This is a genomic window from Amycolatopsis sp. VS8301801F10 (assembly GCF_046195355.1).
GTDB lineage: Bacteria > Actinomycetota > Actinomycetes > Mycobacteriales > Pseudonocardiaceae > Amycolatopsis.
The window spans coordinates 5,558,173-5,615,843 of the sequence record NZ_CP176065.1 but is presented as its reverse complement, the minus strand read 5'-3'; the positions used below and the strand labels follow the sequence as shown (position 1 = coordinate 5,615,843).

The following is a 57,671-nucleotide window of genomic DNA, read 5'->3' as shown; positions in this document are numbered from 1 at the left end:
GTCGCCCTGCCGCCCGCCGGGCTCGACCAAGTGCGGCCGGCCGAGCGAACCGAGCCCTACCACGGGAAACGGCTTCGCGCGGTCTACGACGTGCTGCGGCAGTCACCGCAGTTCGCCGGGAAGAACCTTCCGCCGCTGCCCGCCGAACGGCAGAGCCCGCCCGTCCACGTGCTGACGCATCCGGTGTTCCACCTGTGGCGGCGCTCGCCGCTCGCGCGGGCGACCCGGACGCACTCGCTCCCCGCGATCGACGCCGGCACCGTCTCGAAGTCCCAGGCGGCCCGCTTCGTGCGGGAGGCCGAGCCCGGCTACGACCGGCCGGACCCGAACGCCTACGGCGCCGCGTGGGACCCCGACGGGCGGGTGAACCAGAGCTACCTCGCGTACTGGTTCGGCGGATTCTGGTTCCACAGCCACGATTCCTACGACAGCGTCATCATCGCGATGGCGGAACGGCCGGTCGGCGCCCGGGCGTTGCTGCACATCGTCACGACGGATCACTACGACAACGAGTACCACCAGCTCGGCTGGGTCGCCCACGGCCGCTACGGCATCGCGTTCTTCGACCGGCTGCGAGGCACGCTGCTACGTCTGCCCGAGTACCCGGCCCGGTTGGCCCTGCTGCCGTTCACCGACGCCTTCCTGCCCTGGCCCGACGCGCCGCCGGAATACCAGCCCGCGGCGGGCAAGCTGTACGTGCCGGATCCCCCGGAGCCGAACCCGGGCGTCGATCTGCGCCGCCCGCACCGGGAACCGCGAGCGACCCCGGCGCCCGGTCCACTGTGGACTCCGGGGCAACGGGACCTGGCCGCGGATCCGCTGGCGTCCGGAGTGGACGAAGGACGCGGCGTCAGGTTGTCGGCGCCCGGTCCGCGTCGCCCGCTCCGGCCGCCGATGCGCCAGGCGCCGCATCCCGCCGGACCGCCCGCGGACGCGGGGAAACCGGCGCGCTACGGCCCGTACCACCGGCTGGAAAGCCCCAGCCAATCCCCGGAGACGGCGCGGCTGATCGAAGAGTCGAACGAGGTCTGGGGCAGGACGCCCCGGCACGGCAGCAATCCGGCGGTGCAGGCGTGGAACGGCCCGTTGCCGCCGGACCGGCGCGGGGTCGAGTTCTACACCGACGTCAAGCCGCACTTCTACGGCAGCAAGTCCGGGCTGCGGGAATGGCGGGCGGCACAAGGGATTCCCGTGGAGGACGAGTTCGCGAAGCTGGAGGTCGTGGTCACCAAGAACACCCAGACCGAGGCGGCCCCGGAACCCGCGGAGAACGGCATCCTGGCCGAGGCGGTGGCCGAGGTCGAAGCCCGCGGCCCGGAAGCAGTCCTGCGCGAGGACGCGCTCGCAGCGCCGCCCCGGCGGCTCGAACCGACGCCCGCCCAGGCCCAGACGCTCGAGCTGATCCGGGGAGCTTTCGGGGACCCCGCGCCGGAGGGACCGCCCGGCGACGTCGCCGAACTCGTCCAGTGGCTGGCCGCGGAAACCGGCGGCGCCGCTGGGCCCGGCAGCGTCCAGTTCGAGCGGGTTTCCTGGGTCTACCAGGCGTTGGAGGTGCTGCGCCGGGACAGTCCGGTCCGGATCACCGCTGTCGAGGACGGATTCGCCGCTCCGGACTCGACAGGTTTCCGCGAGCTTCGGGTCTCGGTCCGGCTGCCCGATGGACGCCCGGGCGAACTCCGGCTCGGGCTGACCTCGATAGCCGAGATCGCTGGAACCGCACGAGCGCTCGGCAATTTCGCCCGCGCCGTCGAGGAAGCGCAGCCGAGCAGCCCTCGGGACGAGGCCGTCGCGGCGGTCCTTCGCCGGCGGCAGCGCGAACTCTTCGAGCAGGCCCTCCGCCGCGGCCTGCCCGCGCCGCCGCCCGCCGGGCCGGAGTCCTTCGCGGACCCGGACGAAGCGGCATTGGCCGCCGCGGAGATCGTCGGGCACGCCGAGTTCGGCGACCGCCTCGCCAGTGCCAACGAAACGCACTGGCTGACCTACGCCGACGGTTCGCAGGCCATCTACAAGCCCGCCGCGGGCGAATCCCGTTCGCTCGCCGTGCCGATTCCCCCTGGCGGGCAAGGGTTCCGGGAGAACGCGATGTACCGGTTGGCGCGGGCAGCCGGGTCAGACGTCGTGCCGGTCACCGCGTACATCGACGGCCCGCGCGGACCCGGTTCCGCGCAGCGCCGGGTCGAGGGCCTCTCCCCCGCGCTCGACGTCTCGGCCTACCCGCTCGCGCAACAGCAGGAAATGGCGTACCTCGGCTACGTCGGCGCCAGCTCCGACTGCAAGGCGCTGTCCAAGGACGGCGAGGTGGTCGCCATCGACAACGGGCAGAACTTCCCGGACTACGCGGACGATCTCATCGGGATCAACTCGCCGTTCGTGGCGGCGTGGCTGGACCGGCCGCTCGACGCCGACGTCCTGGCCCGGATCCGCGCGATCGACCCCGGATGGCTGGTGCGGATGCTCCGCGCGAGCGGGATGAGCGAGTACGCCGCCGACGAGGCGCGGGACCGGCACGAGGAAGTGCAGCGGCTCGGCCGGATCGGCGGACAGCAGTGGCCCGGCCGGATCTGGAACGGCCGCGACGGATTGGCGAGGGACTTCCGGTGACAGACGAAGGAGCGGTGGTGGAGGCGAAGGACGCAGCGGCGAGGGTCGATCAGTGGCTGCGCACGGGGACGCGGGCGGATCTGACTGCCGGCGAGCACGCGGTGCGCGTCGACCGCGAGCACGTGCTGCGGGTGCCGGAGGGCTGGTACGTGCCCTACGACTCGGCCCGCGCGCTGGACACCGGCGACTGGCTGGCGGCGCTGGTCCCGCAGCCCGCGCTCGTGGTGCGCGAGGACGGCGCGCTGCGGCGGCCCGACCTCAGCCCGGAGGGACGGCTGCCGAGTTCGCCGGTCCCGGCGGCCGGGGAGAGTGAATGGCGCGAAGTCCTGGAGCCCGAGTTCGAACGCAGCGGCGTCGCCTACCTCGGCGTGCCGCCGGAAGCCGTTCTCGCCTGGCGCGAATACGCCGACGGCGTGCCGACCGGCGAACTCCGGATCAACCCCGAATACCGGCCAGGCCCGGAACGGCTCGGGTACCCGCCCGCGGACACGCCGCTGGAGTACCTGCTCGGCTGCGCGGAAACCGGCCGCTACGACCGGTCCCGCTACCTGGCCGGGCTGCTGAGCGCCGAGGTGCTCGTGCCGCTCGATCCCGATCGGGGGCGGCCGCTGGAACAACAGTGGGAAGACGGTCGCACGATCCTGCGGGTGTACAGCTCGCGGCGGCGGTTGCCGGTCGGCACCGCGCAGTGGCTCCGCGCCGACGTGCTGTCGATCCTCGAGGATTTCCCCGGCGCCGGGCTGCGGATCAACCCGGGATCGTTCCCGACCGACCGGCTCACCGCCGCGGAATTGGCCCAGGCTCGCGAGGAGTGGCCGCAGTTCCGGCCGGCGCCGCGGGTCGTGGAGGTCTCGCCCGAGCATTCGGCGCGGGTTGCCGAGACCGCGCGGCTGGTCGGCGAAAGGTTCGGGTTGGCGCAGCCGCTGGCCGGGCTGCCCGAGGCGGTGGCGAAAGCCCGGGCGGCCGGGTTCGAACTGTCCGAAGAGGAGTGTGCGCGGTTCGTCGTCGGCCGGGCGTGGGAGCGGCACAACGGCGTGCGTCCCGGCGATCTCGACCCGCCGCCGGGGCGGGAATGGCCCGCGGATCTGGCCGCCAACGGGCTGACCGCCGGGTACGACGCGCTGGGCCGCGTCCGCCCGCACGCCACGGGTTCGGGCAAGTTCTTCCGGCAGGACGCGGACGGCGTGAACTTCCAGTGGCACCGCATCGCCGGTGCGTTCGCCGGGTTCGCGCTCGGGGAAGCCCTGGGGCTGCCGGTGGACCGGTCGCCGGTGTCGGAGATCGACGGCGAACCGGCGCGGTTCGAGTTGGGTCCGCTGACTACGCAACTGCTGTTCCACACCGACGGCCTGCTGCGCGGTGCACCCGACTTGCGCGAGACCGGTGCGCGAGCCCAACGTCGATGGCAGGAAACGGAAACCGCCGACGGCTGGCTGACCCGGGTCGAGGAACTGCGCTCCCGGGTCGCCGTGGCGCCGGAATCCGCGGACGACGTCAGTTTCCTGGTCCCGGGCCTGGCCGCCGCGCTGTGCGGAGGCGGACCGGACACCGACGAACGCAGCGCGGCGGAAGCGGGCCGCCTGCTCGCCGTCGGCGCCGGCGCCGACGAACCCACCGCCGACGGGGCCGCCGCGATCGCCGAACTGTTCGCCCGGCTGTTCCGCCGCGCCGATCCGGTGTTGCCGCCGCACGTGCACGTCGAGCAGATGCTGGCCGCCGGGACGGTGTCCGGCCCGGTCGCCGGGGCGCTGGCGAGCGCCGCCCGGGCGCGGGTCGAGCTGATCCGGGCCGACCACGAGGAACTGGACGCGCTCGGCTCCGGACACACCGCCGTCGACGCGGTCGGCCGAAGCATGACGGCGGTCTTCCGGCGATTCTTCGACCCGCACTGGACGCTCGTGTCGGCGGTCCGCCACTCCGGCCGCAGCGCGATCACCGGAGCACTGGCCGGTGCGGCACTCGGCGCACGGTACGGAATGCCCGGACTGCCCGCCGAGTGGCTGTCCCGGCTCGAATCGCGCGACGTGGTGGAAACGGTCGCGGGCGACGCGTTCTGGCATTTCTCGGCCCATCCGCCGCAGGCCGATCCTCGCTGCGCGGCGCAGTGGGAGGCTCGTTATCCGAGGGGAGGCCGCTGAACCAAGTCCGCTCGACGCGCCCGGGCGGACCGCCCGCTTTGGCCATTGAGCCAGTCCGCGAGATCCCGTGTCATCCGGGATCGCGTGCATGAGGGCGGGCGCGACAAGCACCCGCCGCGCGATGGGAAGCCGCTATCCCAAGGGAAAACCGCTGAACCGGGCCAGCGCCCAGGCCGACCCCACGGGACGAGCGGTGCGGTCAATGCCCGTTGAGCCAGTCGGCGAGATCCTCCGCCTCCGACTGGTCCCGCAGCCCGGAGATCTCCGCCTTCCCGTCCGGGATCGGGTCCATGATCGCGGGCGCGACGAGCACCCGCGCGCCCACCACGATCGCGATCTGCTTGCCGACGTTTCGCGTGGTCAGGTCGGCCCACTTGGCGGCGGCGTCCGGCGTGAACGTCATCTTCACCGTGAACATGGCGTTCCCCGGGGCGTCGCTCAGGCCCGCCGACTTCACCGCGGAGCCGTCGAGGGCGGCCGGGCCCAGAAGGTAGCGGGCGCCGCCGGAGCGGTCGCAGGTCACCAGCGGCAGGGCGGCGTCGTCCTCGCCGGCCAGCGGATCGGCTGTGGGGTCGCCGCAGCCGAAACTCGCGAGCATTCGCTGTTGCGCCGCGGGATCGGTGCTCTGCCGGTCCGGATTGCCCGGCGGCGCGTCGGTGAGCGGGGTCTCCGCCACGGCGAGAACGGGCCGGAACCGCAGTTCCTTGGCCGGGCTGGAGGCGCGCACCAGGTCGAGGAACGAACGAGGGCCCGTCGACGGGCTGGCCTCGCCGGGCTGCGGAGCGGAGCCGCATCCGGCCAGGCCCAGCAGCATGGTTCCGAGCACGGCCGCCCGCGAAATCCGCTGTCTGGCACGACATTCCGGCATGACACTCCCCCAGCCTCGGTGATCGTCGCCAGCATAGGCCCTCAGCCCGACACGGTGGGCCGCATCGCCGACGCCGGGTCGAGCCCAGGCCCCTCCGGCAACCGGGCCACCAGACCGCCCGGCAACCGCACCGGCGCCGCGGACGGGTAGCCGAGCGTCTTCGCCACGTCCGGCCGGGCCAGCGGATAGCGTCTCCCCAGGTCGGTGACCAGCGTGAGCGTGCCGGAAGCAGCCTGCGCGGACGGCATCGCCTCCACCAGCACCGCCGAGCCCGGCGGCACGTAGACGCGGTCGGCCAGCGGAGTGCCCGCGGCGGAGCGACCTGCAGTGGACAGCAGCTGGTTTTCCGGCGGGAGTTCCGGGCCGACGATCAGCCTTGGTGCGCTCGCGCTGGGGGCATAGACCGCGCACAGGGTGGCGTCCTGGTCGGACAGCCGGGCCAGCCGGGGGCGGGCGACCGGCGCGGCGTCCGCGGTGGCCGGGACCGGGTCCAGCTGCCGGGCCGCGGCCGCCTCCGCGGGAGCGAGCGGAAGCGCCCGAGGCGGTGCGCCGGAGTAGGCGGTGCGCGCCAACTGGGCGTCGGCGAGTTCGATTTCGTACTGCAGTTCGGTGATCGGGCGAAGCGCGTCCGGTTCGGCTACGTAGTACTGCTGCCCGCCGCCCGCGGTGTGCACGGCCAGCAGCGAGCCGGTCACCACGTCGGACCGGCCGGGCACGGCGGAGGACGGACGGCCCGCCTGCGCGGTCGGGAGTGGGCCGATCGGAGCGCCTTCCGGAACGACGTCCAGCCAGGCCTGGCCTGCCCTCGCCCACGACGCGGCGGTCAGCGCGAGCCCGGTGCCGACCGTTCCGTAGTCGGCGATCTTGTGCCGGTAGCCGTGCCACAGCAGGTAGCGGTCGCCGGTGGACACGAGCTGCACCGGCAGCGCCTCGTCCGCGAGCCCGGTCCCGCCGCCCGGTTCGGCGCCGGCGAGCAGGACCGATTCCTGGATCGCGCTCCCGGCCGAATCGCTGGCCGGAGCCGAGCACAGCGACCACGAACCGGTCCGCAGCCGGTCCGGGCCGGGCAGCGCGTCCGGGGCGTCCGGGATCCCGATCCGCGGCCCGCGCGGCACCCCGGCCAGCGAGTTCCCGGACACCTGCTGCGTCTCCGCGTGCTGCCCCAGCGCCAGCAGCGCGGAGGCGTAGTTCGCGACCGGGTACAGCCTGCCGCTCTGGTAGACGTACCGCGTGCCGGTCTCCTTCTCCACGAGCACCGCGGCCTGCCCGCGCCAGGAGTCGTTGCCGCCCGGCACGATCATCCCGTAGACGCCGGCGCAGGCCAGCGACACGATCGCCAGCGCCACCCCGGCGAACGCGGCGGCCCCGGAGCGGCGGAACGGCGGCTGCTCCGGGTCGGTCTCCCGGGTGACCAGCGCGGAAATCGCGCGCTGGACGAGGAATTGGTACGCCTGCAGCTGATCGCGTTTCGACGCCACGGCCCTCAGCCCCCCAGTCCGCGCACGTAGCCGTACAGCCCGAGCACCCAGCACGCGACCGGCACCAGCGAGCACACCAGGAGGATCTCGGAGTACTCGGCGAACCGGCCGAGATACGGATTCGGCACGCGGGTGCTGAACAGCAGTCCGGCGCCGGCCACCAGGGCCGCGACCACGAGCAGGATCGCCCCGGCCGACACGAGCGGCAACCCCGTCCCGGCGCCCGGTCCCGCCGCGAGTGCCGCGGCCCCGGCCATTCCCGCCGCCAGCAACGGGATCCGCTGCCGCAGCGTCGGATACAGCCTGGCCCGCACCAGGAATCCGGCGGCGACCACCGCGACCATCGTCACCGAAGCGGCGCTGCCGTCGCGCACGAGCAGCACTTCGCAGCACGCCGCCACCGCGGCCGCGCCGGCCAGCATGCCGGTGAGCAGGCCGTCCGCGCGGGCCACCGCGGCGTGCACGCGGTCGACCGGCGGCTGCGGATCGTCCCGGACCAGGTCCGCGGTCGATCGCGGCAGCACCGGCATCGGCACCTTGCCGAGCCGCAGCGCGAGCGGCGCGAACACAATGGACAGTGCCAGCAGCCCGGCGGAGAGCGCGGCCGCCGCCTGGTACGCCGCGAAATCACCGCTCGCGGCGACGAAACCGCCTGTCAGGGCGAAGAATCCGGCGGTGGCCGCGCCCGCGAACCACGGCTGGGCCGCGGCGACCCCGAGGTACCCCACCACGGCCGCCAGCGTCAGGGTCACCCCCGCGAGCATCACCTGTCCCGGCGCGAGGTCGGTCACCGCGTGCGTCCCGGCTGGCAACAATCCGCCGCCGAGGAAGGCGAACGGCAACGCGACCGCGGCGAGCACCGCGCCCGCTCCGGCGTCCCCGGCCGTGCGGGCGAGAACGACCCCCGCGACCAGCAGCAGTCCGGCGACCACGAGCGCCCACACCGCGGGACCGGTCCACGGCGCACCGGCGCGCAGCACCGGGATCAGTCCTAAAAGGACCACAGCGCCGCCCGCGGCCAGCCCTGCCGTGCGCGTGTGCCGCGGTCCCCACGCGCGGCCGAGCCCGCTCGCGCCGGTCGCGATCGCGTCCACCACGTCGTCGTACTCCGGTTCCGGCCAGTCGGCCCTGGCCGGCAGCAGGTGCAGCACCTCGCCGTCGCGCACCCGGTGGCCGGCGAGCGTGCGGCCGAGGTCGAACCTCGCCCCGTCGGGCCGGCGCAGCTGCCAGCCGCCGCCCGCCGCGCCGTCGTCGGCGAGTCCCTCGCCCGCGCGGGCGAGCAGGCCCGGCAGCAGTTCCGCGACGCTCGCGTGCTCGGGGAGCGCCATGTCGATCCGTCGTTTCGGAGCGGCGATCGTGACTCTGATCAAGCCGGCTGTCTGCATGCGCCCAGCCTCTCCCGGGAACCGCCGCCGCGGGGCGGCGAGGCAGGAACCTGCCGCCGGTCCCGCCGCCATTCTGTATGTCCACAAAGGACCTCGGACGCACGGAAATACCCTTGCCCCGGAGGAATTCCAGGGCAAGGGCAGGTCGGCGGTGCCCGGTCAGGCGCACACTCCGTGCAGCGCGGTCTCGAGCTGGGCCGCGAAGCCCAGGACGGTGTCCGCGCGCAGCAGCCAGCCGGACGAGACAATGCCGTGCAACGTGCGCACCACCAGCACCGCGCTGTCCGCGCCCGGCGTGACCATCAGCAGGCGGGCGACCTCCCAGCTCTGCTGGGCGGTGCCGAGCGGCAGGCTTTTCGTCTGGACCGCGTGGGTGCTCGACAGGCGGTTGGCGGCTTCGAGCAGGTGCGCGTCGGCGTTCAGCCGGTCCGCGGCCGCCGGGTCGCCCTCGAACGAGGCGAGTCCCCGGCCGCCGGGCGCGCCGAGCGAAACCCGGACCGCGTTCGGCAGGCGCAGCGGCACCGCGTAGACCAGCGCGCCCAGGCCGAGCGCCCGGCGCACCGCGGTGCGGCCGGTCAGGACGGCGGCGCGGAGTTCGAACGGGCGGGGCTGCTGGCCGTCGACGTAGACGAAGCAGTCGGTCGGCGCGGGCATGCCGCTGAAGCGTTCGCGCGGCGGCAGAAGGCTTCCCGCCGGAACGCCGGTGCTGTTGCCCGGCAAGGTCATCGCCGACGGAGGGGCGGCGAGGCCGAGTTCCTTCTGCACGGTCGCGGCGACGTCGGCGGTGACCGTGGCGGGTTCGGCGCGGCGGCCGGTCCACAGGGCGGCGGGCATCGGAGTTCCCCCTTGGAAGTTCGGGCCGGCTCAGGCCGCGGACTTGCTCAGCTCGTCGAGACGCGCTGAAGCGGCTTGCAATTCGGACTGGAAGCGGCCTGGCCGCAACTGCGCGAGTTCCTGCCAGCTGTTCACCGCGGCGCGCGCCTTGGCGAGCGCGTCCTGTCCGCGGGCGGCCAGCTCGTCGCGTTCGGCGTCGAACTGCCGCGCCTGCCGGAGCACGGCCTGCGAGCGGTCCTCGACCGGAGCCGGGGCGGCTGCTTCGGTGCGGGCGACCCGGCGCTTGCGGATCGTCATGCTGAGCCAGCCCACGCCGAAGATGATGAGGCCGGTGAGGAGCGGCTTGGCGAGAATGTGCCAGATGTCCATGGAGGGTTCCTGTCCGTTCCAGGCGGCTCGCGGCCGCCGAAGCTGTGTGGTGACGGGATCGAAACTAGCCACGGCGGATGAGGTTTCGATGACACGCGCACGCGAGGCAGGAACCTGCCCGGGCATTGCGCCGGACGCGCCCGCACAGGGGAGAATGGCGGCATGAGCATCGGGGTGGGCGAGGAGCGGCTGCTCGCCGAGGGACCGGTCGCCAAGGTCTACGCGGGCCGGCTGGCGGGCGCGGACGTGGCGGTCAAGGTGTTCGACGGCGTCCTCGACCGGGACACGGCGGCCCGGTTCGACCGCGAACGCAAGGCACTCGCCGCCGTGCGCGGCGAGCGGGCGATCCTGCCTGTCGACGAGGCGGGCGAACTGCCGGGCGGCCGCCTCGGCCTGCGGATGGAATTGTGCCCGCGGTCGCTGGCACAGCTGCTCGACGGCCAGCTGCCGGTGCGCGACGTCCTCGCCGTCGGCTGGACCGTCTCGGCCGCGCTGGCCGCCGCGCATCAGGTGGGCGTCGTGCACGGCGGGGTCACGCCGCACAACGTGCTGCTGCGCCGTTCGGGCGAACTCGCCCTCGCCGATTTCGGGCTGGCCCTGCGCCGCCGTTTCCCGCGCGACCCCCTGCACGCCGTGGACTACGCGGCGCCGGAAACGCTGCGGGACGACGCCCTCTCCGAGGCGAGCGACCTCTACGGCCTCGGCGCGGTGCTCTACACCGCGCTCACCGGTTCGTCGCCGTTCCCGCGGCACACCGGACAGCAGCGCGCCGAACGAATCCTGCAGGTCTTCCGCGACCCGGTGCCGCCGATCCGGGTGCCCGCCGCGCCGCCCGCGCTGACCGACCTGATCGGCCGGCTGCTGGCCAAGGACCCGGCGGACCGCCCGCAGGACCCGGCCGCGGTGGCGGAAACCCTGGAACGGCTGTACCGGGCGAGCGCCGCCCCGGCCGAGGTGGAATTCGACGATTTCGCGGGCATGGGGGCAACGGCGGGCGGCTTCGGCGGCGCCCCGCCTCAGCCTGGCTATGGCGCGCAGCAGCCGGTGGGATTCGGCGGTGCGGTTCCGCCGCCGGGCGGTTTCGCGCACTACTCCGGCGGGTTCGGCCACGCGGTTCCGCAGCCGAGCGGATTCGCTGCACCCCAGCACAATCCCGGGGATTATGCTGGGGTGCAGCAGGCAGTTGCCTCCGGCGACACCGTCCGCGCGGGCGGCCTCGGCGGACCGGTCCAGCGAACTGGCGACTTCGCGACGCCCCAACACCAACCCGCTGGCCTCGGCAACGCGACCCACCAGCCCACCGGCCTCGGCGAACCGGCCCAGCGAGCTGCCGATCTCACGACACCCCAACACCAAGCCACGAGCCTCGGCGGCGCAACCCACCACCCCACCGGCCTCGGCGAACCCGCTCAACGAGCTGCCGACTTCACGACACCCCAGCAGCAACCCCTCGGCCTCGGCGGCACGACCCAACAGTCCATTGGCCTCGGCGAACCGGCCCAGCGAACTGGCGAATTCGCGACGCCCCACCACCAACCCGCTGGCCTCGGCGGCACAACCCACCACCCCACCGGCCTCGGCGAACCCGCTCAACGAACTGCCGATCCCACGACGCCCCAACACCAACCCACGAGCCTCGGCGAAGCAGCCCACCACCCCACGGGCCTCGGCAACGCGACCCCGCCGCCACCCGCACCCGCCCATCTGCCCGCCTTCACCGGCGCGACCCCGCCGCCGAGCGGCCTCAGCACTCCACCCGCGCCCGGGCTTCCCCGAACCTCCACCCCCGGCCGGACTCTCCTGCACACCTTCGACGACACCACCCCGCCCGCCCGCGGCCGGAAGCTCTCGGGGTTCGCGTGGTGGCCCGCGCTCGCCGCGGGGCTGGCCGCCGCTGTCGGGGCGCTCGTCGCGGTGCCGATGCTGACCTCGCGGCAGGATCCCGGGCCCGCGGCGCCGCTGGCGACCGCGCCGTCGTCCGGGCAGCTTCCGCCCGCCGGGCGGGCCCCGGCGCCGGACGTGCACCTCGCGCTCGCCGCCCCCGCCGATCTCGGCACGCAGATCAAGCTTTCCTGGAGCGCCGAGGGGAATCTGGACTTCGCGGTCGTCGTGGGAGCCGAGCGGCTGGCGCCGATGGTGCTGGTGGCCCACCGCGACCGCACGATGTCGGTTCCGGTGGACCCGGCGCGCAAGTACTGCTTCCAGATCCGCGCGACGGACGGCAGCCACGTCTACGAAACCCCGCCGGTCCCGGTCCGCGGCGCGGTCTGCACCACCTGACTGCGGCGAACCGCACTGTCCTAACCGGACCGCCGGAACAGCGGCCGGGGGTCGAACACCGCGCGCATCCGCCTCCGCAGGGGGCGGCGGGCCAGCGCACGGCGCAGTTCCCGGATCTCCATCCAGGCGACCCCCACCGCGCTTTCCGAAGGCGGGAACCGCGACCACAGCGCCGAATCCATCACGCCGGACAGCCGCAGCACCGGATCGCGCACCCGCTCCCCCAGCGCCGCGCCCGCCGATTCCGCCAGGTCCCGGGGCGTCATGCCCGCCCGGTACGCCACGCCGTGCGCGCGCAACCGGTCGCGGGCCTCCGCCCACGCGCCGAAAATGGCGTCCTTGCCCAGCCGGCGGCGCCGGCGTCTCGTCCGGAGCGCCTTCGCCAGCGGCACTCCGCCCAGTCCGCACAGCACCAGCGCGGGCGCCGCGGCCGCCGCGATCCACCACGGCCAACCGCCCGTTCCGGAAACGAACGCCGCGGCTTCCGGCCGGGTGTCCGCGGGCGGCACCGGCGGCTGGAGTTTCTCCAGCGGCGGCAGCTTCGCCTGCGCGCGCCCCGCGGCGCCCGCCAGCCCGGACGACCGGGCGGAGGTGGCCGCGGACTTCGTCGGGTCCAGCGGAACCCAGCCGACCCCGGCGACGGCGACCTCCGGCCACGCCAGCGCGTCCCCGGCGCGCACGACGTGCTCCCCGGCGGTGTCCGCGCCGCGGTAGCCGACGACGAGCCGGGCCGGGATGCCGGTGATCCGGGCCAGCGCCACGTACGCGGCGGCGAACTGCTGGCTCGTCCCTCGTTTCGAGACGGTCAGGAACTGCCGCAGCTGCGGCCAGGACGCCCCGGTCGGCAGGTCGTCGCCGACCGCGAGCTGGTAGTTCTGCTGAAGGAAACGCTGCAGCTGCAAGGCGGACTGGAACGTCGGGCGCAAGCCGTGCACGGCGGTCCAGGCGAGCCGGGCGACGTCGTCGGGCGCCGCGCCGACCCCGGCGAGGCCGCCCGGCGCCTGCGCGTCCACCGGCGCCGTGCCCAGGTAGTCCGGGTCCGCCTCGGGCGCCGACCACGTCATCCGGTATTCGGCCGGCCCGCCCGGAGCGGCCGAAAACAGCATGCCCGCGCCGGGATCCACCAGCGGCGCGGCCCCGGTCACGCTGGTCAGGCCCGGCTGGCTCGGCAGCCACGGCCCGGACAGCGGCGGAACGCGCAGCTCCGCCGAGACCTCCGGCGCGCCGGGAACGCCCTCGAGACCGGCGCCCAGCCGGCGCAGCTTCGGCTCGGCCGACCAGCCCGCCCCGTCGAATCCGGTCAGCACGACCAGCCGCCACCGCTCGACCGGAGCGGAGCTGCGGTAGCTGAACACCGGCCGCTCCGGATCGGCCAATTGCCCGGCGATCTCGTCGAGCGGATTGCTGACCGGGCTTTGCGGGGGCGGCACCGGATGGCCGTCGGCGAGCCGGTACGGCTCCCGTCCCGCCGGGTCCAGCCCGCCGAAAGCGACCGCTCCGGCCGCGATCGCGACCACCAGCGGCAGCACCGCCCAAGCGGCCGAAGCGGACGGCCGCCGCAGCCGGAGACCTCCGGGCCGCGCCGCCCACAGCACAAGCCCGGCGGGCGCGAAATACCCGAGCGCGGCCAAGAGCGCCGGGCCGCCGGAGAGCGCCTGATACGCCTGCGCGAGCACCGCCACGGCCAGGCTCGGCAGCAGCGCCACCAGCGGCATTCGCAAGCGCAGCAACAGTTCCAGCCCGAGCACGACCGCCAGCAGCACCGCCAGCGGCACGAACAGCAGCTGTCCGGCGTCCGGGCGCGCGGGCCAGGTCGACTGCAGCGTCCGCAGCCAGCTCTCGGTCAGCCCTTGGCTCAACCCCTGCAGCGAAGCTCCGGTGGGCAACCCGGCGATCGTGGTCGAAAACAGCGTCGTCTCAACGATTCCGAGCAATCCGGCGACGAGCACGACCAGCGGACGCCACGCCTCCAGCCGCGGCACGCGCAGGCACAGCTCGGTGCTGCCGTAGCCGAGCACCACGACCACGAGCACCGGCAAAAGCAACGCCGGCAGCCCGAACACCGGCGCGAACAACAGCCCGGCCACCGCGGTGGAGCCGAGCAGTCCGAGCGCCGCCAGCCGCGCGTTCACCCTTCGCCCCGGGCGTTCCACTTGGCCGCCGCGTCCGCGGCGTCCACCGCGTCGATCGAACCGGCGCGCACGCCCGGCACCCGGACGCCCAGCCGGAGCACGGTGTCCGGCCGCCAGCGCAGCGCCGCCCCGAGATCGGCCTCCGGCCCGGTGACCACGACCAGCGCCCCGCCCGGCCGCGCTCCGGCCAGCCGCGCGGCGGGCAGCAGCAGCGGACCGTCCGCGTCCTGCGCGGCCAGGCAGAGTTCGTCCAGCAGCAAGCGAGCCGTCGAGACCCCGCTCCCTACCGGGGTTTCGAGGCCGGACGAGGTCAGCAACCGGCAGTGCTGGCCCGCCATCGCGGACGCGTACAGCACCGACGCCGCGACCTCGACGGCTTCCTCGAAGACCTCCGGCCGCATCGCCCCCGCCCGCGTGTCGAGCACCGCGGTGAGCCGCGACTGCGCCGGATCCGCGTAGTCGCGCACCATCAGCCGCCCGGTCCGCGCGCTGGCTTTCCAGTGCAGGTGCCGGACTTCGTCGCCGAGCATGTATTCGCGCACCGCAAGCAGGTCCGCGGAACCGCGCAGCGGCGGATCGGTGATCGGGCCGTCGTGGTGGTGGCGCGGATGCGCCGAGGCGGCCGGGCGCATCGGGTTCAGCCGCGGATACACCCACAGGGAAGCGGCCGCGCCCAGCGTCCGGTCCGCGCGCGCGAGCCCGAACGGATCCGACCGGTGCAGCACGAGCGGGCCGACCTCGAGCTTGCCGCGCACGCCGGTCGGCAGCTCGTAGTGGTACGTCGCGGCGGCGCCGGGCGCGAGCGCGCGGACCTGGACCTCGCGGACGTCCGCGCCGACGCAGTCCTGCGCGCCGAATCCGCCGTGCCGCCGCTCGCTTTCGTTGCGCACGGCCAAAGTCGCCAGCGCCGGGCGGCCGCGTTCGACGCGTTCGGGATGCACCGACCGCGAGACGTCGGCCTTCGGCCGGGCCCGGGTCACCAGCACCGCGGCGAGCACGGCGCCGGCCGCGATCCCGGCGAGCACGCGCAGCAGCGGATACCCGGCCAGTTCGCCGAGCCCGTACCCCAGCACAGCACTGGCGAGCGCCGCGATTCCGCGGCGGGTGAGCCGCATGCCTCAGCGCCCGGGCGCGGCCGTCGGGGCGGCGGTGTCGGCGAGCAGTTCGGCCACGACGTCCTCGGCCCGCCGCTGGTTCAGCTCGGCGTCCGGGGTCAGCACCAGCCGGTGGCACAGCACCGCGAGCGCCACGTCCTTGACGTCGTCCGGGGTCACGAAATCGCGGCCGTGCGTGGCCGCGAGCCCTTGCGCGGCGCGGATCAGCGCGATGCTGCCGCGCGGGCTCACGCCGTAGCGCACCGCCGGATGGCTGCGGCTCGCCGCGGCGAGGCGGACCGCGTACGACACGACCTCGGGCGCCAGATACGCCTGCCGCACCCGCGCGATGACCTGCTGCACGTCCTCGATCCGCAGGACCGGCCGCAGTTCGTCGGCGGTCACGCCCGCGCAGTCGCCCATCACGACCAGCACTTCCGCGTCGTGGGCCGGATAGCCGACCGACAACCGCATCAGGAACCGGTCCAGCTGTGCCTCCGGCAGCCGGTAGGTCCCCTCCATCTCGATCGGGTTCTGCGTCGCCACCACCAGGAACGGCCGCGGCACCGGCTGGCTGACCGCGTCGACCGTGACCCGGCGCTCGGCCATCGCCTCGAGCAGCGCCGCCTGGGTTTTCGGGGTGCCGCGGTTGATCTCGTCGGCGAGCACCACGTTGGCGAAGATCCCGCCGGGGTGGAACTGGAACTTCTCGGCGTGCTGGTGGTAGACCATCACGCCGAGGATGTCGCCGGGCAGCAGGTCCGGGGTGAACTGGATGCGGTTCCACCGGCCGCCGACGCTGGCCGCGAGGCACCGCGCCAGCGTGGTCTTCCCGACGCCGGGCACGTCCTCGATCAGCAGATGCCCCTCGGCGAACAGCGCCGCGACCGCCATCCGGACGACGTCGGGATGGCCGCGCAGCACCGTCTGCACGTTGTCGGCGATGAGGTCGTAGGCCGCTTTCGGCGTGAAGCTCACGGTCGCCCTTCTCAGGAGGTGGTCGGAACGCCGGTCCAGCTGTCGCTGCCGGAACCGGAGGAATTGCGGATCGTGGCCTTGATCGTGACGGCCCCGGTCCACACCACGTTCGAGATCGTCAGCTGCGTGGTGCCGGAGCAGGGCTTCGCGGGCGAAGCCACGCCCATGAACGAGGCCTGGCAGGTGGCCGCGCCGCCGCCCGGGTCCGCGTCGACGGTCACGATCAGCGCGTTCGTGCTGCGCACGCTCGTGATCTTCACCGACGGCGGGCCGGACGCGAGCGTCGCGCGCGCCGAACCGGGGCTGCCGGTCAGCTGCCCGCCCGAGCCGTACGAGGTGATCGCCCGGACGGTGAAGGTGATGGTGCCGCTCAGGCCCTGGAAGCTGGTCGAGGTCCCGGACACCGACCGGTCGCTCTGCCCGGACGCGCTCACCACGTAGCGGACGAGGTCGGCCCCGTGCAGGTCCGGGGTCGTCCAGCTCACCGACACCGCGCCGTTCGAGCCGACGGTCGCGGTGACCTTCGGCGCCTCGGCGGCCCCGCCGGGCACGATCGAACGGGAACTGGCCGCGCTGCCGCGGCCCGCGGAGTTCTCCGCGGCCACGCTGAAGGTGTAGGACTGGCCGTTGGTCAACCCGGTCACGGTGACCCGCGACCGCGAACCGTCCACTGTGGTCGAACCGCCGGACCAGGAGACGACGTACCGGACCACGCGGGAACCGTTGCCCGGCGCGGACGCCCACATGACCGTGGCCGAACCGGTGCCCGGGGTCGCCCGGACGTTGCGCGGCGAACCCGGCGGGGTCGGCTTCGCGACCGGCGGCGGCGGATTGCCGCGCTGCGCGGGCGGACCCGGCGGCGCGGGCGGCGCGGGCGACTGGCTGCTGGCCGGGGGTTCCGGCTGCGACGGCGGAGTGGGCTTCGGCTGCGTTTTCGCGCTGACGTCCACGTCCGCGGCCACGCCGCTGCCGCCGTCCACGACGACCATGTGCGAGCCGTCGTGGTTGTCGACGTAGATCCGGTGGTCCTGGCCGAGCGACAGCCGCGCTTCGCCGCCGCCGTCGGGCACCGCCTTGGTGCTCTTCAGCGCGCCCTTGCTGTCGTAGGTGCGCACCTCGTGCCGGGCCTGGTCGACCACGGCGACGGTGTGCGACGTCGCGACCGGGCCGGCGTACTGGCCGCCCTTGCGCAGCGGGACCGAAACCGGCCGCGCGACCGGACTGCTCTGCAGCAGGCCGGCGGCGTCGATCAGGTGCAGCTGGCCGTGGTCCGGGTCGACGACGGCGAGCCGCCCGTCGACGTCGTCGCTCGCCACCTGCACGGTCGCCGGCAGCGAAAGCCCGATGTCGGCCGGGTCGCCGAGCCCGTTCGCGCCGACCGAGCGGAGCACGCTGGCCGTCGTGTCGAGCACGACGGGGCGGTCGCCGACGATCGACAGCGCCGCGTCGTGCCCCTGCGGCAGCTGCGCGGGGCAGGTCAGGAGGAGGGCGCCGCGCGGGAGGTCGCAGATCGAGCCGTTGTCGATGCGGTGCACCCAGACCGTGCCGTCGGACGTCGTCACCGGCGCGGACAGCGGCCCGCCCGCCGGGGCGGTCGCCGCCGGGTCGCCGAGCCGCGCGATCTGGCCCGCGTTGCGGTAGACGAGGTACGGGCCGCCCGCGACCTCCAGCACGACCGGCTCCTCCGACGCCGGCGGCGCGGTGCTGCTCTCGACCCCGAGGGTCGACTTGCTGAACTCGGTGATCCGCGTCCGGTCGACGACGTAGCCCGAACGGCCGTTCTGCGCGACCGGGCTGCCCGCCTCCGCGCCGGGGACCGCCGCCTGGACGTCGACCTGGCCGGTCGCGCCGTCGACGTGCACCGCCGCCTGCGCCGAGGTGTTGTAGACCCAGTGCCCGGCCTGCACGAACTGCAGGTTCTCGGGCAGCGAGGCGTGCCCGGTGACGGCGATGCCGACGACCGCGAGGCCGGCGACGAGCACCGTGCCGAGCCGGAACAGGGCAGCGCGTTTCGCGCGCGGCGTTTCTGTGGTCACCGGCGGACCGTAACGGGCGCGGCTACAGCCGATATACATCCGGAACCCATGCCCGGACGCTAGAGGACGCCGTTGAAATCCTGATTAAACGAGCTGTCACGGAAACCTCAGCTTCCGCCCGCGACGCTGTCGGGGACCTGAGGAGGGCTGCCGTGACCTACCCCGGCAAGGCACATCCCGGCCACCGCGCCCGCACCGCGGCTCGCCCGCTCCCGGAGGCGGCGCCGCTCGCCCGACCGGCCGGCCAGCGGATTCCCGCCCCGGCGGACGCCCAGGCCGCGGCTCGCTCGGCGGCGCTGGCCGCCTTGACCGCCGCGAGAGCAGCGGCTCCGGCCGCGCTCGCACCCCAAACCCAGCCGTGGCACCCCGTCGTAACCACCGCGCCCTCCACCCCGGCGGGCCTTCCGACGGCCAAGCGACCCCGCCGGTGGGGCGCGCTGCAGATCGTCTGCGGGCAACTGGTGCTGGTGGCAGCGATCCTGGCGATCGGACGGCCATGGCCGGTGGCTGCCACGATCGGGCTCGGCGCCGCGGCGGTGCTCGCCCTGACGGCAGCCCGTCACCGGGGCCGCTGGGGTTACGAATGGCTGCTTCTTGCCGTGGGTTACGCGCTGCGCGACCGGGAACGCGAACTGGCCGACGCCGACGAGACCGGCCGGGCCCTGCTGCGCGCGCTGTCGCCGGAAGGGTCCGGACACACCGGGCAACTCGGCGACGACCCGGTGTTCTTCTTCAGCCGCACGGGCGGGATCAGCGCGGTCCTGCGGCCGGACTCGCTCCCGCCCGCTCCGCTCCCCGGTCCCGAAGCGCTGTTGCCGCCCGCCGAACCGGGCACCTGCTTCACCGCCCAAGTGCTGTACCACGCAGGCGTCGACCGTCGGCAGCCGCCGCGGATTTGGCTTGCCCTGCAAGCATCGCGCACCGTGGAGCGGTACGAGGACGACGCGGTGCGCCAAACGCTGGCGAACGCGCTGCGGCGAGTGCAGCGTCGCCTGCGCCGCGAGGGGCTGCCGACGACTCCGTTGCGGGAGCCCGAATTCCTCGGCTCGATCGCGTCGCTCGCCCACGTCACCGCGGGCCGCACCCAGGTCCGGGAACAGTGGCGGCTCTGGCACAGCGGCCCGGTGTCCCAGACGGCGTTCCGGCTGGAGGGCTGGTCGTCCCTGCCGCCCGCGACGACTCCGCGGCTGATCAACGCTTTGCTGGGCGCGACGGCCCAGACGGCGGTGACGCTCTCGCTGACCGCCCGCCGCTCGGACGGGGTGCCCGAGGTGGCGGCAGTCGTGCGCGTCGCCTCCCCGCACGCCGCGGCGGTCGAGCAGGCGGGCCAGGTGCTGGCACGGCTCGCGGCGGAATGGGGCATTCGGCTGGATCGGCTGGAAGGGCGTCAGCAGGAGGGGCTGACCGCGACTTTGCCGCTCGGGTCGGTTTCCTGAGCCGCGGCGGCCGATGCGCTCGGGTCAGTTTGCCGCCGATCTGGCAGAAACGCCGGTCCGTCTCTCTCCGGCCGAAGTCAATCAGGCGCGCGTGCACGAAGAATACCGTCGCCGGACCCACCGCCGGGAATTCCCGAAAGAATTCCCGGCGGCGCGTTTCCGATGCGGCCTGGGCGGCGTTTCCGGCCTTTCTCCTCCGTCCGGTGGAAACAGCGGCGAACTCCGGCCGCAGCGCATGCCGATTCTCGGCATTGACCAAGACCAGGCAACCGCCATTCTCGTCTTCGAACGGATTGGCTATTCGGCCCAGTCGCCTCCGCGCGGGTTCAGAACGGCTCGGCCGGCAGGTATTTGCCGTCCAGGGTGATCACAGCGCGTTCGCCGCCCTCGGGGTCGGCGACCTTCTTCACGTCGAGCCTGAAGTTGACCGCCGAGACGATGCCGTCGCCGAACTGTTCGTGGATCAGGGCCTTGAGCGTCGTTCCGTAGACCTGGAGGATCTCGTAGAAGCGGTAGATCGTCGGGTCGGTCGGGACCCGGTCCGGGATCGAACCGCGCACCGGGACGGTCTGCAGCAGCCGCGCCGCGTCCTCGCCCAATTCGAGCAGTTCCGCCACGGCCTCGGCGGCTTCCTTCGGCAGCGGGTGCTGCCCGAGGACGGCGGCGGTCGTGAACACCGCCGACAGCCCGGCCGCGTCGGCGATCCGCTGCCAGCTGAGGTCCTTGCGGGTCTTGGCTTCCACCGCCCTCGCCGCCAGTTCCGCGCGGACGGCCGGGTCGATCTGGGTGTGCGCCATGGTCGGGAAGTCCTTTCCTCGGAGGAGAACTGCGCCGGGCACGGACTGGGCGCTCCCGGCGCCCGCCGCTGGCCATCGTCGTCGCGAACATCCGGGAGGGGAACCGCCGCGGGCAGGATAAAGTGCGGGCGGAGCGAGGGGGCGTGATGACGGCAGGCCAGGGACAGTCGCAGTTGCGGTCGGCTGTTCTCGCGCGGGCCTGGCGGCGGATCCCGGACGTCGAGGTGCTTTCCGCGGGCGACGGCGGCCCGCTGACCCGCACGGTCAAGAAAATCGTCGACCCGCTCGTGATCCGCACCGCGGCGCGGCCCCGGCTCGGCCGTCCGCTGCTGGATCCCGCCGCCGCGGCGGAGGTGACCGAGTTGCTGCTGGCCGACGCGGAGCGGCTGCGCGCCGCCGCGGACTGGTTCACCCACCTCAAACGGCAGCGCCGAGCCCTGCGCATCACCGCGGGCAACGTCCAGGACGTGTGCTTTCCCCTCGCTTACGAACTCGCGACCGGCTTCGGCATGCCGGACGCCTCCGCACCGGAACGAGCCGCGGCGGCGTTGCGCGAGTGGCACGGCGAAGGCGGCGCGGCCGGAGTCGACCAGTTGAGCCGGTACTTGGCAAATCCCGAACGCACCGCCGGCTTGACCGCCGAGTTGCGCCGTCGCTGGGTCACCGCGCCGAACGCATCGCCCACCGCCTTCGGCAGCCTGCTCGCCGCGGTCGCCAACGGCTTCACCGACGAGACCTGGCAGGCCCTCGCCGACTCCCCCGCCGGACACGCGTTCGGTCTCGCATTGCGGCAACCCGGCGGCACCGCCGCGCTGGACCGGGCCGTCCGCGAGGTTTCCGGCCTTCCCGCGCCTGATCTCGGCCTCCAACGCGGCGAACTCACCGCCGTGCCCCCGCTGAGCCAGCGCGACGAAGCCGGAACCGGACTGCTCGAACGCAGCATCGAACGCCGGGTCCGCGCGACCTTGCGCCGCCTCCCCGCGGACGAGCAACGCCCGGTAGCCGACCTGGTGGACGAGGAACTCCGCCGAACGGCCGCCGGGTTCGGGCTCGAATTGCCCGTGCTGGCCACGTGTTTCGTGCTCGGCGTCGTCCTCGCCCCCGCGCTCCGGCCGCTCGACGGCCCGGCTCCCGGCGACCTCCCGGAATTCGCGCAGCGGCTCAACGCCCAGGTCGCCCGCGAGGGATACGTGCTGTACGCCCGCCGGGCGCTGGCCGGTTCGACCCCGCTCACCGCGCAGCCGGACGCCGAGATCCTGCGAGAACTGCGCGAGTTCGCGAAGCGGTTCCTCGCCCGGCTGTGGGCGCGGCTGCACGGTTTCGACGTCAGCGGAGAGATCCCGGACGACTTCCGGCACCTGCTCACCGGAGTCGTCCGGTCGACCTCGCTGGACCTGCGGACGAAAGTGCGCCGCGCACTCGTCGCCGGCCTGCCGCGCTGGGAGGCCGCCTCATGACGCACCCGGTCCACACCCCAGTCCTCGCGGCGGACGGCGCTCTCCTGCGCTTCGCCCTGGCCGACCTGCTCCGCGGCTCCGCCCCGTCGATGCGCGTCGAACTCACCGACCCCGGCACCGCCGAACCCTGGCTGACCAGGCTCGTCGGCCCCGAAGCCAGCGTGACCGCGCTCCAGGAAAACCACGTCGACGTCCCGACCCGGCCGGAGCTGGCCAGGCTCGCGCTCCTGCTGTGGGCCCGCCGCTGGTGGCCCGCCAGCCCGACGCTCGGCATCCCGGCGCTCGACCCGGCGCTGCTGGACTTCGAAGCAGCTATCGCCACCGCAGCGGTCGAAGACCTCGCCGAAGGGCTGCTCGACGGGTTCGAGGCCAGCCCGGCGGAACTGTTCGACCAGGCGCGGGACGCGGGTCTTGCTGCCGCCGCCGGGCCGGTGGCCGAGGAAGTCCGCCGTCTGTGTGCGCAGCTTTCGGCCTGGTTCGACCGCCAGGACGACCTCGGGCGGGCCGAAGCCGCCGCCGGACTGGCGGCTCGGGTGGCCCCTGGGCAACGGGCGTACGCCTTGGCCGCGGGCTCCGGCCCGGCCGCGTCCGGCGAGGGCGTGCTGGCCGAGGGCCGCGCCAGCGTCGACTGGGCCCGGGTTCCGCCCGGCGTTCTGGACGCCGCGGAAGACACGGCGGCCTGGCGGATCGTCGCGACCAGGACCGCCGCCCGGCTCGAGGTCGAGGTCTCCGGCGCGCTCGGCGACGCGTCCCTCACCGCTTCCGCGACCCGCGACGGCGAGCCGTTCGCCGAGGTCGCCCTGCACCTCGGCAGCGCGGGCTTCGCCGGAACGACCGAGCTGGACGACGCCGGGGCCAGGCTCGCGGCGACGGCTCCCGGCCGGATCGGTCTCCTCGTCGGAGCCGCGGACCCGGACGTCGAAGGCACCACCCCCGAGGACCGGGCCGCCGTGCTCGCCCTCGTCCGCGCCCGCGAAGCACTGCCGCCGACGGACCGGACCTTGGCCGAGCGAGCCGCCGCCGACGAGGAGTTCTGACGTGCTCGTCGGATTGCCGCCCCCGCTCGCGCCGCCGGACCGGCCGCCGCCTCCGGAACTGGCCACAGCGGTGTCGCACGGCTACAACTGTCGTTGCGTCGCACGGCATTTCGGTCTCGACCCAACGGCGTACCAGGAGTTGCCCGCCTGCTCGCTCACCCCAGCCGAGTACGACCAGCTGCTCGCCGAAGCCGGCGCCGTCCAGACCGAGGCCAAGCGACTCGCCGCGGCTCGGGATGTCACCGGTGCGCAGCGCGCTTACGGGCGGATGCGGCAACTCGCCCAGCAGCTCGACCGCGTCAGCCTCGAACTCGCCGCGGTCAGCGATCTGGCCGCCGTCTGCTACTCCGCAGGCGATCTCCGCAATGCGCGCCAGTGCGCGGAAGCCGTGCTGAGCGGCTTCGCGGTGAGCACGGCCGCTATCGTCCACTTCGGACAGTACGCCGAGCTGCGGATGATCGAAGGTTCCCGCGAGGTGGCGGAACGCGTCCTCCTCTCGCTGTCCACTGAGGAGGGTGACCTCGACCGGGCACGCGAGCTGCTCGCGGACCAGCGACGGCGCGCGGCGTTCCGGAAGGCCGCCGAACCCGGCCAGTTCCCGCGCGAGCAGCTCGACCCGCATGGCGCCGACGAGCTGGAACTCCGGATTCTCGAAGTGCGGGTGCAGGTCGCCGCCGGGGATCCAGCCGGGGCTCGGGACGCGATCGAGGAGATCCTGGCCGACCTGGACCGCCTCGCCGAGGTCGACGAGGTCCGCGAACAGGTGGCGGCGCTGCAGGCGATGGCGCGGGCCGAACGCGCCCGCATCCGGCAGGCGGGCGGCGAGGAAGCGGACGCGACGGCCGATCTGCTGCGGCTCAGCACTGGCCACGACGGTCCGACGGCGGCGAAATTCGCCATCGGGCTGGCCGAAACCCGCGCGCTCGACGGGGATGTCTCCGGCGCGATCCAGACGATCGCGAAGGCCCGGGACGAACTCGCCGCCGCCGGAGTGACCGGCGACGTCGCCGAGGCGAGCTACGCACTGGGCACCTTGCTCCTGCTCACCGGTGCCGCCACGCAGGCCCGGGAGCAGTTCGGGCACGCGGGCAAGCTGTGGGCGGCGAACGGCGACACCTCGGGCGCGCGCCGGCTGGCGGCAGCGCTGGCTCGCTGCGCGGCGGCCGAGGGCGACTGGGCGGCTGCGGAAGAGCACGCCGCCCGGCTCCGGGCGGCGGCCCGCGAGTCGGGCGAATGGCTGGAGTGCCTGCGAGCCGACTACCTCTCGGCGACGATCGGCTACCAGCGCGGCGAAGACCCGCGAGCGGTGCTGGACCTGCTCTTGCCGGTCGCCCTCGCCGCGCAGGAGTACCGGTTCGCCTTCGCGTCGGCCCAGGCGCGCACTGCGTGGGCGAACAGCGTCGCGGGCCCGGCGACGGAACTGCTGATGGCACTGCTGGCTCAGCTCGGGGAAACCCGGCTGACGGCGGAGCTGATCGAGCGGGCCTGCGCGGTCGGGGCGCATCCGGAGAACCGGTCCCTGAACCTCACCGGCTCGCTGCCCTCCTTGGCCGCGCCGCCCGCCGCGGACGCGCGACTTCCCTTGGCCGCATTGGGTTCGGTCACCTCGTCGCTTCCGCTCCGGCTCGCCCCGCCGCCCGGCCTGCGCTGGTCGCCGTCCTCGCCGATGGAGCTGGACGGCTGGCTCCGCCTCGCCGCCGAGCGGTATGGCTGCGCGCCAGCAACCGGAACTGTCGAGACCTGGCCAGCCGCGACGCCGGGCCGCGAGACGTTCCTCCTGCGCTACGCCGACGCCGGGCACACCTACCTCAGCTGGCGCACCACCAGCGACCTCGACACGGTCCACACGCACCCGATCGACGCCGATCTCGTCGAGACGGCACGCGGGTTCCTGGCCGAGGCGTCCCCGACCCCGCGCGAAGGCGAGCGCCCAGCCGACGCCGTCCGCCGGTCGCTCGACACGTTCGGCAGTTTCGCCGCGGAGCAACGCCTCGCCCGGATTCTCGCGCTCAACCTCCTGCCCGCCGACCTCGTCGCGCGACTCCGGCGAGCCACCCGGCCGCTGCTGAGAATCCAGCCGTCCCCCGCGCTCGCCGCGGTCCCGTGGGGCCTGCTCGCCCTACCCGACCGTCGTCCGGACCGCGTCCTCGACGCCGACGAGGTCGACGCCTGTTTCGACAGCGACCTCCGGGTCCTCGACCTCGCCGACGTCTCCCTCCTCGCCCCGTCCGGAATCCCGCGCCGCGAGCCGGCCCCCGCCGGGCCGCCGGTCTACCTCCTCGACCCGCGAATCCCCGGCCAGAGCGCGTTCGGCGACCTGGGATCCGTGCTCGGCAAGCAGAACGCGGACTCCCCGCTGATCCGTCATCTCGACGCCCAGCTCGCCGCGGGCCCCGTCCTCCCCGCCGCCGCGCGCGGCCTGGAGCTGGTCCGGCGGACCGACACCGACCGCCGGCTGCTCGCCGAACTCGTCGCCGAACCGTGTTCGCGGCTGGTGTTCGCCGGGCACGTCAGCCGCATCCAGGACAGCCACGGCGCACAGACCGCACTGCATTTGTCCTGTTCCGCCGACCTTCCCGGCACCGCCGCGCCGATCGGGGCGCACCGCCCGTACACCGCTGCGGACCTCGCACTGTCCGAAGTGGACCTGCCCGCCCGGGTCGCGCTGCTCGGCTGCGCCAGCGCGAGCGACTTCGGCCTGCCCGAACCGTTCGGCGTGCTGCTCGCCGCGGTCGCGGCCGGGGCGGGGCTGGTCGCCGCGACGGTCTGGGCCCTGCCGACCTCGGCCGCGGCGCCCGGCAGCGATCCGATGGCCGAACTGATCATCGCCGTCGACACCGCGCTCGCCGGGGACGACCCGGTCGCCGAGCTGTGCGCGTGGCAGCGAACCCGCCTCGCCCGCTGGCGCGAACACCCGGAACCGGCCCGCTCCCCCGCCTTCTGGGCGGCTCTGACCTGCCTCGACGCCACCGACGACGGCAAAACCTGGGTTCGGTAGCAGCTCTCCCGCCCAAAGCTGTGTCCGGCACACCGGCACAGCGAAAGGCACCCGATGTTCAAGAAGATCCGCGACAAGATCACCGAAGCCACCCAGCAGGGCATGGCCCGCGGCGCCCAGGATTTCCAGCAGCACGCCGAGCAGTTCCGGCAGGCAGCCGCCGCGCAAGGGCACGACATCACCCCGCAGCTGCCGACTCCGCAACTGGCCGCGCAGGCGTTCCGCACCGCCACGGCCGACCCGGACCTGGCGGCGTTCCTGGCCCTCCCGATGCAGGAGCAGCTGCGCCAGCAGCAGGAACTCCAGGCCTACGGAACCGAACTGCGCCGGCTGTACGACACCGGTGAGAAGGCCACCCTGGTGATCCGCGCGCTGGAGCCGACCGGCCGCACGGTCGCCGGGCAGGCCCAGTACACCGCGACGCTGGACGTCACCCGCGCGGACGGCATGAGCTACCGGACGGTCGCCCCGCTCATCACGCCGCAGGCGACCATCCAGCAGTACGCCCCCGGCACCCGCCACGAAGCCCGCCTCGACCCCGCCGACCCGGCCAAGGTCGCCGTGTTCGGCCCGATCGCGTAGGCGGCCGCGATGTTCAGTTCCTTCGCTTTCGGAATGGTGGACGACCCGGAACAGAGCAGGGCGTCGACCCGGCGGCTGTGGCTTCTCGGGATTCCCGCGACGCTCGCCTGGGCGGTCGCCGGATGGTCCGGCGCGCTCGGGCTGCTGGACGGCTTCCGGCTGATGTCGCTGAACCGCGTCGGCGCGTGGGGGGCCGACGCGGCACCGGCGGGCTCCCTGGTGGTGTTCTTCAGCCTGGCGGTCACGGCGGGGTCTTCGCTTGGCTTCGCGATGCTGTGGGGCGGCGGAATGTCGTTGCGCCGCATGGGGATCAGCTTCCGCGCCAGCTCGCTCGCGGCCGCGCTCGGGGTGACGCTGGGCAGCGGCGCGGCGATCCCGTCGTGGACGCCGCCGGAATCGGTGGGCGAACGGCTCCCGTCCCTCGACGGCAAAGCCGAACCGTGGTCCACAGCGGACTGGGTCGTCTACTACGAGCCGTTCCTGGTTCCCGCGGTGGCCGGGCTCATCGCGCTGACCCTGATCGTGGTGCTGCTGCGGTCTTTCCTCCGCGCGGCCGAGGCGGACGATCGAGAGCAGGCGCTGCGCCGCCGCGGCCGCCAGGCGACGGGCGTGCTCACCCGCGTGGAGTTCACGAACGTCTGGGTGCTGGGCAACCCGCGGTTCTCCGTCCAGGTGCGGTTTCCCACCGAGACCGGCGAACGCGAGGTCGTGACCACGATGATCACGCCGATGTTCCAAGTGCCAGCCGAGGGTTCGGCGGTGCGGGTCCGCTACGACCCGCACGACCCCGAAGCCGTTCTGGTGGAAAACCTTTGAGCCCTGGGAAAGGAGCACCTCCATGGCCCGCCTCCGCACGATCGCGTTCGGTTTCCTGACCGGATCGGCGATCGGAGCGACCCTGTGTTCGTTCGTCGTCGGGATCATTCTCGAAAGCGGGCCGTTGTTCGTGGCCGCGCTGGGAATTCCGGTCGGCTACGGCCTTCTCGTCTATCTCGGCGGCATGCCGCGCCGCGCCCGCGAAAAGGCGATCCCGCCGACGGTCGCCCTCGCGCGCATCGAAAGCCTGCGCGCCGGAGGCACCGAAACGGGCGATCTCCCGGTCGATTTCGACCTCACGGTCGCGCCGGACGACGCGCCGTCCCACCGCGCGGCGGCGACCCACACTGTCAACCTGGTCGATCTTCCCAGCTACCGCAAGGGCGACGTGCTGGTGGTCAGCTACCCGCCGGACCGGCCGTGGAAGGTCAAGATCGTGGCCAGCCCGCCGCCGGAATGGCAGCGCCGGGCCGCGGACGCGGTCATCGAGCCGGCCGCGGAGTCCACTTTGGTCCATCCGCCGCCGGAAGGCTGCGCGGCCGGCGTCTTGACCCTTGTCGGACTGCTCCTCGGCGCGGGCGCCGTGCTGGGACTTTTCCGCGTCGAACTGTTCGCGCCGGAACCCAGCGCCCCGGAACCGCCGGCCGCAGTCACCTCATCCGGTTCCGCGACGGTCGACGTCGGCCCGGAACAGTCGCTGCTGAACGAGGAAGAACTGCGCCGCGCGGTCGACGGGCTGGCCCAGAGCACCGACGTCTCCCAGACGCTGACCGCGGTCGTCCAGGAACACCGGCTGTCGGTCGTCTTCGCTCCGAGCGACGTCCAGATCCCGCGATTCGACCTTCGCACGCTGCCCGTCGCCGAAGTCACCGGCCTGGTCCGGAAAGCCCTGCGGACCGTCGATGTCGGGACGCCGCAGACCTGGCAGGTCACCGTCGTGCCGCTGCCGTCCGGCCGCACGATCCGCGTCACGGTGACCGGTCCCCGCGGCAGTGCCTCGCTCGCCGGATGATCAGCCCGCCAAACCAAGCGACGCACCCAGCAGCAAAAGCCCTTTGGCAGTCCGCGGATCCGCCCCGGTCAGGTTCGCGATCCGCGAGAGCCGATTGTCCACTGTGTTCGGATGCACGTGCAGCTTCCGCGCGGTCTCCCGCCGGTTGAAGTCGGTGGCGAAGTACGTCCGGAGTGTCGTCGTCAGATCAGGCTCGCCGCTCAGCCGCGCCGCCAGCGCGCGCAGCTGCGGAGTTGCCGCGCTGTCGTGGTTCAGCTGGTATTCGAAAAGGTGGTCTGCGAGCACCGCGACGGTGTCCGGTACCGAATTCAGCCGCAGCAGCCGTTCCGCTTCCGCCACTGCCGCCGGGATGTGCGACAGCTCGGCCGCGTGCGCGAAAGCACCAGTGATCTCGACACCGGTCGTCTGGTGCGCTCGCGGAACCGCCTGCCGGGCCTCGTTCAGCGCCGCCTCCGGACTGTCCGAAGTGGACGGAAGGAGCAGCAGGCCGCCGTCCGGGTCCAGGGCGGCCAGTACGTCGCCGGACAACTCGCGGTGCAGGTGCTGCAGCAGCAACCGTGCCTTCCGCTGTCCGGCCAGGTGGCGGCCGACCGCGTCGCCGACGGAATCCGCCGGGTCCGCGGCGAACCGCAGCGCCAGGACGCCGTACGCCGGGGCGAGCCGGACGTCGGCCGGTTCCGGGACCAGTTCTCCCGCGGCCAGCCGCCGCACCAGCGCCCTGGCCGCTTCGCGCTGTTCGTGGTCCGCGGTATGGAATTCCTTCTGGTGCGCCTGCACCGCCACGTTCAGCACCCGGTGCAGGCAGTTCAGCAGCACCGCGGTCGTCTCCGCGGGCGGCGAACCGCCGGACAGGCCGTCGACCTCCGCCCACATCTCCTCGGCCGCCAAGAGGTAGGCGTGCACGAACTCGCTGACCGGCAAGCCCTCCGCGCCCCGCTCCCGGCCGCGCTGCCGGAACAGCTCCAGCTCGTCCTCCCGCGGCTCGCTTCCCTCCCGCGCCGCGCGCGCGAACATCCGGCCGAACTCGCGGACCGTGTGCGCCATGTGCAGGTGCAGATGTGCGGGCGCCTTGCCGCGGTAGTGCGGCGAGGTCTCGACGTACCGGCGGATCGTCCGCTCGCCCAGCTTCGGCAGCCGGTGCTCGAAGCCGCGCCACGACAGTTGTGACATGTCACAGCACGGTAGCCGAAAACCTGGGCGATGTGCGCTACCAGCTGGGCAGGCCAGCGGCGACAGTTGGGGTTGTGTCCATGACCGCGATCACAGGAGGCCCCGGACCGATGCGCTGCGAGCCGCTGTTCCGCCCGAAGTCGGTCGCCGTGGCCGGCGTGTCCGCGACCACCGCGCTGTCCTGGGGACGGATCGCGCTGGACCGGCTGCTGCGCGGCGGCTACGGCGGCGAGGTCTTCGCGGTCTCGCGCGGCCCGCTCGACCTGCCGGGCGTGCGCACGGTCGGCTCGCTCGCCGAGATCGGCTACGGCCCCGACCTGGTAGTTCTCGCGACCCCGGCGGAAACCGTTCCCGCGCTGGTCAGGCAGGCGCGCGAACTCGGCTCCGGCGCGGTCGTCGTCTTCGCCTCCGGCTTCGCGGAAGGCGGCAACACCGCGCTGGAGGACGAACTGCGCGAAGCCGCCGGAGACCTGCCGGTGCTGGGCCCGAACTGCCTCGGCGTGGTGAGCCGCCCGGCCGGAGTGCAGCTGTCGACGACCGTTTTCCTCGACCGCGAGCGCGTGCCGCCGGGGCCGGTCGCGATCGTCACGCAGAGCGGCGCGATCGGGTTCGTGCTCGCCGACCTGCTCGAACAGGCCGGGATCGGCTACTCCTACTACGCGAGCGTCGGGAACGAAGCCTGCCTGTCCAGCCACGAAATCGGCAGCGACCTGCTCGACCAGCCCGACGTCGAGGTGCTCGTGCTCTACCTCGAAGGCGTGCGCGACGCGGACGGTCTCCGGGCTCTCGGCCGCCAGGCGCGAGCGGCGGGCAAGACCGTGGTGGCCCTCGCGGTGGGCAGCAGCGCCGCCGGCCGCCAAGCCGCGCTCTCGCATACCGCGGCCGTCGCTGGCGACCACTTCCTGCTCGCCTCGCTGTGCCGTCAGGAAGGCATCCATCTCGTCACCGACGACGATCAGCTGGTGGACGCGGTGCTCTGCGCGCGCAAAGGGACGACGCTGCCCCCGGCGCCGCGGCTCGCCGTGCTGACCATGTCCGGTGGCGCGGGCGGCATCCTCGCCGACAACCTGACCGCGCTCGGCGTCCGGATCCCGCCGCTGTCCGGCCGGACCCGCGCGAAACTCGCGGAGATCGGCGGAGTCGAGGCGGCCGACGAGAACCCGGTCGATCTCGGCGGCAACATCGACCGCTGGATGAACCGGGTCGGCGAGCTGCTGAGCGCGCTCGACGAGGATCCGGAGCTGGACGGCGTCGTGCTCTACCTGACGTTCGGCGACCGGTTCCGGGAGGCCTACCACCGGCTGGCCGCGGCCGCCGCCGCGACGCGGACGCCGACGTGGTTCGTCTGGGCCTGCGCCCCGCCCGGCGAGCTGGCGAAGCTCGGACGGCCGGACACCGTGCTGCCCAGCATCGGCGCCCTCGTGCGTCGCCTGCGGGTACTGGTCCCGGATCGGGTGCCGGAGCCCGCACGGCACTCCAGCGGCACCGACCGTCCAGTGTGGACCGAACTGCGGTCCGTCCCCCTGCTGCAGGACGCCGGTATTCCGCATGTGGACACCGTCGCCGGAACCGATCTCGCCGCCGCGGTTCGACAAAGAGGCTGGCCAGAGCCGTATGTGGTCAAGGGCGATGCCGCCGACGTGCCGCACCGGGCGCGGGCCGGGCTGGTCCGCGTCGGCGTCACCGCGGCCGAACTGCCCGCCGTGCTGGAAACGCTCCAAGCGCGCCTGGACGAGGTCTCCGCCGACCCGGACCGGACGCTCGTCGTGCAACCTCTGCTGCCGCACACCGCCGAACTCGCCCTCGGTGCGACGCGAGATCCGTTGTACGGCACCGCAATCGTCCTCGGCGCGGGCGGCGACCGTGCCGAAGACCCGGCCGCACCCCGTCGTGCGCTGCTGCTCCCGGCGACCGCGGAGCAACGGGCGGAACTGGCCGCATGGGCCGGCGACGTCCTCGCCGCCCCGGTCCCCGCCGTCGCCGCCGCGATCGACGGACTGCTCCGCATCCTCGACAGCCATCCGGAATTCGCCGAAGCCGACCTCAACCCGCTCTGCGTCGCCGGCGACGACCTGATCGCCGTCGACGCGCTGTTCACCGAAAACGCTCAGGAGGCATCCCGTGACTGACCTGCTCGACTACGCCGACAAGGTCTGGCGAGGCGAGGCCGACACCCGCGTCTACCACACCGGCGCGCTGCGCAAGGACGGTCTGCACGAGCTGGCCGAGGGCGTCTGGATGTGGCCGGCGTTCGGCAACGTCTTCCTCTTCCCCACCGGCGACGGCCTGTTCTGCTTCGACACCGGCGAACGCCGCACCGCGAAGGACCTGTTCGGCGCGACTCGCGCCCGCACCGACGCTCCGCTGCACACCGCGGTCTACTCGCACGGGCACATCGACCACGTCTTCGGCGTCGGCCCGTTCGACCTCGAAGCCGAGGAGCGCGGGTGGCGCCGTCCGTCCGTGCTGGCGCACGAAAACACGCCGCCGCGGTTCGCCCGGTACGAACGCACGCGCGGCTACAACACGGTGATCAACCAGCGGCAGTTCCAGTCGCCCGGATTCCGCTGGCCCGACCGGTACCGGCACCCGGACGTCACCTACCGCGACAGCACGACGCTGCGGATCGGCGACCTCGACGTCCAGCTGACGCACGGCCGCGGCGAGACGGACGACGCGACGATCGCGTGGCTGCCCGACCGGAAAATCCTGTGCTGCGGCGACTTTTTCATCTGGTCCTCCCCCAATCCCGGCAATCCGCAGAAGGTGCAGCGCTACGCCGCCGAGTGGGCGCGGGCGCTGCGCTGGATGGCCGGGCTCGGCGCGGAACTGCTGCTGCCCGGGCACGGCGTGCCGATCGCGGGCGCCGACCGGATCCGGACCGCGCTGTCCGACACCGCCGAGTTCCTCGAAACCCTGCACGACCAGACCCTGGACGCGATGAACGCGGGAGCCACGCTCGACGAGGTCGTGCACGGCGTCACCGCCCCCGCGGAACTGCTGGCCAAGCCGTATCTGAAGCCGTCCTACGACGAGCCGGAATTCGTCGTCCGCAACGTCTGGCGGCTCTACGGCGGCTGGTACGACGGCAACCCGGCCAACCTCAAACCCGCCCGCCGCGCCGACCTGTCCCGCGAACTCGCCGACCTGTCCGGCGGCTCCGACCGGCTGGCCGCGCGGGCACGGGAACTGCTCGCCGCCGGCGAACACCGGCTGGCCGGGCACTTCGCCCAGCTCGCCGTGGACGCCGCCCCGGACGACGAGACCGCGCACACCGCCCGCGCGGAAGTGTTCACCGCACTGGAGAAAGCCGCGACCTCGACGATGGCGAAGGGCGTCTACGCCTGGGCCGCCGCCGAATCCCAAGCCGTGCTCGACGGCACCGACCGCGCCGAGCAGCTGCGCGCCCGCACCGCCGGCCGCACCCGCTGGGCCTTCTGACCCGCCACCCCGTCCGACAACGACGTTGAAATGGGGACCCCCACGATGAACGCTCCCGTCCTCCCCGCCGAAACCACGGCGCACCGGCGCGCCGGCGGCACCAGCGCCCGCGGCTGGGTCGTCACCGGGCTGCTGCTGGTGTTCATGCTGATCAACTTCGCGGACAAGGCCGTGCTCGGCCTCGCCGCGAAACCGCTGATGCACGATCTCGGCCTGTCGCCCGAGGCGTACGGCCTGATCAGCAGCGGGTTCTACTTCCTGTTCAGCGTTTCCGCGATCGTGGTCGGCTTCGTGTCGAACCGCGTGCCGACGAAGTGGATCCTGCTGGCGCTGGGCGTCGTCTGGGCGCTGACGCAGGCCCCGATGCTCGGCACCGTCGGCTTCGGCGCGGTGCTGGTCAGCCGGATCGTCCTCGGCGCGGCCGAAGGCCCGGCGAACCCGCTGGCCATGCACGCGGCGTACAAGTGGTTCCCCAACGAGAAACGCGGCCTGCCCAGCGCGCTGCTCAACGCCGGTTCCGGCATCGGCGTCGCGCTGGCTTCCCCGCTGCTGACGGCGCTGATCGTCGGCTACGGCTGGCGGTGGGCGTTCTTCGCGCTGCTCGTGGTCGGCCTGGCGTGGTCGGTGCTGTGGGCCGTTTTCGGGCGGGAGGGCAAGGTCGCCGGAACCGCTTCGGTGCACGCGCCGACGGTCGAGTCCGAAGCGGACGAACCCCGTGTCCCCTACCGGCGGATCCTGCTGAACGGCACCTGGCTCGGCGGTTTCCTGGCCGGGTTCGCCGCGTACTGGGCGCTGGCCGTGCTGGTCGCGTGGGTGCCGCATTACCTGGAGACGGCGTTGCACTACAGCACGGTGACCACCGGGACCCTGGTCGCGCTGCCGTGGATCGCGTCGGTCGTGTTCAACCTCGCCCAGGGAGCGCTCAGCGACCGGCTGATGCGCCGCGGCGTGTCGAGCCGGGTGGCGCGCGGGGTGCTCGGCGGCGTCGCGGTGCTGGTCTCGGGTCTCGCGATGCTGCTGTTCCCGCATACCGGGGGCTGGTTCCAGATCGCGTTGCTGACCGTCGCGTTCAGCCTGGGCGGGGTCGTGTTCGCGCTCGGGGTCACGATGAACGCGGAGATCAGCCCGACCCGGCAGCGCGGCGCGGTGCTGTCGATCACCGTCGGCCTGGTCACCACGGCCGGGCTGCTCGCCCCGTACCTCACCGGGCGGCTGATCCAGGCCGCGTCGTCGCCGGTCGGCGGTTTCACGCTCGCCTTCACCATCAGCGGCCTGCTGTCCGTTGCGGGCGGTCTGCTGGCGGTGTTCTTCGTCAACCCGGACCGCACCGCGCGGCGGCTCGGGCTCCGCACGTGAGGTGGTCGGCCGATGCCTTTTCCGGACAGCAAGAACCCGCTCTACGGCCGCGGCGAGATCACCGAGGTCGCGCCCGGCGTCCGCTCGATCGGGCTGCAGGGCAACAGCCTCGCGGTGGAAACGGCGTCGGGGCTCGTCGTGGTCGACACCGGACCGTCGCCGGACCTCGTCGCACCGGTGCTGGACCGGCTGGGCGAACCGGTGCGCTGGATCGTCTACAGCCACGGACACCTCGGCTACAACTACGGCGTGCCCGGGTTTTTCGAGTACGCCGCCGCGCACGGGCAACGCCGCCCGACCGTCGTGGCGCACGAGAACGTCGTCCGGCGCTACCAGCGGTATCTCGAGACGGCCGGATTGCAGAACCGCATCAACACCAGGCAGTTCCGCCGTCCGATGGCCGACCTGACGGCCCCGCCGCCAGTCACCTTCCCGGACCAGACCTACCGGGAAGCGCTGACGCTGGCCCCGGACGTCCGGCTGCTGTGGGCGCCGTCCGAAACGGACGACGTGACCGCAGTATGGCTGCCGGCCCAGCGGATTCTGTACGGCAGCGCCGCCGTGATCAACGGCATCCCCAACATCGGCACACCCATGCGGACGATGCGCGACACCGTCCGGTGGGCCGACACGCTGGACCGGCTCGCCGCGCTGAACCCGGCCGTGCTGGTGCCGGAATTCGGCCCGGTGGTCCGGGAAGACCCGGTACGGCAGCTCACCCTGACGGCCGCCGCGCTCCGCTGGCTGCGCGCCGCGGTGGTGGACGAACTCAACCGGGGCCGCCGGGTCGACGACATCGTGCACGACCTGCGGTACCCGGCCGAGTTGTTCGACGTGCCGTGGATGCGCGAGCATTACGGGCACCGCGAGTACATCGTGCGGGACATCGTCCGCTCGGAAACCGGGTGGTGGGACGGAAATCCGACGACCCTGCACCCGTCCCGCCCGGACGTCGCGGCCGCCGCGCGGGCGGAAGCGATCACGGACAAGCAGGCGGTGCTCGACCAAGCCGAACGGCTGCGCGCGGACGGGCGGGTGCAGGAGGCGTTGCACGTCATCGACCTGCTGGCGCTCGCGCCCGGGGACGACCCGTTGATCAAGCAGGCGCGCACGGTGAAGGAAGAGCTGTGTGCGGCACGGGCGACGGAGGCGAGCAGTTATGTGTCGCGGAGTTTCTATCGCAGCGGGTGGTGACGGGAGGCCGGGCCTCCGGCGCGAGCCGTACATGAACAGGCCGAGCGGCCGCGCACGGACGGGTGAGTGCTGGAAGCGTTGCACGCCATTGACTTCCTCGCGCTCGGAGGCCACCCGCTGATCAGGCAGGCGCGCACGGTGAAGGAAGAGCTGTGTGCGGCGCGGGCTGCGGAGGCCAGCAGCTTCTACCGCAGCGGGTGGTGACGGGAGGCCGGGCCTCCGGCGCGAGCCGTGCGCGGCCAGGCCAAGCGGCCACGCACGGACGGGTGGGTGCTGGAAGCGTCGCACGCCATCGACTTGCTCGCGCTCGGGGACCACCCGCTGATCCAACAAGCGCAGGCGACAAAGCAGAAACTGCACGCGCCGAAAGCCAGCAGCTAGGTATCGCAGAGCTTTTACCGCAGCGGAGGGTGACGAAGGTCCGGATCCCCGGCACCAGTCAAACAAGCGGAGCCCCCGGAATCGCCGCCGCAGGTCGCCGCAGCGCCGTGAGTTGCAGCCCGAGCACCACGCCCACTCCGATCGCCGCGGTCGAAGCTATTGCTTCCGCCACCGCGTCCCAGGAACCCGGGACCCGCGCGAAAACCTGCGACAGGCTCAGGTACATCGCGGGCCCGGGCAGTACCGCGCCGGTCAGGCCTGGGATCGTCACCACGGCGGTCGGCACGGCGAGCGTCCGCGCCGCAGCCCCGGCCAGCAGGCCGAGCACTGTGGCGGCGAGGAAAATCGACACCGGAGCCGTCAGGCCGAGCATCGCCTGGCCTGCCCAGTTCGCCAGCGACGTAACGATCCCGGCCCCGCAGGCGAGCAGCCACCAGCGCGCCGGGGTGCCCATCAGGATCGCGTTGCCCAGTGCGCCGACCAGCGCGGTCACCGGCACCAAAGCGAGCGGCAGCGCGGCGAGTTGCACCCGGCTGGCCGCGCCGAGGATATCGAGGCCGTTCGCCACCGACACCACCACCATGACCCCGGTCGCGATCGCGCCGGTCAGCAGCAGCACCGTCACGATCCGCGCGGCCGCCATCAGATGGAAATCTCCGACCGCGTCTTCCACCAGCGACACCAGCGACAGAATCGGCAGCAGCAGCACGAGATTCGCCGCCGACAGGCTCGCCGCCTCGGGCCCGGTGAGCACCCCGAGCGACAGCAACGAAACCGCCACCACCAGCACAGTGCTCGCCTTGGCCGCGACCTGGAAGAACTCCGCGATGCCGACCGTGCTCAACGCCCATCCGACGCGGTTGGCGACCACGAACAACCCGGCGGACACCAGCGCGGCGAGCACGGTCCCGTTGGCCTGCAGGCAAATCATCGCCGCGAGCAGGCACCCGCCGAGCAAACTCACGTACCACGGCCACGTCGGCCCCGCTTGAGCGAGGATTCCGGCGTCTCGCTCGGCTTCGGCGGGGGAAATCGTACCGGCGGCCGCGCGGACCGCGAGCGCCTCCAGATCTCCCATCCGGCCGATGTCGCGAGCATCGTTCGCCCGCACGCTGCCGAACAACACCAGCGGTTCCCCGCCGCCGGGGCAGCACTGCAGATGAATCGCCCGCACTCCCACCGAAATCCGCGGCTCCTCCACGCCGCCCGCAGACGCCAGCCCGCGGACTGTGCGCACGACGACGGCGGTTTCGATGCCCTGCCGGAACATCTGCATCGCCACCTCGAGCGCGAAGCTCAGCACCCGCCGCGCCCGTTCGCGCTCGTCCACTGCCATGGCCCGCACTTTAAGCAGCCGCCCCGACAAGAAAGCGCCCGCGAACGCGGCGACCGCCAGCCTTCGCCCGATCGTGGCGCCGCCCGGAGCAGAAGAGCCCGGACAGCCGCTTGCGCGAGCGAGCCCGAGGGTCACACTTTGGAGTGAACCGCCGCGCTGCCTGTGACGCGGCCCACATCTGAACCGATACACCTGATGCCGCGCCGCCGAGCGCAGCGAGCCGACCAGCGTGTCCAAGACCGGGGGGAACCGCACGTGCTGACCGCCGCAGAACTCTTTGTCCGGCAAGCGTTCCGGCGCCCGGCCGAGGGAACCGCCGTGCCGGAGCCGGTGGTCGCGCTGCTCGGGCCGAAGGGGTCGGGCAAGAGCACGGCGCTGAAAGCGATCGCCGGGGCCTGCGGCGGCACGCTCGTGCACGCCCGGCTCGATTTCCAGGACTCCAAGGTCGCCGACCCGATCGCCGCGGTCGCCTACGTGTCGTTCCTGCTGGCCCGGCACTGGGACAACCTGCCCCGCGACCCGACGTTCCACCGGGTGGGGCTTTCATTGCTGGCATTGAACGAAACCCTGCCGCAGGACCGGGATCCGGCCCGTGCGCACGTGCTCAAGCTCATTGAAAGCTACCTGCACCAGGACCACGATCAGCAGGTCGCGGACCTGGCCGGCGCGGCGGTCAAGTTCGCGCTGTCGCTGTCCGGCATCGGGACGCAGGTGCCCGGTCCCGCTGTCCAGCACGCGGTCAGCAGCGGGATCGGCGCGCTGCTGCGTCTCGCGAACCGGCGGCGCCGCAGCGTGCGGCAGGCGCTGAAGTGGTTCAGCGGCTTGCTGGAGGGCGCGGACACGATCGACTCGCTGATCGAGCTGAGCCAGCGCAGCACCGATCCGCTGCCGCACGTGATGAACGCGTTCCTGGCCGATCTGTCGCGCAACGCCGACCAGTGGACGACACCGGTGCGGCGGTGCCGATGCCTGACCCCGCACGGACAGGACGGACCGCACGAGCACGCCTGGGCCCTGTTGATCGACAACGTCGACGCCGCCCCCGCGGGCCGCGAATTCCTCACCGCGTTCGTGCGCGCACGGCAGAATCGGTTGCCCGAGCGCGATCCGCTGCTGATCGTGGCGGCGATGGACCGGTGGTCGTCCGCCTGGGGAACCTGGTGGCGGGAACCGTGGCGGACGAAAGCGGACTGCCCGGACCGGCGGCCGGTCCCGCTGCTGTCCCAGGCCGATTTCAAGCAGTGGACCCAGCATCTGGCCGCCGCCGCCGGGAAGGGCGCGGCTCCGACGCGGGCCTGGTATCCGGTCTGGCTGGACCCGCCCGATCCGGGAGTGCTGCGCGAACTCGCGCCGGCGCCTCCGGACGGCTGGGAACCGGCCGTCTTCGACGAGTTCGTCCGGCGGCTCTCCGGCGGGCTTCCCGCCGCCGCGCGGGAAATCGGCCGGAGGGCGGGCGAACCGCCGGCCGACGCCGCACCGCCCGCCCGCTCGCTGCTGTTCCGCTCGCACAACGGAATCCCGCTGTGGGAACGCGCGCTGACCTCCTTCCTGCCGAGGTCGCTGCTGACCGACCCGCTGCCGGTCGTCGTTCCGCAGGCGGTCGCGGTGGCGGTCCGGCTCCGCCAGCCCGGGCGGTCGGCCGAGCTGAACCCCGTCGCCTTCCCCGACGCCAACCACATCCTGAGCGCGCTGCGGGAAAACCTGTGGGTCAGCACCTTCGCCGCCCGCCCGTCGCGGCTGTGGCCGGTCGTCGCCGGCGAGGAGGAGCATCCGGCGGTCCTGCACCCGTGGCTGCTCGCCTGCCTGCTGGCGGGCCTGCACGCGCAAAGCGCCGCCGACCGGCATTCGGTGGCCATGACGTGGGCCGACGTGTTCAGCGCGATGGCGGCCGCCTGCGCCGAACCGAGCGGCGAGGCGGACCTGGCCCGCCGGCTGTACTACCAGCTCGCCTGCGACAGATTCGACCAGGTCGTCAAGGAGCTGGTGCGGGAGTTCGCCGCCGCCGAGCACGCGGACTGGGTCCGGCTGGTGGACCAGGCGACCGCGGCGCCGTGCCGGTGGCCCGCCCTCGAGCCGGCGGACGAGATCGTCGCGCGGCTCGTCCCGGACGAACGGCCGGGCCGGGAATCGGCCGAGGCCGCGGTCAGCTGCATCGCCGCCCTGCTCTGGATCCACCACGACGCGCACGCCGTGCCGGACCCGGTGCGGGACCGGCGGATCCGCCGGAATTTCGAGCGGCTGGCCGGCAACCATTCGTCCCGGGTGGACACCGACGCGCTGACCGAGGCCGCCGCCCGGTTCGACAGCCAGTAAGCCGCCTCTTCCCCGACAGGAGCGCGATGAGCCGCTTTGAACGATTCCTGCGCTGGTTCACCCACAAGTTCCCGCGGACGGCGAACTGGGTGCTGCGGCGTCCGGTGCTGGCCGCCGGCTCCGCCACGGCGGCGGTCGTGGTGCTCGTCGCCGCGGGCTTCGTCGTGCCCCCGCTGTTCGCCCGGTGCGGGCAGGGCATGTCCCCGGACCCGAGCGGCGCCTGCGTCGGCATCGACCTGGACAGCTCGCAGTTCCGGCAGAACGAACCGCAGCGGATGCGGGAGCTGGAAGCGGCGGTCCGGGCCAACAACGAGGCGGTGACCGGAGACTACGTGTCCGTGGTGCTGTTCCAGGACATGTCGCCGACCGAGGGCGTCGACACCCGGCTCTACCCCGACCTGTATCCGGACATCGAGGGGGCGGTCGCCGGGGTGTGGCGGGCCAACCACACCGCCGCGTTCCAGGGCAGCGTGCCGAAGGTGAAGCTGTTCCTGGCGAACATGGGCAGCCAGTACGCGAGCTGGTCCGAGGCCGTGGACCGGATCGCCGAACACGCCGCCGCCCACCACGTGGTCTCGGTGCTCGGACTCGGGCAGAGCATGGACAACACCCGCGCGGCAGCGGCGAAACTGACCGGCCATCTGCCGGTGATCGGCGCGACGGTCACCGGGGACACCATGAACCTCACTCCCGAGGGCAAGCTCAACACCGGGTTCTTCCGCACTTCGCCCACCAACACCCATTCCGTGGCCGCCTCCGCCCGCTACATCGCGAGCATCGAACCGGACCAGTCGCGGGTCGCGATCGTGCAGGACAACATCCCCGGCGACGACTACACCCAGACCCTCGGCTCGAGGGCGGTGAAGGAAATGCCCGCCGCGCACCGGTTCCCGTTCACCTCGCCCGGCGCGCTGCCCCCGGGCGGCTCCCGCAGCGACCCGCTGCTCACCCAGTTCGCCTACCTGAACCAGAATCTCTGTTCGGTCGCGCCGACAGTCGTCTACTTCACCGGCCGCGGCACCGACCTCGGCGCGTTCGTGCAATCCTGGACGCAGGGGAACACCCCGTGCGCCAACGGGAAGCTGACCGTGGTCACCGGCGACGACGGCGGTTCCGCGATCAACGAGGCCAATCTGCGCGACGCCGTCCGCGGCGGGCACGTCCGGGTGCTGTTCACCTCGCTGGCCAGCCCGGACGAATGGGGCCCGTGCAACGGCACCGCGGAGCAGGCCGCCTACAACACCTTCCAGGCGGTGTTCACCGGCAAACCCGGCGCCTGCGACGGCCAGCCGGTCCGCGCGGACGACGGCGCGGCGCCGCTGAACTTTTCCGTCTCCGAACTGGGCAGCGGCGAAGGCATCCTCACCCACGACGCGGTGATGGTCGCCGTCACCGCCGCCCGCCGCGCCGCGAACGGCAACGCCGAGACGGTCGTGCGCTCGCCGCTGTCCCAGATCGGCCTCATCGAGGAAATGCGGTGCCAGAACGCCGTTCCTGGCGCGAGCGGGACCATCCAGTTCAGCCCGGATCAGGCGCAGTACGGCAACCCGGTGGAAAAACCGTTCCCGGTCGTGGAAATCAGGGCCGACGGGTCGACCGCGACGGTGTGGAACAAGGCGGTCCCGTCCGCGACGCCGAAAACGTCCTGCTGAAAAACCGCACCGCGTAGCGCGAATGCCGCCACGCCTTAGGCTCATAGGCTGATTGTGCTCGCCCGTCCCCGCGCGCAACGATACCCGGACCGCTTCGCGAGGCGCACCACAAAGCGATTATTCCGGACAGAAACGGACGGATTTCCGATGAAACAATCACGGTTCAGATCGCTGCTGGCCGCACTGGGCGGCGCGGTGCTCGCAGTTTCGCTCATTTCTCCCGCCGCGTCCGCTTCGCCCGCCTCGCCGGCCACCGTCGGCGACCTCGGCGGCATGCTGCTGCGCGAATTCTGCCAGGCCAACGGCTTCGCCGACGTCACGCGCCGCTCCGACGTCTGGTTCTGCGTCGGGAACCACAAAATCGACACGGCCGTGCCGCTGACCGCCGCGTGCCGGTGGCAATTTTCCGACCTGGTGGCGGCCGGTTTCACCGTGACCAACAACGGCGGCCGGTGCTGGGCGAATCCGTCCGCGTACTCCGATGTCAGCGGGATCGCGGTCAACCAGTACTGCAACTCCCTCGGCTATTCCGACGCCACCGTCGGCGACAATGTCGCGTCCTGGCGGTGCGCCGGGCACGGCGCCTCGGTTCCGATCGACTTCCACGCCGCCTGCCGCTGGCAAAACCCGGTGTGGGTCGGCAAAGGCTTCATCCTGGTTCCGTATTTCAACAATTACGGAGACCGGTTCGGAATCCGGTGCCTGGCCCTGCTGCGCTAGGGTCGCGGCGACCCCGCCCGGTGCTGTTCGCCCCGCGCGCCGGGCGGGTGCCGCGTCAGGCGGCGTCTCTCTTTCCGGCCGACCCGCGGCCGAGGCCGTCACGCGCCGGGATGCGCCGCCCCGTTGACCCGTTCGACGAGTTCGTCGCGGTACTCCCGCGCCGCCTGGTACTCCGGTTCATCGCCGGTCGCCCGCTTCAGCGCGCCTTCCAGGATCTTCAGCCCCTGGCGTTCGTCGCCGTGCGAATCCGCCTGTCTCGCCGCGTTTTCCATGGCTTTCGCCAGCTTCGTCCGTGCTTCGGGCTCCTTGGCGGCCTGGTTGATCCGGATCCAGTTGCCGCCCGGATCCACGACGGTGAACCCGGTGTAGCGGTCGTTGCGCAGCCGCGGCCGGGTCATCCGCGGGATGCCGGAGACGAGCACCTTTCCGTGCACGGCCCGCATCCCCGCCGCGAAGGCCTCGAACAGTTCGCTGGTGTCCTCCACGACGACCAGGCAGGTGCTGTACGACTGCGCAGGGTCGTAGCCGTCCATCCCGAAGAAGTGCAGGTTGAAATCTTCCCGCCGCACCGCGAGATGCGAGTACGGGCGGTCCTGCCGCGAGGTGATCTCGAAGCCGAGCATCTCGTAGAACGGCGCGATCTCGTCGATGGAGCGGCAGGGCAGCAGCGGAATGGTCAATTCGTTCGCCATGGCCTGAACGTAAGCGCATCTCCGCCGGGACGGCACATAGGTATTTGCTCGTGCGAACAGCTCCCGTGCCGCCCGGACCCTCACTCCAGGGCGGCGAGAACCAGCGCGGCCATCGCCGCCGGGTCGCCGTTTTCCGGGCGCAGCACCAGGTCCGGGGACCCGGGCCGTTCGTACGGCGCGTCCACCCCGGTGAATCCGGTGATCTCCCCTGAACGCGCTTTCGCGTACAGGCCCTTCGGATCGCGGTCCTCGCACACTTCGAGCGGGGTGTCGACGAAAACCTCCGAAAACGGCAGCCCCGCCGTTTCGTGCACCGTGCGCGCGAGTTCGCGGTCTGCCTGGTACGGGCTGATCAACGACACCACCGCCACGACGCCGGCGTCGGCGAACAGCTTGGCGACCTCCGCCACGCGGCGGATGTTCTCGGCCCGGTCCGCCGGGGCGAAGCCGAGGTCGGCGTTGAGCCCGTGCCGCAGGTTGTCGCCGTCCAGCAGGTAGGCGGGACGGCCCGAAGCGACCAGCCTGCGCTCCAGTTCGACGGCCACGCTCGACTTCCCCGACGCGGACAGGCCGGTGAGCCAGATCGTGCGGCCGCGAGTCGCGCGCTCGTCCCGCGACACCGCGGCCGGATGCCAGACGACGTTCGGCGCGGTCGTGCTCGGGCCGGTGATCATGCCCGCGCCGACGGTGTCTCCGGTGTGTTCGTCGACCAGGAGGAAACCGCCGGTCGGCCGGTTGCGCAGGTACGGGTCGAACAGCAGCGGCTGCCGCGTCCGCAGCCGGATCCGGCCGATCTCGTTGAGCGACAACGACTTCGCGGTCTCATCGCGGTGCAGCGTGGTGACGTCGAGCCGGTAGTCGAGCGCGCGGACCTCGGCCCTGGTCTCGCGGGTGGTGTGCCGGACGAGGTAGTTCGCGCCCGGGACGAGCGCGGCCTGTTCGGAGAACCAGCACACCATCGCGTCGATCTCCTGGCCCACGTGCGGCCGGTTGCCCGGCCGGCAGATCAGGTCGCCGCGGCCGAGGTCCAGTTCGTCGGCCAGTTCGATGGCGACCGCCAGCGACGCGAACGCCTCGGACACCTCGACGCCGCCGGGTCCCCAGATCGCGCGCACGGTCGTGGTGAACCCGGACGGCAGCACCGTGACCTCGTCGCCGGGCTTGAACACGCCTCCGGCGACCGTCCCGGCGTAACCGCGGAAATCGCGGCTGTGCTCGCGAATCACGTATTGCACCGGAAAACGCGCGTCGACCAGATTGCGATCCGAAGCGACGTGCACCTGTTCGAGGTGATGCAGCAGCGAAGTGCCTTCGTACCAAGGCATGCTCGCGCCCCGGTGCACCACGTTGTCGCCGTGCAGCGCGGACATCGGCACGAACGTCAGGTCCGGGGTGTGCAGTTTCATCGCGAACCGGCGGAAGTCCTCGCGGATTTCCTCGAACCGTTCCTGCGACCAGCCGACCAGGTCCATTTTGTTCACGCACACCACCAGATGCCGGATGCCCAGCAGGCTGGCGAGGAACGCGTGCCGGCGCGACTGTTCGAGCACGCCCTTGCGCGCGTCCACCAGGATCAGCGCGACGTCCGAAGTGGACGCTCCGGTGACCATGTTCCGGGTGTACTGCACGTGTCCCGGAGTGTCGGCGATGATGAACTTCCGCTTGGGCGTGGCGAAATACCGGTGCGCGACGTCGATGGTGATGCCCTGTTCGCGTTCCGCGCGCAGGCCGTCGGTGAGCAGGGCGAGATTCGGGTACGCCTCGCCGCGGTCCCGGCTGGTGCGCTCGATCGCTTCGAGCTGGTCGGCGAACACCGTCTTCGAATCGAAGAGCAACCGGCCGATCAGCGTCGATTTGCCGTCGTCCACGCTGCCCGCGGTGGCGAGCCGCACCGTCGTGACCCGGTCTCGCGCGCTCATCAGAAGTAGCCTTCCTTTTTGCGGTCTTCCATCCCGGCCTCGGAGATCCGGTCGTCGGCCCGGGTCGCGCCGCGTTCGGTGACCCGCGTCGCGGCCACCTCGGCCACCACTTCCGCGGGCGAGGAGGCGGTCGACTCGACGCAGCCGGTGCAGGTCGCGTCGCCGATCGTGCGGAAGCGAACTGTTGCCGGACAAGGAACCTCGCCCTCGGCCAGGGTGAGGAACCGGGTGTCCGCGAGCAGCATCCCGTCGCGCTGGACCACTGGTCGGCGATGCGCGTAGTACAGCGACGGCAGAGGCACGTTCTCGGCTTCGACGTACTGCCAGATGTCCAGCTCGGTCCAATTCGACAACGGGAACACCCGGATGTGCTCGCCCTTGCGATGCCTGCCGTTGTAGAGATTCCACAGTTCCGGACGCTGCCGCCGGGGATCCCACTGGCCGAATTCGTCGCGGAAGCTGAACACGCGTTCCTTGGCGCGGGCTTTCTCCTCGTCGCGCCGTGCGCCGCCGAACACCGCGTCGAAGCCGTTCTCGCGGATGCCGCGCAGCAAAGTCGTGGTCTGGAGCCGGTTCCGGCCCGCCTTCGGGTCCTCGACGACTCGGCCCGCGTCGATGTCGTCCTGGACGCTCGCGACCAGCAGCCGCAACCCGTAGCGCTCGACGGTTTCGTCCCGGAACCGGATCACTTCTTCGAAATTGTGCCCGGTGTCGACGTGCAGGACCGGGAACGGCACCGGCGCGGGCCAGAACGCTTTCGCCGCGACGTGCAGCATCACCATCGAGTCTTTGCCGCCGGAGAACAGCAGCACCGGCCGTTCGAAGGTCGCCGCGACCTCGCGGAAGACGTGCACTGCTTCGGCTTCGAGCGCACCGAGGTGGCTCAGCTCGTAGGCCGGGGGTGCCTGGGTCGCCATCGGATCCGCCCTTCCGGGGTTCGAGGACAGAAAAGTAGAACAGGTTCTTGCACTCGGTCAAGCGGCGGAGGACGCTGAGCGGATGGACCTCGTCGCACTCGAAGAAATCCGCCGGGTGAAATTCCGCTATCTGCGCTGCCTCGATCTGAAGCTCTGGGACGAGATGGCCGAGACGCTGACGGCCGACGCCCGCGTGCACTACGGGACGCCCTCCTACGGCGAACCGCTGAACTTCGACAACCGCGACGCGCTGATGGAGTTCCTGCGCACCGCTGTCGGCCCCGGCATCACGACGATGCACTTCGCCGGGCATCCGGAAATCGAGATCGACGGCGACCTCGCGACCGGCCGGTGGCTGTTCCAGGACAAGGTGATCGTCGCCGAGCACCGGGTGGTCATCGAGGGAGCCGCGTACTACGAGGACACTTACCGGCGCGAGAACGGCGAATGGCGGATCAGCAGCACCGGGTACGAACGGCTGTACGAAACGCTGGTCTCGATGAAGGACCAGCCGGGGTGGAAGCTGACAGCGAACCGGTGGGGCCAGTCCTCGGTTTCGGGTCCGTGACGGGAATCCTGAAGGACTCAGCTTTCTTCAGGATTCTCCGCACGGACGGCAAGTCCGCGCCCAGCCGGGACGGACGCCGCCCGCTTCCGCCGTGACCGCGTCCGCGACGGCCGCCAAAGCCGCGCCCCGCCGCGCGATTTCGGCACCCGTGATCGGTTCCCCGACCGACAATGTCAGCACCAGTTCCTGCCGCCCCGACGCGTCGAAGGTCGGGGCGGCCAGCAGGCTCACCGCGTGCTTCTTCCGCGGTTCGAGGTCCGCGCCGAGGTAGACCCGGTCCCCCAGGCTCGACACCAGCTCGCCGACCAGCCCGCGCACCTCGGGCGGCAGATCTCCCGCCGCCACGCCGGCCATCAGCGTGTAGAGCCGGCGGCCCGCGGACGTCAGGCTTTCCACCAGATACCCGTGTTCGCGACACTCGGCGACCACCCGGCGCAGGTACGCCTCGTCCAGCCGGACCGGGACCGCGGGCGGCGTGGCGAGCCAGGCGTCGAAGGCGGAATCCGTGTCCCACAGCACGTACATCAGCCCGACCGGCGGCGCGAACGGGTACGTCTCGCCGAGCCGCACCTTCCCCGGCCCGGCGCTCTGCAGCATCAGGATCCGCCCGTCCACCACCGCCGACGCGGTGCACGTCGCCTGGTACCGGGCGCTGAGGTCTTCCAGGTGCGCGCGGGCGATTTCGCTGGCGCCGAAGCCTTCCGCCGCCGCGCGCCCGGCCGCGATCATCGCCGGACCCAGGCGGTAGGTCGTGGTCCGGGGATCGCGGACCATGTACCCGGCGGCGGTCAGCTCGGTGAGGATGCCGAGGCAGGTCGGCTTGCTCAGGCCCAGTTCGCGGGCCAGCGCGGAAAGCCCGAAGCGCTGGCCCGGCCGAGCCGAGAAATAGTCCAGCAGCCGCACGACCCGTTCGGTCGGCGGCGAGCGCCGGGCAACCGCCATTGACCCGTCCTTAGAACGCGTTCTAGTCTCAACCGACACCGAACGTACTACTCCGGTACGGATTTGGACCAGCGTGAGGAGTCTCCGGTGCTGACCGAACCGCTCGCCGGCGCGATCGCCGAAGCCGAAAAGATCATCGCCGAGGCCCCGCACGTCCGGACCGAACAGGACCTGATCGAGGGCTACGACTACCTCGCGGGCAGCATCCGCGCCTCGGTCCAGGCGGCGTGGGCCTACGACCGGGACTTCCCGTACTTCACCCTGTCCACCGGCCCGTACACGAAAATGGGCCTGGACAACCCGGACACGCTGTATTTCAACGCGAACATCCGCGAGGACCGCGAATACGTCGTCACCGGAACCCGCGGCACCACCGCCGACCTGAGCTTCCAGGTCCTCAACGGCGACTACACGCCGGTCGAGGTGCCCGACAGCGTGACCGCGTTCGACGACCGCGACATCCCGATCGCCGCCGACGGTTCCTTCGAGATCCGCTTCGGCCCGGCGAAACCCGATCCCGAACCCGGCTATTTCGTGCTCGGCCCGGGTTCGTCGATGCTCGTCGTGCGCGAGGTCTACAGCGACTGGGCGACCGAGCGGCGCGGAACGATCCAGCTCCGCTGCGCCGAGACCACCGGCCAGGCCCCGCCCACGCTGTCTCGCACGGCGATGGAGAAACGGTACGGCGTCACCGGGAAGATCCTGCTCAGCCGGCTGCGGACGTTCCTAGCCTTCCCGAAGTGGTTCTACCTGAACCTGCCGGTGAACACGATGACCGAACCGCGCAGCACGCCCGGCGGCCTCCCCACGCAGTACTCCTCGGCCGGGCACTACGAACTCGCCGACGACGAGGCCATGATCGTCACCGTGCCCCGTTCCGACGCGCCGTACCAGGGCATCCAGCTCGGCAGCACCTGGTATGTCTCGCTCGACTACGTGCACCACCAGACCAGTCTCACCGCCGACCAGGCCCGGGCCGACCCGGACGGCAAGCTGCGGTTCGTGATCAGCGAACGCGACCCCGGCCTCGCGAACTGGCTCGAACGCACCGGGCACGACCGCGGCTACGTCCAGATCCGCTGGCAGCGGCTTTCCCGGGAGCTGACCGCGGCCGACGGGCCGGAGGTCGAGGTCGTGAAGTTCGCCGAACTCCCCGACCGGCTGCCCTACCACTCGCGGGCCCGCGTGACCCCCGAGGAATGGGCACAGCGGATCGCCGCGCGACAGGCCGCGGTGGCGGCCAGGATGCTGGGCTGAGGCCATGGACCTGCTGACCGGCAAAGTCGTTCTCGTGTCCGGAATCGGCCCGGGGCTGGGCCGCTCCCTCGCGCTGCGTTCGGCGGCGGCCGGGGCCGACGTCGTCCTCGCCGCGCGCACCGAATCCCGGCTCGCCGAAGTCGCCGCCGAGGTCGAAGCGCTCGGCCGGCGCGCCGTTTCGGTGCCCACCGACATCACCGACGACGCCTCGGCGACCAAGCTTGTCGAGACCGCGCTCAGCGAGTTCGGGCGGCTGGACACCTTGGTGCACAACGCTTTCGCGATCCCGCCGATCACCGACCTCGCCGAAGTCGATCTCGACGCGGTGCGCGCGGGCTTCGAAACCAACGTGCTCGCCGCGCTCCGGCTCACCCGGCTCTGCACCTCCGCGCTCGCCGAAAGCGCCGGTTCGGTCGTGATGATCAACTCGGCGGTGCTGCGGCATTCGCGGCGCACTTTCGGCGCGTACAAAATGGCCAAGGCGAGTTTGCTCGCGCTCGCGCAAAGCCTCGCTTCGGAACTCGGCCCGCGCGGAATCCGGGTCAATTCCATTGCCCCGGGCTACATCTGGGCGGACTCGCTCAAGTGGTATTTCGCTTACCTGGCCAAGGAACGCGGCGTGCCCGCCGAGCAGGTGTACGCGGAAACGGCGGAGACGATCGACCTGCGCCGCCTCCCGGAGCCGGACGAGATCGCCGACACCGTCGTGTTCCTCGCGTCCGCGCTCGCCCGCTGCGTCACCGGGCAATGCCTCGACGTCAACGCCGGCGAATACCACCACTGAGGGGAAGAGCATGCGTCCAGGACGAGACAGCGTCGGCACGGTCGACGACCTCCACGCGTCCGCCACGAAACTCACCGGCCTCGACGATTTCGGCGACGGCGAATACCTCGAAGGCTTGCGCGTCCTGCTCGATTCCTACGCCGCCGAAGCCGATTTGACTCCGTATGGCAACAAAGTCCACCGTGCGTTCCTGCGCGGGGCTCTGGTCGCACGGCTGCTGAGCGAAGCCGCGTGGAAGCAGAATCCGCAGTACGCCGACGTCCCCGTCGAGCGGCCGATTTTCGTCACCGGCCTGCCGCGCACCGGAACCACGGCACTGCACCGGCTGCTCACCGAAGACCCGGCGCACCAGGGTCTCGAAGTGTGGCTGACCGAAGTGCCGCAGCCGCGCCCGCCGCGCGAAACGTGGGCGGAAAACCCGGTCTTCCAAGCGATTCAGGCCGGATACGAACAGCACCACGTCGAGCATCCGGAATTCATGGGCCTGCACCACATGTCGGCGGACCAGGTCGAAGAATGCTGGCAGCTGCTGCGGCAGTCGATGAAATCCGTGTCGTACGAATGCCTCGCGCACGTGCCCGGCTACTCGCGCTGGCTCGACGGGCAGGACTGGACCGGCGCCTACCGCAGGCACCGGCGCAATCTGCAGCTCATCGGCCTGCCCGACGCCGGCCGCCGCTGGGTGCTCAAGAACCCGAGCCACCTGTTCGCCCTCGACGCGCTGCTGGAGGTCTACCCGGACGCGCTGGTCGTGCAGACGCATCGCGCGCCCAGCACCGTCATCGCGTCGGTGTGCAGCCTGACCGAGCAGGCTTCGGAAGGCTGGTCGGACACCTTCCGCGGCGAGATCGTCGGACGCAGCCAGCTCGACCTCTGGGCGCGCGGCGCGGAACAGTTCGCGGCCGCCCGCGCGCGGCACGACCCCGCGCAGTTCTGCGACGTCCGGTACGAGGACTTCGTCGCCGACCCGATCGGCACCGTCGAAGGCGTCTACCAGCACTTCGGCCTCGACCTCGCTCCGCGGGCGCGCGAAGCGATGACCGCGTTGCACCAGCGGAGCCGTACCGGAGCCGCGAAACCGAGGCACCGCTACGACCTCGCCGATTTCGGCCTGACCGCCGGGGAGGTCGACGAGCGGTTCGCCGGATACCGCGCCGCGCCGCGAAGTTGAGGCCGTTTCGAGACCGGCATCTTCGGCGAACCGGGCACGCGGCCGCGGGCCGCCCCCTAGGATCTGCCTGACTTTTCCTTGAGCGGAGAGCAGGTATGACGACCCTCACCAACACGATCCTCGAGATTCTCCCGCTGGCGTTGCTGCTCATCGTGGGGCTGTTCGGCCTGATCCTCTCGATCGGCCGGCGCTCGCGCGGCGGCTCCGGGATGATGGTGGCCGCCTTCGTGGTCATGCTCGTCACCACGGGGCTGAACATCGCCTGGCGGCTCATGCTGACGAACGTCGCGTCCTGGATGGCTGCGGACCACCTGAGCAGCGACGAGATGTCGACGATCTTCCTGGCCGTGGGCATCCCGCTCGGCCTTCTCGAAGTGCTGTCGTGGCTGCTGGTCGTGCTCGCGGTGGCGAAGGGCGGCCGCGCTCCCCAGCCCGGGTTCGCGCCCGGCGGGTACCCGATGGGCGGGCAGCCCGGGTATCCGCAGACCGGATACGGCCAGCCCGGGTATCCGCAAGCCGGGTACGCGCAGCAGGGGTACTCGCAGCCGGGGTATCCGCAGACCGATCCCGGTCAGCAGTCCGGGTACGCCCAGCCGCCGCAGCCCAACCCGGGCGAAGGCTCGCAGCAGCCGCCGAACTGACGCGGCCAGACCGCCGCGGTTGGGCCGCCAGCGATTTTCAGTTTCGCTGAAGAGCCCGAGCGGCGTGCCGGTCGCCGGTCTTGATCTCCGCCGGGGTCGCGGTCCTCGTGATCTTCAACGCGGGCAGCGGTGGAAACAGCGGCGCGTTTCCCTTAACTACCGCGAGACAGTGGCCTGAATCAGGTCGTACGCGAGGTCCATCCGGATGCCGTCCGGATTGGTGAGCCCCTTCTCGTCGTACCAGGAGGCGTCGGCTTCCGGATGCGGCCCGCTGACGCCGACGCGCCCCTTGCCGTACGGAGCCACGACCACCGCGGCCGCGCCGTTCGAGTACGTCGCCAGCACCGTCGCGTCGGCCCCGTCGTCGACCCGGAACGCGGGCCCGTCCTGGAAATACAGGTGCCGCGGCTTCCCGCGCCAGCTGACCTCGATGACGGTGTCGCGCTCGTCCGGGACCGTCGAGCCGGGGGAACCCGCGTACCCGTGCGAGTCGCCGGGCAGCAGGCCGAAGCCCGGATCGCGGCCCGCCAGATAGCCGCCGAAGCACAGTCCGAGGTAGCTGCCGCCGCCCCGGACCCAGTCGCGCATCGCGGCGGCGGACGCGTCCAGGTCCTGCCAAGTCCGGTCGAGGTCCTGCCCGCCGCCCGGCTGGACGTACAACTGCGCCTGGGCCAGCACGGCCGCGGTGAGCGGCTTCCCCGTGCCCGGCCCCACGTACTCGACCCGGTAATGCTGCGGCGCCAGGCGCAGCAGATCAGCCACCGCGGGCCCGCACTCCGCGCATCCCTGCGGCCCGTTGTACACCAGCGCGAGCGGCGCTTCCGCACTCCGCACCGGCGGTTCCGGCTCGGCTTCCGGCCGCCCGCACCCCACCGCCAGCAGCGCGGCGGCGAGAAGCCCGCACAGCACCCGACGCCGCTTCCCGGCAGCACCGGACATCGTTCCCCCCTGTGCCGACCCGTCCCTGTCCGTTAGCTTCCCATAGGGTTTCCCCTCCGAGCACCGCATCCCCCGAGGACCTCCATGCCCGCCTGGCCCGCCACCGAGGCCGCCGCCGTCGCCGAACAACACCGGCTGCGCGCCCTCGTAGACCCGACCGGCCCGGCCCCCGCCGACGGTGCCCTAGTCGCGGGTGTCGACGTCGCTTATGACGACGAACGGGACGTCGTTGTCGCAGCCGCGGTGCTCGTCGATTTCGGCACTCTGGAAACGGTGGAGGAAACGACCGCGACCGGACCGGTCAGCTTCCCGTACGTGCCGGGTCTGCTCGCCTTCCGCGAACTCCCGCCGGTCCTGGACGCCCTGGCCGCCCTCCGCCGCCGCCCGGACCTGGTCCTCTGCGACGGCTACGGTCTGGCCCACCCGCGCCGCCTCGGTCTGGCCAGCCACCTGGGCGTCCTGACCGGCCTCCGGACGGCCGGGGTCGCCAAAACGCCGTTCACCTTCACGCACGAGGAACCCGGCCCAGCGCGCGGTGACTGGTCCCCGCTGCTCGACGGCGCGGAGGTGGTGGGCCGCGCTTTGCGTACGCAGAATGGGGTCAAGCCGGTTTTCGTGTCGGTCGGCCATCGGATCGGCTTGGCCGAGGCCTGCGAAGCGACGCTGGCGCTGGCACCGGACTACCGGCTGCCGGAGACGACCCGCCGAGCGGATTCCCTCTGCCGACGGACGTTGGCGGAAGCTGGTCCGCATACCGAAGCCCGGAGCTAGCCGCAGCACAGGCAGCGGCTGACGACCGCGAAATCCTCCTCGCCGAGCCCGCACTCCGGCTCGACGCGGTGCAGCAGTCTACCTCCCGGGCGGCAAACGCGAACCCGGCGAGACCGATCCCCAGACCCTCGTCCACGAAATCCGCGCCGAAATCCTGCTGTTCGCACACGAGAACGCATCGGCAGCCGTGATGCTGGCACACGGCTGCAGCACGGAACGGAGCCCGCAATCGACCACAGTGGACAGTGCCGATCAGGGCTGCGAAGCTGCCAAACCGGCAGTCCGCTCGATAATGCCAGCCAAGACCGCCGCCGCCTCCTCGGGAACCCAATGGCTGACCCCGGGCAGGATCTCCAGCCGGTAGTCGCCCTCGACGTACTCCCCGGCCAGTTCCGCGCTCCGGCGCGACAGTGCCTGGTCCCCGTCGCTCCACACGTGCGTCGTCGGCGCCGTCACCCGGGCCCGGAGGCTCGACGGGTTCAGCAGAAGCATCGCGCGGTACCAGTTCAGGCCGCCGGTCAGTGCGCCGCCGAGCAGGATTTCGCGGTGCACGCCGGCGATCTGCGCCGGGGTCATCCCGGTCGCGGCGAGGGCGCGGTCCAGCAGCCGCGGGCGGCGGCGCAGAACGAATTCGGGCAGCCACGGCAGCTGGAAGAAGAGCATGTAGGACGAACGGACGAGCTGGTCGCTGGTCAGCATCGCGCGCAGGAACGCTCCGGAATGCGGGACCGACACCGTCGTCAGCGACCGGACCAGCTCCGGGTGCCGCGCCGTGGTCGACCAGGCCGCGTTGGCTCCCCAGTCGTGCCCGGCCAGATGCACCGGACCGGCTCCGGCTGCGGCGATCAGCGCGGCCGTGTCGGCCACGAGGCGGCTCGACCGGTACGCGAAGCGCCCCCGGGGACGCGCACGCCGCGAGTAGCCCCGCTGATCCGGCACCAGCGTGCGGAATCCGCGCTCGTTGAGCAGCGCGGCGACCTCCGACCACGACGTGCCGGTCTGCGGGAACCCGTGCAGCAGGACGACCGGCTCGCCGTCCAGCGGGCCGGTGTCGCGGACGTCGAAGGTCAATCCGTCGTGGTCGAAAGAGCCGACGCGGCTGGCGGTGGGCACGGCGGGCCTCCTCGCGGCGAACAGCGACCGTCAGGGCGGGGCCGCCGGCCGTCCGGACGAGCATAACTAACTCCGAGTAAGTTACCGAAGAGTCAACCAGCTGTCCAGCGCACGCCCGGCGGCCCCGGATCCCGTTACGCCCCAGCGGTTTCCGGAACCCCGTAGCCCCCTCCCCCGCCGGACTCGCACCGCAGCACGTCCCCCCGCCGCACCCGCAGGCTGTTCACCTTCAGCATCTCCCGGGCCTCCGGCGTCCCGGGGTTCAGCACCACCCGCGGCGGCGCGCCCGCCGACCCGCCGAAAAGCCCCCACGCGGGCGTCACCGAGCGTTCCCACCACAGCGACAGGTCCTGATCCGCCTCCATCACGTACTCCCGGATCACCCCGTCTCCGCCGCGCCACCGGCCCGCGCCGCCCGAACCCGCGCGGATGCGGTATTCGTTCACCCGCACCGGATACAGCGTTTCGACCACCTCGACCGGCAGGTCCCGCAGCGAACCGTTGACGTTGTTGATCAGCGCCGTCTCCCCGTCGCCGCCCTTCCAGGCGCCCCAGCCGCCGACGGTCGCCTCCAGCGTCACGAACGGCTCCCCCGTCCGCGGATGCTCGCCGGCGAACTGCACGATCATCGAATCGCCGTAGCTGGCCGCCGCGACGCGGTCCGGCATCGCGGGCGCGAGCGCGGCCACCACGAGATCGATGAGCATGCCGAGGCTCGAGTAGTAGTACTGGCACGCCGCCGGCTCCCGCGCGCCGAGCATCGACCCGTCGCGGACCTGCACGTCCAGCGGCGCGAACGAACCGCCGTTCAGGCTCACCTGCGGCGAGATCAGCAGCTTGTACCCGACCCGCGCGGCCGAAATCGCCTGGGAGCGGCCGCAGTTGACCGGGCCGGTGGCCTGGTCCGCGCAGTCGGTGAGGTCGATCGTCATCGATTCGCCCTCGACGATGACCCGCACGCGCACCTTCAGCGGCGTGTCCGGGTCGATCGCGTCGTTGTCCAGATACCCAGTCGCCTCGTACTCGCCGTCCGGGATCGCCGCGATGCGTTCGCGCTCCAGCCGTTCGGTCTGGGCGAAGATCTGCTCGCGCGCGGCGTCGACGGTTTCCGCGCCGTAGCGGGCGAACAGCTCGCCCAGCCGCCGCACCCCCATCCGGGCGCAGGCGATCTGCGCGCGCATGTCGCCGAGGGTCACGTACGGGAAGCGCACGTTCGTCTCGATCAGCCGGAGGATGTCGGCGCATTCGACGCCGCCCGCGACGATCCGCGTCGGCCCCATCCGGAGACCCTCTTGGTAGATGTTCGTGGAATCCATCGAACCGCCGGGATCCTTGGAACCCATGTCGATCCAATGCGCCCGCGAAGCCGCGAAGCCGACCAGTTCCTCGCCGACGAAAATCGGCGCGTACACGGTGCAGTCGTTGAGGTGGGTGCCGCCGATGTAGGAGTCGTTGAGCACCCACACGTCGCCGGGCTGCCAGACGTCCGCGCCGAAGAGTTCCTCGGTGTGGCTGGTGCAGATCTCCAGGTTCCCGAGGAAAATCGGCAGCCCGGACGACTGGCCGAGCACGCGGTGGTTCCGGTCCAGCAGCGCCACGGCGCAGTCCTTGCCCTCGTAGATCGTCGGCGTGTACGACGACCGGATGAGGGTCATGTTCATGTCCTCGGCCGCCTGGATCAGCGCCGAGCGGATGATTTCGGTGGTGACGGGGCTGATGCTCACGCGTGCTCCTCCTGCAGGTGGTCGGCGGCCGCGAGGGTGACGACCAGGAATCCGTGGTCGTCCACGGCGAGTTCGGCGTCCGGCGGGACGACCGTGGTGGCGGTTTCCTCGTGCACGATCGCGGGTCCGGACAACCGGCTGCCGGGAGCGAGCGACGAACGCGCCACGATCGCGGTGGGCGCCGGTTTTCCGGCGAACACGACGTCGCGGACCACCGGCTCCGGTCGTTCGGCACTGGTTTCGGCGGACGCGGCGGAACGGTCGACCACGCCGTGGCCGGTGGTGCGCAGCGCGACGAACTGCACCGGCGCGCCGGGGGTGGCGTGGCCGTAGCGCTGGTGGTGGATTTCGGCGAACCGCGCCTCAATGGCGGGCAGGAACTCCGGGCTGTCGACCGGATCGTCGTCCAGGATCGGCACGGTCAAGGTGTAGTCCTGGCTTTCGTACCGCATGTCGACGCCGTGCGTCACGGACCGCCGTTCCTCGGGAATTCCTTGCTCCCGCAACGCTTCCAGGGCCTGCTCGCGCAGCGAGTCGAGAGCGGTGCGCAACGCGCGGGTGTCGAGTTCGCTTCCGTTGGCGAAGAACTGCATGGTGAAGTCCCGCCGGACATCGGCTTCGAGCATGCCCCACGCGGAGAACGCGCCGGGGAACCGCGGCACGATCACCTCGGTGATGCCGATTTCCCGCGCGATGAACGCCGCGTGCATCGGTCCCGCGCCGCCGAACGCGAGCAGCGCGAACTGGCCCGGCTCGCGGCCGTGCTCGACGGTCAGGGTGCGGATCGCCTGCGCCATCTTGGCGTTGCCGACGTCGCAGATCCCGGACGCCAGCTCGACCGGGTCCATGCTGAGCTGCTTCGCCAGCGTCGCCACCGCGGTACGCGCGGCGTCGAGGTCGAGCGGCATGCCGCCGCCGGCGAACGACTCCGGATCGACCCGGCCCAGCACGCAGTTCGCGTCGGTGACGGTCGCCTGCGTCCCGCCGCGGCCGTAGCACGCCGGACCGGGCACCGCGCCCGCCGATTCGGGACCGACGCGCAGCGCGTCGCCCTCGGCGTAGGCGAGCGAACCGCCGCCGGCGCCGACGGTGTGCAGGTTGACCAGCGGCATCAGCAGCGGGAAACCCTCCGCCTCGCCGTCCGGCGAAACGTCGGCCGCGTAGTCCATCACGAGCGAGACGTCGAACGAGGTCCCGCCCATGTCCACGCAGATCAGGTCCGGACGGCCGAGCAGCTTCGCCGCCGCGACGCCGCCCATCGTGCCGCCGACCGGGCCGGACAGCAGCGTCTGCAGCGGATGCCGCCGCGCGAACCCGGCGTTGACCAGCCCGCCGGAGGACTGCATGACGTGCACCGGGACGTGCAGGCCCTTTTCGGTGAACCGCGCCTCGATCCGGTCGAGGTAGCGATGCACCGACGGGCCGGTGTAGGCCTCCAGCACCGCCGTCGACGTCCGCTCGTACTCCCGCCATTCCGGCGCGACCTCGTGGGAAAGCACGACCAGCGCGTCGTCGCCGAGTTCGGCGCGCAGGATCTCCCCCGCGCGGCGCTCGTGCCCGGAATCCAGGTAGGAGAACAGGAAACACACCGCGACGGCCTCGAAACCCTCTTCGCGCACGCGTTTCGCGACCAGCCGCACGGCGTCCTCGTCGAGCGGTTCGAGTTCCGCGCCGGTCGCGTCGAGCCGTCCGGCGACCTCCGCGACCGCTTCCGGGCCGACGAGCGGCTCGGGCTTGCGGTAGTGCAGGTCGAACAGCCGGTTCCGGTTGCCGCGCGCGATCCGGTAGACGTCGCCGATCCCCTTCGTGGTCAGGATCAGCACCTTCGCGCCGCGCCGTTCGAGCAGCGCGTTCAGGCCTTGCGTGGTGCCGTGCACGAAGAACTCGATCTCGGCGAACGGCAGGTCGAATCCTTCGAGCGCGCCGAAAACGCCGCGCGCGAGGTCGTCGGGGGTGGTGAGCACCTTGCCCGCGCGCAGCCGCTGCGTCGCGCCGTCGTGGACGACCACGTCGGTGAAGGTGCCGCCGATGTCCATGGCGACCCGGTAGGTCATGAGAACTCCTTGTCGGATAAGGGAAACTCAGGTGAGCGCGCGGCCCTCGGTCTCGGGCAGCGGAAGGACGGCGAGAAGCGCGACGACGAGGAAGGCCACGATCGACGCGACGGTCAGCGAGGACGTGACGCCGTGGTCCATCATCGCGCCGATCACCGGCACGGAAACCGTGTTGGCCAGCAGAATCGCCGAGGTGGACCAGGAGTAGCCGACGCCGCGCAGCCCGGTCGGCAGCACCTCGGCGGACCAGGTGTTCCAGATGCCCCACGCGCCGAGCGAGAAGAACGC

45 protein-coding genes and 1 pseudogene (2 of these 46 only partly in view) are annotated in these 57,671 nt (G+C 72.1%); 24 read left to right on the top strand and 22 right to left on the bottom strand.

All coding sequences use genetic code 11. The features are described from left to right. Positions 1 to 2,601: the 3' end of a hypothetical protein gene (locus F9C11_RS26470; RefSeq protein ID WP_409180059.1), read on the top strand. 10,656 nt of this gene lie to the left of the window's left edge; the window shows 2,601 of its 13,257 coding nt (coding positions 10,657-13,257); its start codon lies beyond the left edge, outside the window; the stop codon is at positions 2,599 to 2,601. Beyond that, positions 2,598 to 4,739, top strand: a complete 2,142-nt coding sequence (locus F9C11_RS26465) for a YrhB domain-containing protein (RefSeq protein ID WP_409180058.1) — start codon at positions 2,598 to 2,600, stop codon at positions 4,737 to 4,739. The genes F9C11_RS26470 and F9C11_RS26465 overlap by 4 nt, the downstream gene beginning before the upstream one ends. Positions 4,740 to 4,938: 199 nt before the next feature. On the opposite strand, the gene F9C11_RS26460 is transcribed toward F9C11_RS26465, so the two are convergent. The 5 genes from F9C11_RS26460 to F9C11_RS26440 form a co-directional block, all read right to left on the bottom strand. After that, a complete protein-coding gene (locus F9C11_RS26460; RefSeq protein WP_409180057.1) occupies positions 4,939 to 5,607 on the bottom strand; it encodes a SecDF P1 head subdomain-containing protein in 669 nt (222 codons plus the stop codon). Positions 5,608 to 5,648: 41 nt separating this feature from the next. Beyond that, a complete protein-coding gene (gene eccB, locus F9C11_RS26455) occupies positions 5,649 to 7,085 on the bottom strand; it encodes a type VII secretion protein EccB (RefSeq protein ID WP_409180056.1) in 1,437 nt (478 codons plus the stop codon). A gap of 5 nt (positions 7,086 to 7,090) precedes the next feature. Beyond that, entirely contained in the window at positions 7,091 to 8,470 is a 1,380-nt protein-coding gene (gene eccD, locus F9C11_RS26450) for a type VII secretion integral membrane protein EccD (protein WP_409180055.1), read from the bottom strand. Positions 8,471 to 8,629: 159 nt separating this feature from the next. Continuing rightward, complete coding sequence (locus F9C11_RS26445; protein ID WP_409180054.1) at positions 8,630 to 9,304, bottom strand: hypothetical protein; 675 nt, start codon at positions 9,302 to 9,304, stop codon at positions 8,630 to 8,632. Positions 9,305 to 9,334: 30 nt separating this feature from the next. Beyond that, positions 9,335 to 9,673, bottom strand: coding sequence for a hypothetical protein (locus F9C11_RS26440; RefSeq protein ID WP_409180053.1), 339 nt, complete (start codon positions 9,671 to 9,673; stop codon positions 9,335 to 9,337). Between the two features lie 162 nt (positions 9,674 to 9,835). Here F9C11_RS26440 and F9C11_RS26435 point away from each other — a divergent pair, with 162 nt between their 5' ends. Next, on the top strand, positions 9,836 to 11,953 hold the full coding sequence (locus F9C11_RS26435; protein ID WP_409180052.1) for a serine/threonine-protein kinase: 2,118 nt from the start codon (positions 9,836 to 9,838) through the stop codon (positions 11,951 to 11,953). Between the two features lie 20 nt (positions 11,954 to 11,973). Here F9C11_RS26435 and F9C11_RS26430 read toward each other — a convergent pair whose 3' ends face one another. From F9C11_RS26430 to F9C11_RS26415, 4 genes are read right to left on the bottom strand one after another with little or no spacing between them, the layout of a single operon-like run. After that, on the bottom strand, positions 11,974 to 14,085 hold the full coding sequence (locus F9C11_RS26430) for a transglutaminaseTgpA domain-containing protein (protein ID WP_409180051.1): 2,112 nt from the start codon (positions 14,083 to 14,085) through the stop codon (positions 11,974 to 11,976). Continuing rightward, on the bottom strand, positions 14,082 to 15,200 hold the full coding sequence (locus F9C11_RS26425) for a DUF58 domain-containing protein (RefSeq protein ID WP_409180050.1): 1,119 nt from the start codon (positions 15,198 to 15,200) through the stop codon (positions 14,082 to 14,084). Before F9C11_RS26425 ends, F9C11_RS26430 begins: the two co-directional genes overlap by 4 nt. 3 nt (positions 15,201 to 15,203) lie before the next feature. Next, on the bottom strand, positions 15,204 to 16,157 hold the full coding sequence (locus F9C11_RS26420; RefSeq protein WP_409180049.1) for an AAA family ATPase: 954 nt from the start codon (positions 16,155 to 16,157) through the stop codon (positions 15,204 to 15,206). Positions 16,158 to 16,168: 11 nt separating this feature from the next. Further along, on the bottom strand, positions 16,169 to 18,193 hold the full coding sequence (locus F9C11_RS26415) for a fibronectin type III domain-containing protein (protein WP_409180048.1): 2,025 nt from the start codon (positions 18,191 to 18,193) through the stop codon (positions 16,169 to 16,171). 152 nt (positions 18,194 to 18,345) lie between these two features. Between F9C11_RS26415 and F9C11_RS26410 the strand changes: the two genes are divergently transcribed. Further along, positions 18,346 to 19,629, top strand: coding sequence for a type VII secretion protein EccE (locus F9C11_RS26410; protein WP_409180047.1), 1,284 nt, complete (start codon positions 18,346 to 18,348; stop codon positions 19,627 to 19,629). 178 nt (positions 19,630 to 19,807) lie between these two features. On the opposite strand, the pseudogene F9C11_RS26405 reads toward F9C11_RS26410, so the two are convergent. Both F9C11_RS26405 and cynS read right to left on the bottom strand, forming a co-directional pair. Next, a pseudogene (locus F9C11_RS26405) lies at positions 19,808 to 19,930 on the bottom strand (MbtH family NRPS accessory protein); the annotation flags it as partial. Between the two features lie 25 nt (positions 19,931 to 19,955). Continuing rightward, the gene (cynS, locus tag F9C11_RS26400) at positions 19,956 to 20,426 is read right to left on the bottom strand and encodes a cyanase (protein ID WP_409180046.1); all 471 of its coding nucleotides are present in this window, start codon (positions 20,424 to 20,426) and stop codon (positions 19,956 to 19,958) included. A 146-nt stretch (positions 20,427 to 20,572) separates the two neighbouring features. On the opposite strand from cynS, the gene F9C11_RS26395 reads away from it, so the two are divergent. The 6 genes from F9C11_RS26395 to F9C11_RS26370 are packed head-to-tail and all read left to right on the top strand — an operon-like array spanning position 20,573 to position 28,328. After that, positions 20,573 to 21,883: a hypothetical protein gene (locus tag F9C11_RS26395; RefSeq protein WP_409180045.1), complete on the top strand. Its 1,311-nt coding sequence runs from the start codon at positions 20,573 to 20,575 to the stop codon at positions 21,881 to 21,883. After that, positions 21,880 to 22,920 carry a hypothetical protein gene (locus F9C11_RS26390; RefSeq protein WP_409180044.1) on the top strand — a complete coding sequence of 347 codons (1,041 nt, stop codon included), beginning with the start codon at positions 21,880 to 21,882 and terminating at the stop codon, positions 22,918 to 22,920. Before F9C11_RS26395 ends, F9C11_RS26390 begins: the two co-directional genes overlap by 4 nt. Position 22,921: 1 nt before the next feature. After that, positions 22,922 to 25,918, top strand: coding sequence for a hypothetical protein (locus F9C11_RS26385; protein WP_409180043.1), 2,997 nt, complete (start codon positions 22,922 to 22,924; stop codon positions 25,916 to 25,918). Positions 25,919 to 25,972: 54 nt separating this feature from the next. After that, positions 25,973 to 26,500, top strand: coding sequence for a hypothetical protein (locus F9C11_RS26380; RefSeq protein WP_409180042.1), 528 nt, complete (start codon positions 25,973 to 25,975; stop codon positions 26,498 to 26,500). A 9-nt stretch (positions 26,501 to 26,509) separates the two neighbouring features. Further along, complete coding sequence (locus F9C11_RS26375) at positions 26,510 to 27,316, top strand: DUF3592 domain-containing protein (RefSeq protein ID WP_409180041.1); 807 nt, start codon at positions 26,510 to 26,512, stop codon at positions 27,314 to 27,316. A 22-nt stretch (positions 27,317 to 27,338) separates the two neighbouring features. Continuing rightward, a complete protein-coding gene (locus F9C11_RS26370; RefSeq protein WP_409180040.1) occupies positions 27,339 to 28,328 on the top strand; it encodes a hypothetical protein in 990 nt (329 codons plus the stop codon). On the opposite strand, the gene F9C11_RS26365 is transcribed toward F9C11_RS26370, so the two are convergent. After that, complete coding sequence (locus F9C11_RS26365; protein ID WP_409180039.1) at positions 28,329 to 29,498, bottom strand: helix-turn-helix domain-containing protein; 1,170 nt, start codon at positions 29,496 to 29,498, stop codon at positions 28,329 to 28,331. An 80-nt stretch (positions 29,499 to 29,578) separates the two neighbouring features. Between F9C11_RS26365 and F9C11_RS26360 the strand changes: the two genes are divergently transcribed. The 5 genes from F9C11_RS26360 (at position 29,579) to F9C11_RS26340 (ending at position 35,693) form a co-directional block, all read left to right on the top strand. Continuing rightward, entirely contained in the window at positions 29,579 to 31,627 is a 2,049-nt protein-coding gene (locus F9C11_RS26360; RefSeq protein WP_409180038.1) for an acetate--CoA ligase family protein, read from the top strand. Continuing rightward, the gene (locus F9C11_RS26355) at positions 31,620 to 32,939 is read left to right on the top strand and encodes an alkyl sulfatase dimerization domain-containing protein (RefSeq protein ID WP_409180037.1); all 1,320 of its coding nucleotides are present in this window, start codon (positions 31,620 to 31,622) and stop codon (positions 32,937 to 32,939) included. Before F9C11_RS26360 ends, F9C11_RS26355 begins: the two co-directional genes overlap by 8 nt. A 45-nt stretch (positions 32,940 to 32,984) precedes the next feature. Continuing rightward, positions 32,985 to 34,295, top strand: coding sequence for an MFS transporter (locus F9C11_RS26350; RefSeq protein WP_409180036.1), 1,311 nt, complete (start codon positions 32,985 to 32,987; stop codon positions 34,293 to 34,295). A 12-nt stretch (positions 34,296 to 34,307) separates the two neighbouring features. Beyond that, positions 34,308 to 35,489, top strand: a complete 1,182-nt coding sequence (locus tag F9C11_RS26345) for an alkyl sulfatase dimerization domain-containing protein (RefSeq protein ID WP_409180035.1) — start codon at positions 34,308 to 34,310, stop codon at positions 35,487 to 35,489. A gap of 66 nt (positions 35,490 to 35,555) precedes the next feature. Further along, positions 35,556 to 35,693, top strand: a complete 138-nt coding sequence (locus tag F9C11_RS26340) for a hypothetical protein (RefSeq protein WP_409180034.1) — start codon at positions 35,556 to 35,558, stop codon at positions 35,691 to 35,693. 235 nt (positions 35,694 to 35,928) lie between these two features. Here the strand turns inward: F9C11_RS26340 and F9C11_RS26335 are convergent, their stop codons facing one another. Next, positions 35,929 to 37,206 carry a threonine/serine exporter family protein gene (locus F9C11_RS26335; RefSeq protein ID WP_409180033.1) on the bottom strand — a complete coding sequence of 426 codons (1,278 nt, stop codon included), beginning with the start codon at positions 37,204 to 37,206 and terminating at the stop codon, positions 35,929 to 35,931. Positions 37,207 to 37,461: 255 nt separating this feature from the next. Between F9C11_RS26335 and F9C11_RS26330 the strand changes: the two genes are divergently transcribed. The 3 genes from F9C11_RS26330 to F9C11_RS26320 all read left to right on the top strand — a co-directional run bounded on the left by F9C11_RS26330 (position 37,462) and on the right by F9C11_RS26320 (position 41,891). Further along, positions 37,462 to 39,519 (top strand): hypothetical protein, encoded by a 2,058-nt coding sequence (locus F9C11_RS26330; RefSeq protein WP_409180032.1) that lies wholly within the window; start codon positions 37,462 to 37,464, stop codon positions 39,517 to 39,519. Between the two features lie 26 nt (positions 39,520 to 39,545). Then, the gene (locus F9C11_RS26325) at positions 39,546 to 41,171 is read left to right on the top strand and encodes an ABC transporter substrate-binding protein (protein ID WP_409180031.1); all 1,626 of its coding nucleotides are present in this window, start codon (positions 39,546 to 39,548) and stop codon (positions 41,169 to 41,171) included. A 147-nt stretch (positions 41,172 to 41,318) separates the two neighbouring features. Then, positions 41,319 to 41,891, top strand: a complete 573-nt coding sequence (locus tag F9C11_RS26320; protein ID WP_409180030.1) for a hypothetical protein — start codon at positions 41,319 to 41,321, stop codon at positions 41,889 to 41,891. Positions 41,892 to 41,989: 98 nt separating this feature from the next. Here F9C11_RS26320 and F9C11_RS26315 read toward each other — a convergent pair whose 3' ends face one another. From F9C11_RS26315 to cysD, 3 genes are all read right to left on the bottom strand, one after another. Continuing rightward, positions 41,990 to 42,583: a hypothetical protein gene (locus tag F9C11_RS26315; RefSeq protein ID WP_409180029.1), complete on the bottom strand. Its 594-nt coding sequence runs from the start codon at positions 42,581 to 42,583 to the stop codon at positions 41,990 to 41,992. A gap of 80 nt (positions 42,584 to 42,663) precedes the next feature. After that, complete coding sequence (gene cysC, locus F9C11_RS26310; protein ID WP_409180028.1) at positions 42,664 to 44,502, bottom strand: adenylyl-sulfate kinase; 1,839 nt, start codon at positions 44,500 to 44,502, stop codon at positions 42,664 to 42,666. Continuing rightward, positions 44,502 to 45,419 (bottom strand): sulfate adenylyltransferase subunit CysD, encoded by a 918-nt coding sequence (gene cysD / locus F9C11_RS26305; protein ID WP_409180027.1) that lies wholly within the window; start codon positions 45,417 to 45,419, stop codon positions 44,502 to 44,504. Before cysD ends, cysC begins: the two co-directional genes overlap by 1 nt. Before the next feature lie 82 nt (positions 45,420 to 45,501). On the opposite strand from cysD, the gene F9C11_RS26300 reads away from it, so the two are divergent. Next, positions 45,502 to 45,987 carry a nuclear transport factor 2 family protein gene (locus F9C11_RS26300; protein WP_409180026.1) on the top strand — a complete coding sequence of 162 codons (486 nt, stop codon included), beginning with the start codon at positions 45,502 to 45,504 and terminating at the stop codon, positions 45,985 to 45,987. 27 nt (positions 45,988 to 46,014) lie between these two features. Here F9C11_RS26300 and F9C11_RS26295 read toward each other — a convergent pair whose 3' ends face one another. Beyond that, a complete protein-coding gene (locus tag F9C11_RS26295) occupies positions 46,015 to 46,929 on the bottom strand; it encodes a helix-turn-helix domain-containing protein (protein WP_409180025.1) in 915 nt (304 codons plus the stop codon). 87 nt (positions 46,930 to 47,016) lie between these two features. Here F9C11_RS26295 and F9C11_RS26290 point away from each other — a divergent pair, with 87 nt between their 5' ends. The 4 genes from F9C11_RS26290 to F9C11_RS26275 all read left to right on the top strand — a co-directional run bounded on the left by F9C11_RS26290 (position 47,017) and on the right by F9C11_RS26275 (position 50,782). After that, positions 47,017 to 48,186, top strand: a complete 1,170-nt coding sequence (locus tag F9C11_RS26290) for a hypothetical protein (RefSeq protein ID WP_409180024.1) — start codon at positions 47,017 to 47,019, stop codon at positions 48,184 to 48,186. Positions 48,187 to 48,190: 4 nt separating this feature from the next. Next, entirely contained in the window at positions 48,191 to 48,970 is a 780-nt protein-coding gene (locus tag F9C11_RS26285) for an SDR family oxidoreductase (protein ID WP_409180023.1), read from the top strand. Positions 48,971 to 48,980: 10 nt separating this feature from the next. Further along, positions 48,981 to 50,141 carry a sulfotransferase family protein gene (locus tag F9C11_RS26280; protein WP_409180022.1) on the top strand — a complete coding sequence of 387 codons (1,161 nt, stop codon included), beginning with the start codon at positions 48,981 to 48,983 and terminating at the stop codon, positions 50,139 to 50,141. Between the two features lie 95 nt (positions 50,142 to 50,236). After that, positions 50,237 to 50,782 carry a hypothetical protein gene (locus F9C11_RS26275; RefSeq protein ID WP_409180021.1) on the top strand — a complete coding sequence of 182 codons (546 nt, stop codon included), beginning with the start codon at positions 50,237 to 50,239 and terminating at the stop codon, positions 50,780 to 50,782. A 156-nt stretch (positions 50,783 to 50,938) separates the two neighbouring features. On the opposite strand, the gene F9C11_RS26270 is transcribed toward F9C11_RS26275, so the two are convergent. Then, a complete protein-coding gene (locus F9C11_RS26270; protein WP_409180020.1) occupies positions 50,939 to 51,721 on the bottom strand; it encodes a BPL-N domain-containing protein in 783 nt (260 codons plus the stop codon). Positions 51,722 to 51,805: 84 nt separating this feature from the next. Between F9C11_RS26270 and F9C11_RS26265 the strand changes: the two genes are divergently transcribed. Beyond that, entirely contained in the window at positions 51,806 to 52,492 is a 687-nt protein-coding gene (locus tag F9C11_RS26265) for an endonuclease V (protein WP_409180019.1), read from the top strand. A 252-nt stretch (positions 52,493 to 52,744) separates the two neighbouring features. Here F9C11_RS26265 and F9C11_RS26260 read toward each other — a convergent pair whose 3' ends face one another. The 4 genes from F9C11_RS26260 to F9C11_RS26245 all read right to left on the bottom strand — a co-directional run. Then, positions 52,745 to 53,605 (bottom strand): alpha/beta fold hydrolase, encoded by an 861-nt coding sequence (locus F9C11_RS26260; RefSeq protein WP_409180018.1) that lies wholly within the window; start codon positions 53,603 to 53,605, stop codon positions 52,745 to 52,747. 134 nt (positions 53,606 to 53,739) lie between these two features. Beyond that, a complete protein-coding gene (locus tag F9C11_RS26255; RefSeq protein WP_409180017.1) occupies positions 53,740 to 55,329 on the bottom strand; it encodes a hydantoinase B/oxoprolinase family protein in 1,590 nt (529 codons plus the stop codon). Beyond that, entirely contained in the window at positions 55,326 to 57,383 is a 2,058-nt protein-coding gene (locus F9C11_RS26250) for a hydantoinase/oxoprolinase family protein (RefSeq protein WP_409180016.1), read from the bottom strand. Before F9C11_RS26250 ends, F9C11_RS26255 begins: the two co-directional genes overlap by 4 nt. A 27-nt stretch (positions 57,384 to 57,410) precedes the next feature. Beyond that, positions 57,411 to 57,671, bottom strand: the 3' portion of a protein-coding gene (locus F9C11_RS26245) for an MFS transporter (RefSeq protein WP_409180015.1). 1,077 nt of this gene lie beyond the right edge of the window; only the last 261 of its 1,338 coding nucleotides appear in the window; the start codon falls outside the window, past its right edge — the gene reads right to left on this strand; it ends in the stop codon at positions 57,411 to 57,413.

Coding starts and splice junctions, on each gene's coding strand:
- F9C11_RS26345 (WP_409180035.1), top strand. CDS start 34,308: ATGCCTTTTCCGGACAGCAAGAACCCGCTCTACGGCCGCGGCGAGATC.
- cynS (WP_409180046.1), bottom strand. CDS start 20,426: ATGGCGCACACCCAGATCGACCCGGCCGTCCGCGCGGAACTGGCGGCG.
- F9C11_RS26380 (WP_409180042.1), top strand. CDS start 25,973: ATGTTCAAGAAGATCCGCGACAAGATCACCGAAGCCACCCAGCAGGGC.
- F9C11_RS26350 (WP_409180036.1), top strand. CDS start 32,985: ATGAACGCTCCCGTCCTCCCCGCCGAAACCACGGCGCACCGGCGCGCC.
- F9C11_RS26270 (WP_409180020.1), bottom strand. CDS start 51,721: ATGTCCGGTGCTGCCGGGAAGCGGCGTCGGGTGCTGTGCGGGCTTCTC.
- F9C11_RS26325 (WP_409180031.1), top strand. CDS start 39,546: ATGAGCCGCTTTGAACGATTCCTGCGCTGGTTCACCCACAAGTTCCCG.
- F9C11_RS26335 (WP_409180033.1), bottom strand. CDS start 37,206: ATGGCAGTGGACGAGCGCGAACGGGCGCGGCGGGTGCTGAGCTTCGCG.
- F9C11_RS26295 (WP_409180025.1), bottom strand. CDS start 46,929: ATGGCGGTTGCCCGGCGCTCGCCGCCGACCGAACGGGTCGTGCGGCTG.
- F9C11_RS26460 (WP_409180057.1), bottom strand. CDS start 5,607: ATGCCGGAATGTCGTGCCAGACAGCGGATTTCGCGGGCGGCCGTGCTC.
- F9C11_RS26250 (WP_409180016.1), bottom strand. CDS start 57,383: ATGACCTACCGGGTCGCCATGGACATCGGCGGCACCTTCACCGACGTG.
- F9C11_RS26390 (WP_409180044.1), top strand. CDS start 21,880: ATGACGCACCCGGTCCACACCCCAGTCCTCGCGGCGGACGGCGCTCTC.
- cysC (WP_409180028.1), bottom strand. CDS start 44,502: ATGAGCGCGCGAGACCGGGTCACGACGGTGCGGCTCGCCACCGCGGGC.
- F9C11_RS26280 (WP_409180022.1), top strand. CDS start 48,981: ATGCGTCCAGGACGAGACAGCGTCGGCACGGTCGACGACCTCCACGCG.
- eccD (WP_409180055.1), bottom strand. CDS start 8,470: ATGCAGACAGCCGGCTTGATCAGAGTCACGATCGCCGCTCCGAAACGA.
- F9C11_RS26320 (WP_409180030.1), top strand. CDS start 41,319: ATGAAACAATCACGGTTCAGATCGCTGCTGGCCGCACTGGGCGGCGCG.
- F9C11_RS26425 (WP_409180050.1), bottom strand. CDS start 15,200: ATGCGGCTCACCCGCCGCGGAATCGCGGCGCTCGCCAGTGCTGTGCTG.
- F9C11_RS26365 (WP_409180039.1), bottom strand. CDS start 29,498: ATGTCACAACTGTCGTGGCGCGGCTTCGAGCACCGGCTGCCGAAGCTG.
- F9C11_RS26445 (WP_409180054.1), bottom strand. CDS start 9,304: ATGCCCGCCGCCCTGTGGACCGGCCGCCGCGCCGAACCCGCCACGGTC.
- F9C11_RS26370 (WP_409180040.1), top strand. CDS start 27,339: ATGGCCCGCCTCCGCACGATCGCGTTCGGTTTCCTGACCGGATCGGCG.
- F9C11_RS26265 (WP_409180019.1), top strand. CDS start 51,806: ATGCCCGCCTGGCCCGCCACCGAGGCCGCCGCCGTCGCCGAACAACAC.
- F9C11_RS26395 (WP_409180045.1), top strand. CDS start 20,573: ATGACGGCAGGCCAGGGACAGTCGCAGTTGCGGTCGGCTGTTCTCGCG.
- F9C11_RS26440 (WP_409180053.1), bottom strand. CDS start 9,673: ATGGACATCTGGCACATTCTCGCCAAGCCGCTCCTCACCGGCCTCATC.
- F9C11_RS26375 (WP_409180041.1), top strand. CDS start 26,510: ATGTTCAGTTCCTTCGCTTTCGGAATGGTGGACGACCCGGAACAGAGC.
- F9C11_RS26435 (WP_409180052.1), top strand. CDS start 9,836: ATGAGCATCGGGGTGGGCGAGGAGCGGCTGCTCGCCGAGGGACCGGTC.
- F9C11_RS26285 (WP_409180023.1), top strand. CDS start 48,191: ATGGACCTGCTGACCGGCAAAGTCGTTCTCGTGTCCGGAATCGGCCCG.
- cysD (WP_409180027.1), bottom strand. CDS start 45,419: ATGGCGACCCAGGCACCCCCGGCCTACGAGCTGAGCCACCTCGGTGCG.
- F9C11_RS26315 (WP_409180029.1), bottom strand. CDS start 42,583: ATGGCGAACGAATTGACCATTCCGCTGCTGCCCTGCCGCTCCATCGAC.
- F9C11_RS26300 (WP_409180026.1), top strand. CDS start 45,502: ATGGACCTCGTCGCACTCGAAGAAATCCGCCGGGTGAAATTCCGCTAT.
- F9C11_RS26275 (WP_409180021.1), top strand. CDS start 50,237: ATGACGACCCTCACCAACACGATCCTCGAGATTCTCCCGCTGGCGTTG.
- F9C11_RS26360 (WP_409180038.1), top strand. CDS start 29,579: ATGACCGCGATCACAGGAGGCCCCGGACCGATGCGCTGCGAGCCGCTG.